Below are 51,173 nucleotides of genomic sequence, written 5' to 3'. Positions count from 1 at the left end.
CTTTTTTCTGATATTGAACTAAAATTGAAGAATTGTTTACATAAAAAAGCTCTATACACTTGATGGGCATAGAGCAAACGGAGCTTTATTTTACATAGAGTTCTTGATTTTTTAGGACAATTTCTCGTACACTTGCAAACTTCTTAAGTTTTTTGATTTCTTCTGGATGAGTGACGAGAGTGATAACGTAACCTTCCTTCCCCATACGACCAGTACGGCCAGCACGGTGAGTGTAGGTTTCGCTATCTCTAGGAACATCAAAGTTTACGACACATTCGAGGCTATCGATATCAATTCCACGAGCCAGAAGGTCTGTTGCGAGAAGTAGGGTTAGTTGCTTGTCTTTAAACTTTTCTAAGATGACTTTTCTAAATTTGACATTGACATCACTAGCTAGAGAAACAGCCAAGATATCACGATACTGTAATTTTTCTTCTGCGCTTCCAAGGTCTGATAGGCTGTTAAAGAAGACCAAACCGCGGAAATCTTCAACATGAGCTAGTTTTCGTAGCATATCCACTCGGTGACGTTGATCTACCTGCATATAGAAATGTTGGATGTTGTCCAATTTTTGGTCAGAGAGATCAATGGTACGTGTGTTAGGCGCAATCTTTTCTTGGTCAAACTTGGTCGTCGCACTCATGTAGACGAGTTGGTGGTCACGAGGTGCGTAGTGAGTGATTTTCTCGACAAAGTGAATCTGAGAATCATCTAGCAATTGGTCGAATTCATCCAGGATGATGGTTTCCACATTCATCATCTTGATTTTTTTCAATTTAATTAGTTCAAAGATACGGCCAGGAGTTCCAATCAGAATTTCTGGTCCTTTTTTTAGGCGTTCAATCTGGCGTTTCTGACTTGAGCCTGATAGGAAGAGCTGAGCAGTCAAGCCGATAGCTTCAGCCCACGTTTTACATACGTCAAAAATCTGTCCAGCTAGTTCTGTATTTGGTGCTAGAATCAAGAGTTGCTGCGCTTTTTTCTTTTGTAGTCTGAGAAGGCTTGGTAGGAGGTAAGCTAGGGTCTTACCAGTTCCTGTTGGGCTCACTCCTAGGAGGTTTTCTCCAGCAAGAAGGGGCTCAAATAGTTGGGTTTGAATGGGAGTGAATTCTTGGAAACCGAGTTGGTCACTCAGTTCTTGCCATTCAGTCGGTAGTTTGGTTTTCATTTTTCTGCCTCAAATCTAATGCCAGCAGTCTGGCGCATAGTATATAGTAGCTCATGAACTGAACTTGCATCTTCCAGCCAAGTTTGGTAGAGATTCAGATCTGGTTGCTGGATCATGTGTGCAAATGCAGCGACTTCCTCAGTCATCGTATGAGGAGCCTGTTGGATAGGGAGTTGGATTTGATTGCCTTGGTGGTCGGTAAAAATAGCCGAGCTGATATGTTCGATCGTGTTGAGAGTCAAGGTTCCATCTGTTGTGTGAATTTCACAAGGAAGATTGGAAGTGATGTTTTTCCCAGCCTTGATGTGAACTTGAAAGTCTGGGTAGAAGAGGATTCCGTCACCATTTAGGTCAATGCTATTGTCAAGCTGTTGCCCCTGATAGGTTGCATCCTTAGCTTTTCCAAAGAGACGAACGGCAGCGTAGAGAGGATAAATCCCCAAATCCATAAGCGCTCCACCAGCAAAACGATCTGAGAAGACATTTGGTATCTCCCCAGCCAACAAGTTAGGCATTTTGGAAGAATACTTGGCATAGTTGAAATCTGCTCCCAAAATTTGTTTGTCTGCTAAAAAGTTTTTGATAGTAGTAAAAGTTTTCTCATGGTAATTACGAGCTGCTTCGAAGATAAAACAGTGATTTTTTTCAGCTGTTTGAATCAAATCCAGCCATTCTTGTGGTTGAGTGACAGCTGGCTTTTCAAGAATAACATGTTTACCAGCAGACAAGGCAGCCTTTGTCTGAGCAAAATGCAAGGAGTTTGGACTGGCAATATAGACCACATCAAAGGAGCTCTTGACTAAGTCTTCTAATTGATCAAAGAGCTGGATATCTTGATAGCGAGAAGCAAAGGTTGCTGCAGTTTCTAGTTTTCTAGAATAGACTGCGACCAACTGGTATTCTCCACTGGTATGGGCTGCCTCTATGAAGTGGTGGCTGATAGCCCCTGTTCCGATGACACCTAATTTAAGCATAGTTACTCCTTTTCCAATTTCAAATCCTTCTTTCATTATAACATAGATAGACAGGACTATCCAACAGAGGGGAAAAAATTTCAAATAAGCTACTAGGTCTTTTCCAAAGAAAGTGGTACAATAATGAGATAAGTAAATGAAATGGGAGGGAAAATGAGGTTATTACCTATAAGAAAAATATCACGTCAGTCTAAGAGGCTAGCGCTTTTTTTGACTTTTTGTGCAGGTTATGTAGATGCCTATACGTTTATTGTGCGAGGGAATACTCTTGTAGCTGGACAAACTGGGAATGTCGTCTTTCTTTCAGTAGAATTAATTCAAAATAATGTTTCAGATGTTAGGGACAAGGTTCTCACCTTGTTAGCTTTTATGATGGGAGTCTTTCTATTAACAATTTATAAGGAAAAATTGAGAATTGTGAAAAAGCCAATTTTGTCATTGCTTCCTTTAGCAATCTTATCAATCATTATTGGTTTTGTGCCGCAGACTGTAGATAATATCTATCTAGTACCGCCCTTGGCCTTCTGTATGGGATTGGTGACAACTGCTTTTGGAGAAGTGTCGGGTATTGCCTATAATAACGCTTTTATGACAGGGAATATCAAACGGACCATGCTGGCTTTTGGAGATTATTTCCGAACCAAGCACACACCTTTTTTGCGTGAAGGATTCATCTTTGTTAGCCTGCTTAGTAGTTTTGTCCTTGGCGTTGTCTTTTCAGCCTATTTGACGATTTTCTATCATGAAAAGACCATTCTTGGTGTTCCTATTATGATGAGTATTTTTTACCTCAGCATGCTTTTTGCCTCTTGGCAGAAAAAAGTAAAAGAAAAAGCTTCATTTTAGGTGTTATTACTTGTAAGAAAATAGGAGATATGCTATACTTGAAGAGTTGACTATGCACGATCCTGTGCAACCGCACGAACATCGTTGCTTGATTATTCAAGTTTAAGTGGTTCGTCCCACGATGCTAGGCGAGTCTTCACAAAAAATTCGGGGAAACCCATAAAAATCATAGGAGGTGCATAATGAGCACATACGCAATTATCAAAACTGGCGGAAAACAAGTTAAAGTTGAAGTTGGTCAAGCAGTTTACGTTGAAAAATTGAACGTTGAAGCTGGTCAAGAAGTTACTTTTAACGAAGTTGTTCTTGTTGGTGGTGAAAACACTGTTGTCGGAACTCCACTTGTTGCTGGAGCTACTGTAGTTGGAACTGTTGAAAAACAAGGAAAACAAAAGAAAGTTGTTACTTACAAGTACAAACCTAAAAAAGGTAGCCACCGTAAACAAGGTCACCGTCAACCATATACAAAAGTTGTCATCAACGCAATCAACGCTTAATTTTAAGGAGAACACATGATACAAGCAGTCTTTGAGAGAGCCGAAGATGGCGAGCTGAGGAGTGCGGAAATTACTGGACACGCCGAGAGTGGCGAATACGGCTTAGATGTCGTGTGTGCATCGGTTTCTACGCTTGCCATTAACTTTATCAATTCTATTGAGAAATTTGCAGGCTATGAACCAATCCTAGAATTAAACGAAGATGAAGGTGGCTATCTGATGGTTGAGATTCCAAAAGATCTTCCTTCACACCAGAGAGAAATGACCCAGTTATTCTTTGAATCATTTTTCTTAGGTATGGCAAACTTATCGGAGAACTCTTCTGAGTTCGTCCAAACCAGAGTTATCACAGAAAACTAACACGGAGGAAAACATTATGTTAAAAATGACTCTTAACAACTTGCAACTTTTCGCCCACAAAAAAGGTGGAGGTTCTACATCAAACGGACGTGATTCACAAGCGAAACGTCTTGGAGCTAAAGCAGCTGACGGACAAACTGTAACAGGTGGATCAATCCTTTACCGTCAACGTGGTACACACATCTACCCAGGTGTAAACGTTGGACGTGGTGGAGACGATACTTTGTTCGCTAAAGTTGAAGGCGTAGTACGCTTTGAACGTAAAGGACGCGATAAAAAGCAGGTTTCTGTTTACCCAATCGCTAAATAAAAAGGTCCAGTGAACCTTTTTATCCCGAGCCTTAAAATATAAAGGCGAGGAAGCTAGAAGTAGCATTAAATAAGGCTTTCCGAGTTTTCGGAGAGCCTATTTTTTTGTTTTGATACCCATGCTGATACCCATATTTTAAAAACCAATGTAAGAAGCGAATTTATCAGCTACTTTATTTTACGTTGAATGTAAAACTTTTACAATAATGAATTTTATAAGGGAATAAGATATTGTAAAAATTGCTAAGATTTGATATTATAATTGTATCTGAGTAAGTAAGCAGGAATATGGAAAGGAGTGAACCTGTATGAAAAAGCTTATCACCATGATAGTCTGTTCAATCTCTTTTCTTGTTCTATCTGCTTGTGTCAGTAAGAAAAAACTTATTCTTCCTGAACCTGAAACTATTTCTGTAATTTCTCTGCAGAAAAAAACCTCTGAAGATATTAAAACTATCAACAAGAGAGAAGAAATTTCAAAATTGATTAAGGAGATACAGAGACAGTCAAAATCTACCTCTTTGGAGAGTGTAAATGATCAACCGACAAATGTTAAAGATTATATCATTATCAAGTTTTATCATCAGAATGAAGAAAAGGATAGTGTAGTCTATCTATATACTAAGAAGAAAAGACAGTATATTGAGCAACCTTATGCTGGTATTTGGCAAGTAAGTCCAGATATAGCCAATAGGATTAAAGAGTTTTTTTCTAGTTGATTTATAGGACAAAAGAAAATGTTAGAGGCTTTTCTTGCAACATATTATAAACGGTAAATCAACAAGATTTGCTGTTTTTATTTGTTTGAACCAAAATGAGGACTGAAAAAGACATTATTCTAATTCTTGTATTGGGTTGTTAGACTCTTCATTGGAATTTGAAAATTTCCAGACTTTTTTCCTTTTTGGAAAACTTCTAAAATATGGTATAATGAAAAGATAAAGAAGTTGGGGGTAGAAGATGAACATTCAACAATTACGCTATGTTGTTGCCATTGCCAATAGCGGTACTTTCCGTGAAGCTGCTGAGAAGATGTATGTCAGTCAGCCCAGTTTGTCCATTTCTGTTCGTGATTTGGAAAAAGAGTTGGGTTTTAAGATTTTCCGTCGGACCAGCTCAGGGACTTTCTTGACCCGTCGTGGTATGGAATTCTATGAAAAAGCGCAAGAATTGGTTAAAGGATTTGATATTTTTCAAAATCAGTATGCCAATCCTGAGGAAGAAAAGGATGAATTTTCCATTGCCAGTCAGCACTATGACTTCTTGCCACCAACCATTACTGCCTTTTCAGAGCGCTATCCTGATTACAAAAATTTCCGTATTTTTGAGTCTACTACAGTTCAAATACTTGATGAAGTAGCTCAGGGGCACAGTGAGATTGGGATTATCTACCTCAACAATCAAAATAAAAAGGGGATCATGCAAAGGGTTGAAAAGTTAGGCCTTGAGGTCATTGAATTGATTCCCTTCCATACCCATATTTATCTTCGTGAGGGGCATCCTTTGGCTCAGAAAGAGGAATTGGTCATGGAGGATTTAGCGGATCTACCAACGGTTCGTTTCACTCAAGAGAAAGACGAGTACCTTTATTATTCAGAGAACTTTGTCGATACCAGTGCTAGTTCACAGATGTTTAATGTGACAGACCGTGCTACCTTGAATGGTATTTTGGAGCGGACGGACGCCTATGCGACAGGTTCTGGATTTTTAGATAGTGACAGTGTTAATGGTATTACAGTTATTCGTCTCAAGGATAAATTGGATAATCGCATGGTCTATGTTAAACGTGAAGAAGTAGAGCTTTGTCAAGCTGGGACTCTTTTCGTAGAAGTCATGCAAGAATATTTTGATCAAAAGAGGAAATCATGAAAAAAAGAGCAATAGTGGCAGTCATTGTACTGCTTTTGATTGGGCTGGATCAGTTAGTTAAATCCTATATCGTCCAACAGATTCCACTGGGTGAAGTTCGTTCTTGGATTCCCAATTTCGTTAGTTTGACCTACCTGCAAAATCGAGGGGCAGCCTTTTCGATGCTACAAGACCAGCAGTGGTTATTTGCTATCATTACACTGGTCGTTATGGTAGGTGCCATTTGGTATCTACATAAACACATGGAGGACTCATTCTGGATGGTCTTGGGTTTGACCTTGATAATCGCAGGTGGTCTTGGAAACTTTATTGACAGGATTAGTCAGGGCTTTGTTGTGGATATGTTCCACCTTGACTTTATCAATTTTGCAATTTTCAATGTGGCAGATAGCTATCTGACTGTTGGAGTGATTATTTTATTGATTGCAATGTTAAAAGAGGAAATAAATGGAAATTAAAATTGAAAGTGGTGGCTTGCGTTTAGATAAGGCTTTGTCGGATTTGACAGAATTATCACGCAGTCTCGCGAATGAACAAATCAAATCAGGCCAGGTCTTGGTCAATGGCCAAGTCAAGAAAGCTAAATACACAGTTCAAGAGGGTGATATCGTCACTTACCATGTACCGGAGCCAGAGGTCTTAGAGTATGTGGCTGAAAATCTTCCGCTAGAAATCATCTACCAAGATGAGGATGTGGCCGTCGTTAACAAACCTCAGGGGATGGTTGTGCATCCGAGTGCTGGTCATACTAGTGGAACTCTGGTAAATGCCCTTATGTATCATATTAAGGACTTGTCGGGTATCAATGGGGTTCTACGCCCAGGAATTGTTCATCGTATTGATAAGGATACATCAGGCCTTCTCATGATTGCTAAAAACGATGAGGCGCATCTAGCACTTGCCCAAGAACTCAAGGATAAAAAGTCTCTCCGCAAATATTGGGCGATTGTTCATGGAAATCTGCCTAATGATCGTGGTGTGATTGAAGCTCCGATTGGCCGTAGTGAAAAAGACCGTAAGAAACAGGCTGTGACTGCTAAAGGGAAGCCTGCAGTGACCCGTTTCCACGTCTTGGAACGCTTTGGTGATTATAGCTTAGTGGAGTTGCAACTGGAGACAGGGCGTACACACCAAATCCGTGTCCACATGGCTTATATTGGTCATCCAGTCGCTGGTGATGAAGTCTATGGTCCTCGCAAGACTTTGAAAGGACATGGACAATTTCTTCATGCCAAGACGCTAGGATTTACCCATCCGAGAACAGGTGAGACCTTGGAATTTACAGCAGATATTCCAGAGCTTTTTAAGGAAACCTTGGAGAAATTAAGGAGGTAAGAATGAAAAAGAAATTAACTAGTTTAGCACTTGTAGGCGCTTTTTTAGGTTTGTCATGGTATGGGAATGTTCAAGCTCAAGAAAGTTCAGGAAATAAAATCCACTTTATCAATGTTCAAGAAGGTGGCAGTGATGCGATTATTCTTGAAAGCAATGGACATTTTGCCATGGTGGATACAGGAGAAGATTATGATTTCCCAGATGGAAGTGATTCTCGCTATCCATGGAGAGAAGGAATTGAAACGTCTTATAAGCATGTTCTAACAGACCGTGTCTTTCGTCGTTTGAAGGAATTGGGTGTTCAAAAACTTGATTTTATTTTAGTCACTCATACTCACAGTGACCATATTGGAAATGTTGATGAATTACTGTCTACCTATCCAGTTGACCGAGTTTATCTTAAAAAATATAGTGATAATCGTATTACTAATTCTGAACGTCTATGGGATAATCTGTATGGCTATGATAAGGTTTTACAGACTGCCGCCGAAAAAGGTGTTTCAGTGATTCAAAACATCACACAAGGGGATGCTCATTTTCAGTTTGGAGACATGGATATTCAGCTCTATAATTATGAAAATGAAACAGATTCGTCGGGTGAATTAAAGAAAATTTGGGATGATAATTCTAATTCCTTGATTAGCGTGGTGAAAGTCAATGGTAAGAAAATTTACCTTGGGGGCGACTTAGATAATGTTCATGGAGCAGAAGACAAGTATGGTCCTCTCATTGGAAAAGTTGATTTGATGAAGTTTAATCATCACCATGATACCAACAAATCAAATACCAAGGATTTCATCAGAAATTTGAGTCCGAGTTTGATTGTTCAAACTTCGGATAGTCTACCTTGGAAAAATGGTGTTGATAGTGAGTATGTCAATTGGATCAAAGAACGTGGAATTGAGAGAATTAACGCAGCCAGCAAAGACTATGATGCGACAGTTTTTGATATTCGAAAAGACGGTTTAGTAAACATTTCAACTTCCTACAAGCCGATTCCAAGTTTTCAAGCTGGTTGGCATAAGAGTGCATATGGAAACTGGTGGTATCAAGCGCCTGATTCTACAGGAGAATATGCAGTAGGTTGGAATGAAATCAAAGGTGAGTGGTATTACTTCAACCAAACGGGTATCTTGTTACAGAATCAATGGAAAAAATGGAACAATCGTTGGTTCTATTTGACAGACTCTGGTGCTTCTGCTAAAAATTGGAAAAAAATCGATGGAAGCTGGTATTATTTCAACAAAGAAAATCAGATGGAAATTGGTTGGGTAAATACTGGAAGTCAGAACTATTATTTATCAAACGATGGATCTATGAAGACAGGTTGGCTTCAATATAAGGGGCAATGGTATTACTTTGCTCAATCAGGAGAAATGAAAACGGGTTGGGTAAAAGATAAAGAAACCTGGTACTATATGGATTCTACTGGTATCATGAAGACAGGCGAGATAGAAGTTGCTGGTCATCATTACTATCTAGAAGATTCAGGAGCTATGAAGCAAGGTTGGCTTAAAAAGGCAAATGCTTGGTATTTCTACAAGACAGATGGTTCACGAGCTGTTGGTTGGATTAAAGACAAGGATAAATGGTACTTCTTGAAAGAAAATGGTCAATTGCTTGTGAACGGTAAGACACCAGAAGGCTATACTGTTGATTCAAGTGGTGCCTGGTTAGTGGATGTTCCGGTAGAGAAATCTGTTACAACTAAAGTCACAAGTCATTCAGAAATAAAAGAATCCAATGAAGTAGTGAAAAAAGATCTTGAAAATAAAGAAACGAGTCAACACGAAAGTATTACAAGTTCTTCAACTAGTCAAGATTTGACTTCTTCAACTTCACAAAGCTCTGAAACGAGTGCAAACAAATCGGAATCAGAACAGTAGTAAAAAAGAAGGTTTTAGGGCCTTCTTTTTCCTATCAACTCTTTTCTATTTCCTACCATTCATGTTATAATGGATAAATATGAAGAATCGGAGTAAGACTATGAAATACAAACGGATCGTCTTTAAGGTGGGGACTTCTTCTCTGACAAATGAGGATGGAAGTTTATCACGTAGTAAGGTAAAGGCTATTACCCAGCAGTTGGCTATGTTGCACGAGGCGGGTCATGAGTTGATTTTGGTGTCGTCGGGAGCCATTGCGGCTGGTTTTGGGGCCTTAGGATTTAAAAAGCGTCCGACTAAGATTGCTGATAAGCAGGCTTCAGCAGCGGTAGGACAGGGCCTTTTGTTGGAAGAATACACGACCAATCTTCTCTTGCGCCAAATCGTTTCTGCACAAATCTTGCTGACCCAGGATGACTTTGTGGATAAGCGCCGTTATAAAAATGCCCATCAGGCTTTGTCGGTTCTACTTAGCCGTGGAGCGATTCCTATCATCAACGAGAATGACAGTGTCGTCATTGATGAGCTCAAGGTCGGGGACAATGACACTCTAAGTGCCCAGGTAGCAGCCATGGTTCAAGCAGACCTTTTGGTCCTCTTGACAGACGTAGACGGTCTATATACTGGAAATCCTAATTCAGATCCAACAGCCAAACGCTTGGAGCGAATCGAGACCATCAATCGTGAGATTATCGATATGGCCGGTGGAGCTGGTTCGTCTAATGGTACAGGTGGCATGTTAACCAAAATCAAAGCCGCAACTATCGCGACGGAATCAGGAGTTCCTGTTTATATCTGCTCATCCTTGAAGTCAGATGCCATGATTGAGGCGGCTGAGGAGACCAAGGATGGTTCCTACTTTGTTGCTCAAGAGAAGGGACTTCGTACCCAGAAACAATGGCTTGCATTCTATGCTCAGAGTCAAGGTTCTATTTGGGTTGATAAAGGGGCTGCAGAAGCTCTCTCTCAACATGGAAAGAGTCTTCTTTTATCTGGTATCGTTGAAGCAGAAGGCGCCTTTTCTTACGGCGATATTGTGACAGTATTTGACAAGGAAAGTGGAAAATCACTTGGAAAAGGGCGTGTGCAATTTGGAGCATCTGCTTTGGAGGATATGTTGCGTTCTCAAAAAGCCAAGGGGGTCTTGATTCACCGTGACGACTGGATTTCCATTACTCCTGAAATCCAACTACTCTTTACAGAATTTTAGAGGTAAACTATGGTAAGTACACAAGAACAATTTGAACAGGTACAGGCTGTTAAAAAATCGATTAACACAGCTAGTGAAGAGGTAAAAAACCAAGCCTTGCTAGCCATGGCTGATCACTTAGTGGCTGCTACAGAGGAAATTTTAGCGGCCAATGCTCTCGATATGGAAGCGGCCAAAGATAAAATCTCAGATGTGATGCTGGATCGTCTTTATTTGGATGCAGGTCGTATAGAAGCGATGGCAACTGGGATTCGTGAAGTGGTTGCTTTACCAGATCCAATCGGTGAAGTTTTAGAAACCAATCAGCTTGAAAATGGTTTGGTTATCACCAAGAAACGAGTGGCTATGGGGGTTATTGGTATTATCTATGAAAGCCGTCCAAATGTGACGTCTGATGCGGCTGCTTTAGCTCTTAAAAGTGGAAATGCGGTTGTTCTTCGTAGTGGTAAGGATGCCTATCAAACTGCCCATGCTATTGTCACAGCCTTGAAGAAGGGCTTGGAAACGACTACTATTCACCCAGATGTGATTCAACTTGTGGAAGATACTAGACGTGAAAGTAGCTATGCTATGATGAAGGCCAAGGGACATCTAGACCTCCTTATTCCTCGTGGAGGAGCTGGCTTGATTAATGCGGTGGTTGAGAATGCGATTGTACCTGTTATCGAGACAGGGACTGGGATTGTCCATGTCTATGTGGATAAGGACGCAGACGAAGACAAGGCTCTCTCTATCATCAACAATGCCAAAACCAGTCGTCCTTCTGTCTGCAATGCCATGGAGGTTCTACTTGTTCATGAAGACAAAGCAGCAAGCTTCCTTCCTCGCTTAGAGCAAGTTCTAGTTGCAGAGCGTAAAGAAGCTGGGTTGGAACCAATTCAATTCCGACTTGATAGCAAAGCAAGCCAGTTTGTTTCAGGTCACGCAGCTGAAGCACAAGACTTTGATACCGAGTTTTTGGACTATGTTCTAGCTGTTAAGGTTGTGAGCAGTTTAGAAGAAGCGGTTGCCCATATTGAGGCTCACAGTACCCATCATTCGGATGCCATTGTGACGGAAAATGCTGAAGCTGCAGCTTACTTTACAGATCAAGTGGACTCTGCAGCGGTTTATGTCAATGCCTCAACTCGTTTCACAGATGGTGGCCAATTTGGTCTTGGTTGTGAAATGGGGATTTCTACTCAGAAACTGCACGCGCGTGGTCCCATGGGATTGAAGGAGTTGACTAGCTACAAGTATGTGGTTACTGGTGACGGACAGATAAGGGAGTAAGAGATGAAGATTGGATTTATCGGTTTGGGGAATATGGGTGCTAGTTTGGCCAAGGCTGTCTTGCAGGCTAAGACGGGCGATGACCTTCTCCTTGCCAATCGTAGCCAAGCCAAGGTAGATGCTTTCATTGCAGACTTTGGGGGTCAGGCTTCCAGCAATGAAGAGATTTTTGCAGAAGCAGATGTGATTTTTCTAGGAGTGAAGCCTGCTCAGTTTTCTGAACTGCTTTCTCAATACCAGACCATCCTTGAAAAACGAGCAAGTCTTCTTTTGATTTCCATGGCAGCTGGATTGACTTTAGAAAAACTCGCTAGTCTTCTTCCAAATCAACACAGAATTATTCGTATGATGCCAAATACCCCTGCTTCTATCGGACAAGGAGTGATTAGTTATGCCTTGTCTTCTAATTGCAAGGCTGAGGACAGTGAGTTATTTTGTCAGCTGTTAGCCAAGGCAGGTCTCTTGGTTGAACTGGGAGAAGGCTTAATCGATGCGGCGACAGGTCTTGCAGGTTGTGGACCGGCCTTTGTCTATCTCTTTATTGAGGCCTTGGCAGATGCGGGCGTTCAGACGGGATTGCCACGAGAAACGGCATTGAAAATGGCGGCTCAAACTGTGGTAGGAGCTGGACAATTGGTCCTAGAAACCCAAGAGCATCCTGGGGTCTTGAAAGACCAAGTTTGTAGCCCAGGCGGTTCGACTATCGCTGGTGTAGCAAGCTTAGAAGCGCATGCTTTTCGAGGAACAGTCATGGATGCAGTTCATCAAGCCTATAAACGAACACAAGAATTAGGTAAATAAGAGGTGGATGTGTCTGCCTCTTTTATGGTGGTTGATACTCTTCGAAAATCTCTTCAAACTGCGTCAGCTTCCATCTGCAACCTCAAAACAATGTTTTGAGCAACCTGCGGCTAACTTCCTAGTTTGCTCTTTGATTTTCATTGAGTATGAAATGAGAAGACAAAAAGATTGTCACAAACCCCTATTTTTTTGATAGAATAGAAGTAGTAAAAAAGAAATGAGTTAGACATGTCAAAAGGATTTTTAGTCTCTCTTGAGGGACCAGAGGGAGCAGGCAAGACTAGTGTTTTAGAGGCTCTGCTACCAATTTTAGAGGAAAAAGGGGTAGAGGTGTTGACGACCCGTGAACCTGGCGGAGTCTTGATTGGGGAGAAGATTCGGGAAGTAATTTTGGATCCAAGTCATACCCAGATGGATGCGAAAACAGAGCTTTTGCTCTATATCGCTAGTCGCAGACAGCACTTGGTGGAAAAAGTTCTTCCAGCCCTTGAAGCTGGCAAGTTGGTCATTATGGACCGCTTCATCGATAGTTCCGTTGCCTATCAGGGATTTGGTCGTGGCTTGGATATTGACGCCATTGATTGGCTCAATCAGTTTGCGACAGATGGCCTTAAACCCGACTTGACTCTTTATTTTGACATCGAGGTGGAAGAAGGACTGGCTCGCATTGCTGCTAATAGCAATCGTGAGGTCAATCGTTTGGACTTGGAAGGGTTGGACTTGCACAAGAAAGTCCGTCGAGGCTACCTATCTCTTCTGGAAAAAGAAGGAAACCGTATTGTCAAGATTGATGCTAGTCTCCCTTTGGAACAAGTTGTGGAAACTACCAAGGCTGTCTTGTTTGATAGAATGGGATTAGCTAAATGAAACAAGATCAACTAAAGGCCTGGCAGCCAGATCAGTTTGACCGCTTTGTCCGTATCCTAGAACAAGACCAGCTCAATCATGCCTACCTCTTTTCAGGTTTCTTTGGAAGCTTGGAAATGGCACAGTTTTTGGCTAAGAGCCTCTTTTGTACGGATAAAGTTGGCGTTCTACCATGTGAGAAATGTCGAAATTGCAAGCTGATTGAACAAGAAGAGTTTCCAGATGTTACCTTGATTAAGCCAGTCAATCAGGTCATCAAGACAGAACGGATTCGAGAATTGGTGGGACAGTTTTCTCAAGCAGGGATTGAAAGTCAGCAACAGGTATTTATTATCGAGCAAGCTGAGAAGATGCATCCCAACGCAGCTAATTCTCTGCTCAAGGTTATCGAAGAACCCCAGAGTGAGGTTTACATTTTCTTCTTGACAAGTGATGAAGAAAAGATTTTACCGACCATACGAAGTCGGACCCAGATTTTCCACTTTAAAAAGCAAGAAGAAAAACTCATCCATCAATTAGAACAAGCAGGTCTGGTCAAGAAAAAAGCGACTCTCTTAGCCCAGTTTAGTCAATCGCGAGCTGAAGCAGAAAAGTTGGCTAATCAGGCAAGTTTTTGGACATTGGTCGATGAAAGTGAACGCCTGCTGACTTGGTTAGTAGCTAATAAAAAAGAAAGTTATTTGCAAGTTGCCAAACTAGCTAGCTTGGCAGATGATAAGGAAAAACAAGATCAGGTTTTACGGATTCTTGAAGTTCTCTGTGGACAAGATATACTACAAGCAAGAGTAAGAGTGATTTTACAAGATTTGCTAGAAGCTAGAAAAATGTGGCAAGCTAATGTCAGCTTTCAAAATGCCATGGAATATCTGGCTTTGAAAGAAATATAAACTCAAAAATGAATGATAAAGAAAGGAAAGGGCTGTTTTATGGACAAAAAAGAATTATTTGACGCGCTAGATGATTTTTCCCAACAGTTATTGGTAACCTTGGCCGATGTGGAAGCCATCAAGAAAAATCTCAAGAGCCTGGTAGAGGAAAATACAGCTCTTCGCTTGGAAAATAGTAAGTTGCGCGAACGCTTAGGTGAGGTGGAAGCAGATGCTCCTGTCAAGGCTAAGCATGTTCGTGAAAGTGTCCGTCGCATTTACCGGGATGGATTTCACGTTTGTAATGATTTTTATGGACAACGTCGAGAGCAGGACGAAGAATGTATGTTCTGTGATGAGTTGTTATACAGGGAGTAGGCATGCAGATTCAAAAAAGTTTTAAGGGGCAGTCTCCCTACGGCAAGCTGTACCTAGTGGCAACGCCGATTGGCAATTTAGATGATATGACCTTTCGAGCTATTCAGACCTTGAAAGAGGTGGACTGGATTGCTGCTGAGGACACGCGCAATACAGGACTTTTGCTCAAGCATTTTGACATTTCGACCAAGCAGATCAGTTTTCATGAGCACAATGCCAAGGAAAAGATTCCTGATTTGATTAGTTTCCTGAAAGTAGGGCAAAGTATTGCTCAGGTATCCGACGCGGGTCTGCCTAGTATCTCAGACCCTGGTCATGATTTGGTTAAGGCAGCTATTGAGGAAGAAATTGCAGTTGTCACTGTTCCAGGTGCCTCTGCAGGAATTTCTGCCTTGATTGCCAGTGGTTTAGCGCCACAGCCACATATCTTTTACGGCTTTTTACCGAGAAAATCAGGCCAGCAAAAGCAGTTTTTCGACTCGAAAAAAGACTATCCTGAAACTCAGATTTTCTATGAATCCCCTCATCGTGTAGCAGATACGTTGGAAAATATGCTAGCAGTTTATGGCGACCGCTCGGTGGTCTTGGTTAGAGAATTGACCAAAATCTATGAAGAATACCAAAGAGGTACCATTTCTGAATTGCTGGAAAGCATCGCTGAAACGCCACTCAAGGGCGAATGCCTTCTCATCGTTGAAGGTGCCAGTCAGGATGTGGAGGAAAAAGACGAGGAGGACTTGTTCTTAGAAATCCAAGCCCGCATTCAACAAGGGGTGAAGAAAAATCATGCCATAAAGGAAGTTGCGAAACTCTACCAGTGGAATAAAAGCCAGCTCTACGCTGCCTACCATGAATGGGAAGAAAATCAAGAAAATGACTAAACAGGGAAGTTTGCCTTCTTCCCTTTTTTTGTTATACTAGTAGAAGAAAAAATTAGAAAGATTTGTGGGAGTGAAAAAGTCCGGGGGACTTTTTCAGCCTGAGCCAAGAAACTCGAGAGTGAAGTAAGTCCTGTGGACTTTTTCAGCCTGAGCCAAGAAACTCGAAAGCTCATAAGTCCGATTGGCTTTTTCAATGTGAAATTTGTTTTCACACTCCCAAAGAGGTATTAGTGTCGTGTCTCAATCTTATATCAATGTTATCGGTGCTGGTTTGGCAGGTTCTGAAGCAGCCTACCAAATCGCAGAGCGTGGTATTCCAGTTAAACTTTATGAAATGCGTGGTGTCAAGTCAACACCCCAGCACAAAACAGACAATTTTGCTGAGTTAGTTTGTTCTAATTCCCTTCGTGGGGATGCTTTGACAAATGCAGTTGGTCTTCTCAAGGAAGAAATGCGTCGCTTGGGTTCTGTTATTTTGGAATCTGCTGAGGCTACACGTGTTCCTGCAGGTGGTGCTCTTGCCGTGGACCGAGATGGTTTCTCACAGATGGTGACTGAAAAAGTTGCCAACCACCCTTTGATTGAAGTGGTTCGTGATGAAATTACAGAATTGCCGACAGATGTTATTACGGTTGTCGCTACTGGTCCTTTGACCAGCGATGCTCTAGCTGAAAAGATTCATGCCCTTAATGACGGCGATGGTTTCTATTTCTACGATGCGGCAGCCCCTATTATCGACGTCAACACCATCGATATGAGCAAGGTCTATCTCAAGTCTCGTTATGATAAGGGAGAAGCCGCTTATCTCAACGCTCCCATGACCAAGCAAGAGTTTATGGATTTCCATGAAGCCTTGGTTAATGCGGAAGAAGCACCGCTCAATTCTTTCGAAAAAGAAAAGTACTTTGAAGGTTGTATGCCTATCGAAGTTATGGCCAAACGTGGCATTAAAACTATGCTTTATGGTCCTATGAAACCAGTCGGTCTGGAGTATCCAGACGACTATACTGGACCTCGTGATGGCGAATTTAAAACACCGTACGCGGTTGTGCAGCTTCGCCAGGACAATGCGGCTGGTAGCCTCTACAATATCGTCGGTTTCCAGACCCACCTCAAATGGGGAGAACAAAAACGAGTCTTCCAAATGATTCCTGGTCTTGAAAATGCTGAGTTTGTCCGTTATGGGGTCATGCACCGCAATTCTTATATGGATTCACCAAATCTTCTTGAGCAGACTTACCGTTCTAAGAAACAACCAAATCTCTTCTTTGCTGGTCAGATGACGGGTGTGGAAGGCTATGTTGAGTCAGCTGCTTCAGGCTTGGTTGCGGGAATTAACGCTGCTCGTCTTTTCAAGGGAGAAAGTGAGGCGATTTTCCCAGAAACAACAGCGATTGGAAGTTTAGCTCATTACATCACTCATGCGGACAGCAAACATTTCCAACCGATGAATGTCAACTTTGGGATTATCAAGGAGTTGGAAGGCGAGCGTATTCGTGATAAGAAGGCTCGTTATGAAAAAATTGCTGAGCGTGCCCTTAGTGATTTAGAGGAATTTTTAACAGTCTAATTTTTTTGAAAGAATTGCTCACGATACTATAAAAATCTTAGAAATTGTGATAAAATAGGTAGGATAAAAAAAGGAGAGTGAAAATGGCGAATCCCAAGTATAAACGTATTTTAATCAAGTTATCAGGTGAAGCCCTTGCCGGTGAACGTGGCGTAGGGATTGATATCCAAACAGTTCAAACAATCGCAAAAGAGATTCAAGAAGTTCATAGCTTAGGTATCGAAATTGCCCTTGTTATCGGTGGAGGAAATCTCTGGCGTGGAGAACCTGCAGCAGAAGCAGGTATGGACCGCGTTCAGGCTGATTACACAGGAATGCTTGGGACTGTTATGAATGCTCTTGTGATGGCAGATTCATTGCAACAAGTTGGGGTTGATACACGTGTGCAAACAGCTATTGCTATGCAACAAGTGGCAGAGCCTTACGTACGTGGACGTGCCCTTCGTCATCTTGAAAAAGGCCGTATCGTTATCTTTGGTGCCGGAATTGGTTCACCTTACTTCTCAACAGATACAACAGCGGCCCTTCGTGCAGCTGAAATCGAAGCAGATGCTATTCTTATGGCTAAAAACGGTGTCGATGGTGTTTACAATGCCGATCCTAAGAAAGACAAGACAGCCGTTAAGTTTGAAGAATTGACCCACCGTGACGTTATCAATAAAGGTCTTCGTATCATGGACTCAACAGCTTCAACCCTCTCAATGGATAACGACATTGACTTGGTTGTCTTCAACATGAACCAACCAGGCAACATCAAACGTGTCGTATTTGGTGAAAATATCGGAACAACAGTTTCAAATAATATCTAAGAAAAGGAATAAGAAAGATTATGGCTAACGCAATTATTGAAAAAGCTAAAGAGAGAATGACCCAGTCTCACCAATCACTTGCTCGTGAATTTGGTGGTATCCGTGCTGGCCGTGCCAATGCAAGCTTGCTTGACCGTGTACATGTAGAATACTATGGAGTAGAAACTCCTCTTAACCAAATCGCTTCAATTACGATTCCAGAAGCGCGTGTTTTGTTGGTGACACCATTTGACAAGTCTTCATTGAAAGACATCGAACGTGCCTTGAATGCCTCTGATCTTGGTATCACACCAGCTAACGATGGTTCTGTTATTCGTTTGGTTATCCCTGCTCTCACAGAAGAAACTCGTCGTGACCTTGCTAAAGAAGTGAAGAAGGTCGGAGAAAATGCTAAAGTGGCTGTCCGCAATATTCGTCGTGATGCTATGGATGAAGCTAAGAAACAAGAAAAAGCAAAAGAAATCACTGAAGACGAATTGAAGACTCTTGAAAAAGACATTCAAAAAGTAACAGACGATGCTGTTAAACACATCGATGACATGACTGCCAACAAAGAGAAAGAACTTTTGGAAGTCTAAAAATAAACAGAAAACTCAGTTGGCATTGCTGGCTGAGTTTTATTCGAAAGAAGGAAATATGAATACAAATCTTGCAAGTTTTATCGTTGGACTCATCATCGATGAAAACGACCGTTTTTACTTTGTGCAAAAGGATGGCCAGACCTATGCTCTTGCCAAGGAAGAAGGTCAACATACAGTTGGGGATACGGTTAAAGGTTTTGCCTACACGGATATGAAGCAAAAACTCCGCTTGACCACTCTAGAAGTGACTGCAACTCAGGACCAATTTGGTTGGGGAACTGTAACGGAAGTTCGTAAAGACTTGGGTGTCTTTGTGGATACAGGCCTTCCTGACAAGGAAATCGTTGTGTCACTCGATATCCTCCCTGAGCTTAAGGAACTTTGGCCTAAGAAGGGCGACCAACTTTACATCCGTCTTGAAGTGGACAAGAAAGACCGTATCTGGGGTCTCTTGGCTTATCAAGAAGATTTCCAACGTCTGGCTCGTCCTGCCTACAACAACATGCAGAACCAAAATTGGCCAGCCATTGTATACCGTCTCAAGCTGTCAGGAACTTTTGTTTACCTGCCAGAAAATAACATGCTTGGCTTTATCCATCCTAGCGAGCGTTACGCAGAGCCACGTTTGGGGCAAGTATTAGATGCGCGTGTCATTGGTTTTCGTGAAGTGGACCGCACGTTGAACCTCTCCCTCAAACCACGTTCCTTTGAGATGTTGGAAAATGATGCCCAGATGATTTTGACCTACTTGGAAAGCAATGGCGGTTTCATGACCTTAAATGATAAGTCATCTCCAGACGACATCAAAGCAACATTTGGCATTTCTAAAGGTCAGTTCAAGAAAGCACTCGGTGGCTTGATGAAGTCTGGCAAAATCAAGCAAGACCAGTTTGGTACAGAGTTGATCTAGGCCTTATAGACATGAAAAAGAAACTTGAAGAAATGAGTTTAGAGGAACTCTGGCAACTTTTTCCTATTTTTCTAGTAGAGCACAAGTCAGAGTGGAAAGACTGGTATGAATTGGAGAAAACAAGTCTTAAAAAAATATTGGGTGCAAATGTTATTAAAAGAATAGAACATATCGGTAGCACTGCTATCCCTAATATTTGGGCCAAAAATATCGTTGATATTCTGCTAGAAGTAGGTAGAATAGAGGATTTAGCAAGAGTTAGGGATTTATTGGTGAAGAATGGTTGGTTAGTGATGTCGGAGAGTCCTAATAGGATTTCGCTAAATAAAGGATATACAGAGCAGGGATTTGCTGAGAAAGTTTTTCATTTACATTTGCGAATGACGGGAGATCATGACGAGATTTATTTTAGAGATTATCTCTGCCAGCATTCAGATATTGCCCAAGCGTATCAGGAATTAAAACTCAGTTTGTGGAAAAAATTTGAACACAATCGAGACGCCTATACTGATGCGAAAACGGATTTTATAAACCACTACGTTTCAGAGGCTAAGTCCAGTAATTTTTAAAAATCAGAAAAGTTTCATCAAAAAAAGTCTTGATAGGAGAAAGAATTGAGAAAATCATTTTACACTTGGCTCATGACTGAGCGCAATCCTAAAAGTAACAGCCCTAAAGCCATTTTGGCAGACCTCGCTTTTGAAGAATCAGCCTTTCCAAAACACACAGATGATTTTGATGAGGTGAGTCGCTTTTTGGAGGAGCATGCCAGTTTCTCTTTTAACCTAGGAGACTTTGACGCTATCTGGCAAGAATACTTAGAACACTAGCATTTATTCACTGGGTTTGGGCTAGTAATTTCTCCACCCCTTTGTTATAATAAAAAGAAATAAAAGGATTAGAGAGGTTCTTTATTTGAAGGAACATTCAATAGACATTCAACTGAGTCATCCAGATGACCTGTTTCATCTTTTTGGTTCCAATGAACGCCATCTTCGTTTGATGGAAGAAGAGCTTGATGTTGTGATTCATGCTCGTACGGAGATTGTGCAGGTTTTGGGAGAAGAAGCTGCATGTGAGGAAGCCCGTCAGGTTATCCAAGCCTTGATGGTTTTGGTGAATCGTGGGATGACGGTTGGGACGCCAGATGTGGTGACTGCAATTAGCATGGTCAAAAACGATGAAATCGACAAGTTTGTCGCCCTTTACGAAGAAGAAATCATCAAGGATAATACTGGGAAGCCTATCCGTGTCAAAACCTTGGGTCAAAAACTTTATGTGGACAGTGTCAAACAGCATGATGTGACCTTTGGAATCGGACCTGCAGGGACTGGGAAGACCTTTCTTGCAGTTACCTTGGCAGTGACAGCCCTTAAACGCGGGCAGGTCAAGCGAATTATCCTAACTCGTCCAGCAGTGGAAGCTGGTGAGAGTCTTGGATTTCTTCCGGGTGATCTTAAGGAGAAGGTAGATCCTTACCTTCGACCTGTTTATGATGCCTTGTATCAGATTCTGGGCAAAGACCAAACAACTCGTCTCATGGAACGTGAAATTATCGAGATTGCACCTCTTGCCTACATGCGTGGACGAACCTTGGATGATGCCTTTGTCATTCTTGATGAGGCGCAAAATACGACTATCATGCAGATGAAGATGTTTTTGACTCGTTTAGGCTTTAATTCTAAGATGATTGTCAATGGAGATATCAGTCAGATTGATCTTCCGCGTAACGTCAAGTCCGGTTTGATTGATGCCCAAGAAAAGCTCAAGAACATTCACCAGATTGACTTTGTTCATTTTTCAGCTAAGGATGTGGTTCGCCATCCAGTTGTCGCTCAGATTATCCGAGCTTATGAACCAGCTCCAGTTAAAAATGAAGAGCGTGAAGAAGTCCAAGAAGAAACAGAATAGCAAAAAAGAGCAGTTCAGGTGGAATTGCTCTTTCTTTTATCTGATAATTAGATTTTTATACTAGTTCATCAATTGGAGTATGTTTTTTATCGAGTCCTTGAGCAACTGGTAGGCTAGTTAAGTAACCTTGATAAGTGGTCACACCTTGACGCAAGCCCTCATCTTCAGCAATTGCTTGTGCGAATCCTTTGCCAGCCAAAGCTTCGATATAAGGAAGAGTGACATTGGTTAGGGCGATGGTTGAAGTGCGAGCAACCGCACCAGGAATATTAGCAACGGCATAGTGGAGAACACCGTGTTTTTCATAAACAGGCTCATCGTGCGTGGTCACACGGTCAGCCGTTTCGATAACGCCACCTTGGTCAACGGCAACGTCCACAATGACAGAGCCTGGACGCATTTGCTTGACCATCTCATCTGTCACCAATTTTGGTGCTTTGGCACCTGGGATGAGAACCGCTCCGATCACCACATCCGCATCTCTCACACTGGCTTCGATGTTGAGCGAATTGGACATAAGGGTTTGAATTTGATGACCAAAGACCTCCTCTAAAACGGAGAGACGTTTAGCACTAATATCAAGGATGGTCACTTGCGCTCCCAATCCTAAAGCGATGCGGGCAGCATGGGTCCCTACGACACCGCCACCGATGATGGTTACTTTCCCTTTAGGTACACCCGGTACACCACCCAGTAGAACGCCAGAACCTCCTGCTTGCTTAGTTAGGAAATGAGCACCGATTTGGACTGCCATACGGCCTGCAACCTCACTCATAGGTACGAGGAGTGGTAACTGACCTTGGGAATCACGGACAGTTTCATAGGCAATCCCTGTTGTTTTTGCTACTAGCATAGCATCTGCTAATTCAGGCGCTGCGGCCATGTGTAAGTAGGTAAAGAGAAGCAGGTCGTCACGCAAGTACCCATATTCAGAAGCTAATGGTTCTTTTACTTTCACGACTAACTCTGCGGCCCAAGCTTCACTAGCAGTAGCGACAATCTCAGCTCCTTGCTTTTGATAGTCAGCATCAGTAAAGCCAGAACCGAGACCAGCATTTGTTTCGATAAGGACGCGATGACCACGACCGACTAAGCTGTGGACACCAGCAGGTGTGAGGGCGACACGGTTTTCATTATTCTTAATTTCTTTTGGAATTCCGATTAACATAGAGAAAAACTCCCTTTCTATTGACGGGCTGTAAATGATTTATCACAATTATCTATAAAATAAGGTGATGATTTTATTCTATATGAAACCGCTTTAAAAAGCAAGAAAAATTTGTTATCACTTCTTTTTTATGCTAGACTGGTAGAAAATATTTTTAAATGGAGGAGAAGTATGGAATCAATCTTTTTAAAACTAGCTCAGTATCTAATAGTGGAAACAGAGCGTTTATTGCTTAGACCTGTAACCTTGGATGATGCGGAAGAAATGTTTGAGTATGCCTCGGACAGAGAAAATACGCGTTACACTTTTCCAACCAATCAAAGCTTGGAAGAAACCAAGAATAACATTGCTCAGTTTTACTTGGCTAGTCCCTTGGGACGGTGGGGAATCGAACTAAAAAGCACTGGCCAGTTTATTGGAACCATTGACTTGCACAAGATTGACCACATTCTCAAAAAAGCAGCTATTGGCTACATTATCAATAAAAAGTATTGGAATCAAGGATTGACGACAGAAGCAAATCGGGCCGTGATTGAGCTGGCTTTTGAGAAGATTGGAATGAACAAGTTGACCGCCCTTCATGACAAAGACAATCCCGCATCAGGAAAGGTCATGGAGAAATCAGGTATGCGCTTTTCCCACGAAGAACCCTATGCCAGAATGGATAATAAAGAACCAGGTCGAATTATCACAAGGGTTCATTATGTCTTGACTAAGGAAGACTATTTTGCAAATAAGTAAGCAGTTGAAAATATTTTTCAGCTGTTTTTTCTTCCTCTTACGAATAATCTAAGAGAGGAGAAAATATGGAAGCAATTATCGAGAAAATCAAAGAGTATAAAATCATTGTCATCTGTGCTGGTTTGGGTTTGGCCTTGGGCGGATTTTTCTTGCTAAAACCATCTACACAAAAATCCGTCACAGAAACAAATTTACAGGCTGAAGTTGCAGCTGTTTCAAAGGATTCATCGTCTGAAAAAGAAGTCAAGAAGGAAGAAAAGGACGAATCTCTTGAACAAGATTTGATTACGGTAGATGTCAAAGGTGCTGTTAAATCGCCAGGGATTTATGATTTGCCAGTAGGTAGTCGGGTTCATGATGCCGTTCAGAAAGCTGGTGGATTGACAGAGGATGCAGATAGTAAGTCGCTCAATCTCGCTCAGAAAGTCAGTGACGAGGCTCTTGTCTATGTTCCAACTAAGGGAGAAGAAGCGGCTAGTCAGCAGACTGCCTCTGGAACGCCTCCTTCGACAAGTAAAGATAAGAAGGTCAACCTAAATAAAGCTAGTCTGGAAGAACTCAAGAAGGTCAAAGGCTTGGGAGGAAAACGAGCCCAGGATATTATCGATCATCGTGAGACAAATGGCAAATTCAAGTCAGTAGATGAATTAAAGAAGGTCTCTGGTATTGGCGCTAAGACCATAGAAAAGTTAAAAGACTATGTCACAGTGGATTAAGAATTTCCCTATCCCCCTAATCTATCTGAGCTTTTTATTACTCTGGCTTTACTACGCCATTTTTGGAGCGTCCTATCTCGCACTGCTAGGCTTTGTTTTTCTGCTAGTTTGTCTCTTTATTCAATTTCCTTGGAAATCAGCAGGCAGAGTTCTAGTGATTTGTGGAATCTTTGGTTTCTGGTTTCTGTTTCAAAATTGGCAACAGAGTCAAGCGAGTCAAAATTTGGCGGATTCTGTTGAAAGGGTACGGATTTTGCCTGATACTATTAAGGTTAATGGTGACAGTCTATCCTTTCGTGGCAAGTCTGATGGAAGTATTTTTCAAGTTTATTATAAACTCCAGACAGAGGAGGAGAAAGAGCAATTTCAAACCTTGACAGACCTTTATAATATAGAACTAGAAGGGAAGCTTTCGGAGCCAGAAGGGCAGAGAAATTTTGGTGGTTTTGACTACAAAGCTTATCTGAAAACCCAAGGGATTTACCAGATACTCAATATCAAAAAAATCCAGTCACTTCAAAAGGTTGGCAGTTGGGATATAGGTGAAAACCTGTCCAGTTTACGTCGAAAGACTGTAGTTTGGATTAAGACGCACTTTCCAGACCCTATGCGCAACTACATGACAGGGCTCTTGCTGGGACATCTGGACACCGACTTTGAGGAGATGAATGAGCTTTATTCCAGTCTAGGAATTATCCATCTTTTTGCCTTGTCGGGTATGCAGGTAGGCTTTTTCATGGATGGATTTAAGAAACTACTTTTGCGATTGGGCTTGACCCAAGAAACGTTGAAATGGCTGACTTATCCCTTTTCCCTGATCTATGCAGGCCTGACAGGATTTTCAGCATCGGTCATTCGTAGTCTTTTGCAAAAACTATTGGCTCAGCATGGCTATAATGGCTTAGATAATTTTGCCCTTACTGTACTTGTTCTCTTTATCGTCATGTCCAACTTTTTCTTAACAGCAGGAGGTGTCTTGTCCTGCGCCTATGCTTTTATCTTGACCATGACCAGCAAAGAAGATGAGGGGCTTAAGGCTATTGCTAGAGAAAGTCTAGTCATTTCCTTGGGCATACTACCTATTTTATCCTTCTATTTTGCAGAATTTCAGCCTTGGTCCATCCTTTTGACCTTTGTCTTTTCCTTTCTTTTTGACTTGGTCTTCTTACCGCTCTTGTCTATCTTATTTGTCTTTTCCTTTCTCTATCCAGTCATTCAGCTAAATTTTATTTTTGAATGGTTGGAAGGGATGATTCGCTTGGTGTCACAGGTGGCGAGTAGACCTCTAGTCTTTGGACAACCCAATGCATGGCTTTTAATCTTATTATTAATTTCCCTGGCTTTGGTCTATGATTTGAGGAAAAACATTAAAAGACTAACGGTATTGAGCTTATTGATTACAAGTCTCTTTCTCCTGACCAAGCATCCACTGGAAAATGAAATTACCATGCTGGATGTTGGGCAAGGGGAAAGTATTTTCCTAAGGGATGTAACTGGGAAGACCATTCTCATAGATGTAGGTGGCAAGGCAGAATCTGATAAGAAAATCGAAAAATGGCAAGAAAAGGCGACGACCAGCAATGCACAGCGAACCTTGATTCCCTATCTCAAAAGTCGAGGAGTAGCCAAGATTGACCAGCTAATTTTGACCAATACAGATAAGGAGCATGTTGGAGATTTGTTGGAGATGACCAAGGCTTTCCATGTAGGCGAAATTTTAGTGTCCAAAGGCAGTTTGAAACAGAAGGAATTTGTAGCAGAACTACAGGCAACTCAAACCAAGGTGCGCAGTGTGACAACAGGAGAGAACCTTCCAATTTTTGGAAGTCAGTTAGAAGTCTTATCTCCAAGGAAAATTGGAGATGGAGGTCATGAAGATTCTCTAGTTCTGTATGGAAAACTCTTGGATAAGCACTTTCTTTTCACAGGAAATTTGGAGGAGAAAGGAGAGAAGGATCTTCTAAAGCAATATCCTGACCTAGAGGTGGATGTTTTGAAAGTTGGCCAACATGGATCTAAAAAATTATCAAGTTCAGCCTTTTTAGAACAGCTCAAACCAGAGATGACTCTCATCTCAGTTGGAAAGAACAATCGAACCAAACTACCCCATCAGGAAACCTTGACACGACTGGAAGGTATCAATAGCAAAGTTTATAGAACTGACCATCAAGGAGCTATACGCTTTAAGGGGTTAGATAGTTGGAAAATCGAAACGGTTGGTTAATGAGCAGAAACTTTTCAAAAAAATAACTTTTTATCTTGACAAGGGCTAGAAAACTTGGTATCATATAAAAGTTGAGAAAAGCAGAAGTGAGAGCTTCTCGCCTTGTGACATTAAGTTGCCTGGCCCTACGGATGAAAAGTTTCTAAGAAACGCTATCATAACGTGCGGGCTTGTATATTTACGAGTCCGCTATTGTTTTTCTCTAATAAAACAAAAGAGGTGAAAACCATAGCAAAGCAAGACTTATTCATCAATGATGAGATTCGTGTACGTGAAGTTCGCTTGATTGGTCTTGAAGGAGAACAGCTAGGCATCAAGCCACTCAGTGAAGCGCAAGCTTTGGCTGATAACGCTAATGTTGACCTAGTATTGATTCAACCCCAAGCCAAACCGCCTGTTGCAAAAATTATGGACTACGGTAAGTTCAAATTTGAGTACCAGAAGAAGCAAAAAGAACAACGTAAAAAACAAAGTGTTGTTACTGTAAAAGAAGTTCGTCTAAGTCCAACTATTGACAAGGGTGACTTTGATACAAAACTTCGCAATGCACGCAAATTCCTTGAAAAAGGAAATAAAGTTAAGGTATCTATTCGCTTTAAGGGTCGTATGATTACCCATAAAGAGATTGGTGCAAAAGTTTTAGCCGAGTTTGCTGAAGCAACTCAAGATATTGCCATCATCGAACAACGTGCTAAAATGGATGGACGTCAAATGTTCATGCAATTGGCGCCAGCGACTGACAAAAAATAATTGTCAGAAAGTTAAATAAAGGAGAAAAAATCATGCCAAAACAAAAAACACACCGCGCATCAGCTAAACGTTTCAAACGTACAGGTTCTGGTGGACTTAAACGTTTCCGTGCTTACACTTCTCACCGTTTCCACGGAAAAACTAAGAAACAACGTCGTCATCTTCGTAAAGCATCTATGGTGCATTCAGGAGATTACAAACGTATCAAAGCAATGCTTACTCGCTTGAAATAATAGCTTGACTGTAAGTAAACAATTCTAGGAAATATTTGGAGGAAATAAAACATGGCACGTGTTAAAGGTGGCGTTGTATCACGTAAACGTCGTAAACGTATTCTTAAATTAGCAAAAGGTTACTATGGAGCTAAACACATCTTGTTCCGTACTGCAAAAGAACAAGTAATGAACTCTTACTACTATGCATACCGTGACCGTCGTCAGAAAAAACGTGACTTCCGCAAATTGTGGATCACTCGTATCAACGCGGCAGCTCGTATGAACGGACTTTCATACTCACAATTGATGCATGGTTTGAAATTGGCTGAGATCGAAGTTAACCGTAAAATGCTTGCTGACTTGGCTGTTAACGATGCAGCAGCTTTCACAGCTCTTGCAGATGCAGCTAAAGCAAAACTTGGTAAATAATAACAGATAAGACTGGAACAGGATTGTCCCAGTCTTTTTAAAAATAAAGGAGAAAAATATGGCTTCAAAAATGCTACATACTTGCTTGCGAGTAGAAAATCTTGAAAAATCAATCGCATTTTATCAAGATGCTTTTGGATTTAAAGAATTGCGTCGCAGAGATTTTCCAGACCATGCCTTCACGATTGTCTATCTAGGTCTTGAGGGTGATGACTATGAGTTGGAGTTGACTTATAACTACGATCATGGTCCTTATGTGGTTGGAGATGGATTTGCCCATATCGCCCTAAGTACACCTGATCTTGAGGCGCTTCATCAAGAGCACAGTGCCAAAGGTTATGAAGTTACTGAGCCAAATGGCCTACCAGGAACTGCGCCTAACTATTACTTTGTCAAAGACCCTGATGGCTACAAGGTCGAAGTCATTCGTGAAAAATAATCTCGTGAGGTTAAGTAGAATGTTCGTTTTCTACTTGACTTTTTTTAGCTGAAAGAGTATACTAGTAAAAATTTAACCTTTAAGGGGAGTCCAGAGAGACTCACAAGGTGTCAGATAAAAGAATAGTACAATTTTCTAGAGGAGACTTTTTGAGTGTGCTCTCTTCTGTTGTACAATTTTAACTGAGGCCTTGCACTAGCAAGGTCTTTTCTTTATCTGGTCCCCTTAAAATTTAAGGAGGAGAAGTCATGAATCCCACATGTAAGAAACGTTTGGGTGCAATTCGTTTGGAAACCATGAAGGTGGTAGCACAGGAGGAAATCGCGCCAGCAATCTTTGAATTAGTCCTAGAAGGGGAAATGGTTGAAGCTATGCGAGCAGGCCAATTCCTTCATCTGCGTGTGCCTGATGATGCCCATCTTTTGCGTCGTCCTATTTCAATTTCGTCTATTGATAAGGCAAATAAGCAGTGTCATCTTATTTATCGGATTGAGGGAACTGGGACAGCTATTTTTTCAACCTTAAGTCAGGGAGATACTCTTGATGTGATGGGTCCTCAGGGAAATGGTTTTGACTTGTCTGACCTAGATGAGCAGAGCCAGGTTCTCTTAGTTGGAGGTGGGATTGGTGTACCTCCTTTGCTTGAGGTGGCCAAGGAATTACATGCGCGTGGTGTGAAAGTAGTGACAGTCCTTGGTTTTGCTAACAAGGATGCTGTTATCCTTGAAAAGGAATTGGCCCAATATGGTCAGGTTTTTGTAACGACAGATGATGGTTCATATGGCATTAAAGGAAATGTGTCTGTTGTCATCAATGACTTAGACAGTCAGTTTGATGCTGTTTATTCATGTGGGGCGCCTGGCATGATGAAGTATATCAATCAAAACTTTTATGACCACCCAAGAGCCTATCTATCTCTGGAATCTCGTATGGCTTGTGGGATGGGGGCTTGCTATGCCTGTGTCCTAAAAGTGCCAGAAAGCGAGACGGTCAGCCAACGCGTCTGTGAAGATGGTCCTGTTTTCCGAACAGGAACTGTTGTATTATAAGGAGAAAATCATGACTACAAATCGTTTACAAGTTTCTCTACCTGGTTTGGATTTGAAAAATCCGATCATTCCAGCATCAGGCTGTTTTGGTTTTGGACAAGAGTATGCCAAGTACTATGATTTAGACCTTTTAGGTTCTATTATGATCAAGGCGACAACACTTGAACCACGTTTTGGCAATCCAACTCCAAGGGTGGCAGAAACTCCCGCTGGTATGCTCAATGCAATCGGTTTGCAAAATCCTGGTTTAGAGGTTGTTTTGGCTGAAAAGCTACCGTGGCTGGAAAGAGAATATCCAAATCTTCCTATTATTGCCAATGTAGCTGGTTTTTCAAAACAAGAGTATGCAGTTGTTTCTAGTGGTATTTCCAAGGCATCTAATGTGAAGGCTATTGAGCTCAATATTTCTTGTCCCAACGTAGATCACTGTAATCATGGACTCTTGATTGGTCAAGATCCAGATTTGGCTTATGATGTGGTGAAAGCAGCTGTGGAAGCCTCTGATGTGCCAGTTTATGTCAAATTAACCCCTAGTGTGACCGATATCGTTACTGTCGCAAAGGCAGCAGAGGATGCAGGAGCAAGTGGCTTGACTATGATTAATACTCTGGTTGGAATGCGTTTTGACCTCAAAACCAGAAAACCAATCTTGGCCAATGGAACAGGTGGAATGTCTGGTCCAGCAGTCTTTCCAGTAGCCCTCAAACTTATCCGCCAAGTCGCCCAAACAACAGACCTGCCTATCATTGGAATGGGAGGAGTGGATTCGGCTGAAGCTGCCCTAGAAATGTATCTGGCTGGAGCATCTGCTATAGGAGTTGGAACAGCCAACTTTACCAATCCTTACGCCTGTCCTGATATTATCGAAAATTTACCAAAGGTTATGGATAAATATGGTATCAGCAGTCTAGAAAATCTACGCAAGGAAGTAAAAGAGTCTCTGAGGTAAACTGCAATCAATCTGTTCTTGATTTTTTATCAGTTTGTAATATTGATTATAGAGAATTTTGATACAATAAAATAGAAAGAACAGAGGAAGAAAGTTTATGAAGAAATTGAGATTTGTTTTTTTAGCTCTGCTATTTTTCTTAGCCAGACCAGAGAGTGCAATGGCTAGTGATGGTACTTGGCAAGGAAAACAATACCTGAAAGCAGATGGGAATCAAGCAGCTAATGAGTGGATTTTTGATGCTCACTATCAATCTTGGTTTTATATAAAAGAAGATGCCAACTATGCTGAAAATGAATGGCTAAAGCAAGGTGACGACTATTTTTACCTCAAATTTGGTGGCTATATGGCCAAGTCAGAATGGATAGAAGACAAGGGAGTCCTCTATTATCTTGACCAAGATGGAAAGATGAAAAGAAATGCTTGGCTAGGAGCTTCCTATGTCGGTGCTACAGGTGCCAAGGTAATAGAAGACTGGGTCTATGATTCTCAATATGATGCTTGGTTTTATATCAAAGCAGATGGACAACACGCAGAGAAAGAATGGCTCCAAATCAAGGGTAAGGACTATTATTTCAAATCAGGTGGTTATTTACTGACAAGTCAGTGGATTGAACAGGCTTATGTGAGTGCTAGTGGTGCTAAAGTACAGCAAGGTTGGCTTTTTGACAAACAATACCAATCTTGGTTTTATATCAAAGAAAATGGAAATCATGCTGATAAAGAATGGATTTTCGAAAATGGTCACTATTATTATCTAAAATCCGGTGGCTATATGGCAGCCAATGAATGGATTTTGGATAAGGAGTCATGGTTTTATCTAAAATCTGATGGCAAAATGGCTGATAAAGAATGGGTATACGATTCTAAAAATCAAGCCTGGTACTACTTCAAATCCGGTGGCTACATGGCAAAAAATGAGACTATTGATGGTCATCAGCTAGGAAACGATGGAAAGTTGCATAAGGAGTCCAAGACTAGCTCTGATTATTATCAGGTCCTTCCAGTTACAGCAAATATCTATAATGCAGATGGTGAAAAGCTGTCCTATATATCGCAAGGTAGTGTTGTTTGGCTAGATAAGGATAGAAAAAGTGATGACAAGCGCCTGGCTATTACTATTTCTGGTTTGTCAGGCTATATGAAAACAGAAGATTTACAAGCACTAGATGCTAGTAAGAACTTTATCCCTTATTATGAGAGTGATGGACACCGTTTTTATCACTATGTGGCTCAGAATGCTAGTATCCCAGTATCTGCTCATCTTTCTGATATGGAAGTAGGCAAGAAATATTATTCGGCAGATGGACTGCATTTTGATGGTTTTAACCTTGAAAATCCCTTCCTTTTTAAAGATTTGACAGAGGCTACAAACTATAGTGCTGAAGATTTGGATAAGGTATTTAGTCTGTTAAATATTGACAATAGCCTCCTGGAAAATAAGGGAGCTACCTTTAAGGAAGCCGAAGAACATTACCATATCAATGCCCTCTATCTCCTTGCTCATAGTGCCTTAGAAAGCGACTGGGGAAGAAGTAAGATTGCCAAAGATAAGAATAATTTCTTTGGAATTACAGCCTATGATACGACCCCGTACCTTTCTGCCAAGACATTTGATGATGTGGATAAAGGTATTTTAGGAGCAACCAAGTGGATTAAGGAAAATTATATCGATAGGGGCAGAACTTTCCTTGGAAACAAGGCGTCTGGTATGAATGTGGAATATGCGTCAGACCCTTATTGGGGTGAAAAAATTGCTAGTGTGATGATGAAAATCAATGAGAAGCTAGGTGGTAAAGATTAGTCCTATAATTGGATATGATTTGAGTGAATAGTATGTTAATACTCTTCGAAAATCTCTTCAAACCACGTCAGCGTCGCTTTGGATGATGTATGTGACTGACTTTGTCAGTCTTATCTACAACCTCAAAGCAGTGCTTTGAGCAACCTGCGGCTAGCTTCCTAGTTTGCTCTTTGATTTTCATTGAGTATGAATATGATTTGAGTGAATAGTAAGTTAAAAATCCTGATTTCAAGTAAAATCAGGATTTTTTCATGGATGCAATTTTTTCTGGGTCTGGTGTGACGCGGAGGGTCTTTTGTCCTGTGTAAGTGACAAAGCCGGGTTTGCCACCAGTTGGTTTGTTGAGTTTCTTGACTTCAATCATATCCACCTGCACCAGATTTGACAGGCGACCTTGAGAGAAGTAGGCAGCTAGCTCTGCCGCGTCTGTCTTGACTTCATCAGATGGGTCTAGATTTCCTGAGATGACAACATGGCTTCCAGGAATATCCTTGGCATGGAACCAAAGTTCCTCCTTGCGGGCCATTTTAAAGGTTAGCTCCTCATTTTGCAGGTTGTTTCGGCCAACATAGATGATGGTTTTGCCATCGCTTGCTAGATATTGTTCTGGTTTTTTGCGTTTCTGGATTTTCTCCCGTTGTCTTCTACGGATAAAGCCAGTTTGAATCAATTCTTCACGAATTTCAGCGATTTCTTCCAGCCCAGCTTGGTTGAGAACAGTTTCCACACTTTCCAGATAGAGAATGGTTGCCTTTGTTTCTTCAATCAGATCAGTCAAGTATTTGACAGCTTCTTTGAGTTTCTGATACCGTTTAAAATAGCGTTGGGCATTCTGGTTGGGAGTCAAGGCCTTATCAAGCGCAATCGTGATAGGTAGGTTGGTATAGTAGTTGTCTAGGATAACCTTGTCTTGGTCGTTAGGCACTTGATGGAGGAAGGTTGTTAGCAATTCCCCTTTTTGGCGAAATTCTTCAGCATTGTCTGTCGCTAGTAACTCTTTTTCTTGTTTTTTTAGCTTATGTCGATTTTTCTGAAGTTCATTTTCAACACGACGAATCAGTTCGCTGGCTTGCTGTTTGACACGGTCGCGCTCAGCCTTGTCCTTATAGTAGGTGTCCAACAAATCCGAAAGGTTGGCAAAAGGCTCTTCCACTTGATTTGCAAAAGGAACTGGACTGAAGGAAGTCTCAGTCAAGAATGGCTTGGTTTCTTGATGGAAAAAGTTTCGGAAAGTGGCTAGTTTATCACTAACCAGAATCTTTTCCAATTCATTTGCCGTATCACGTCCCAGACCTTGAAAGAGGCTTTGAAGATTTTTAGCTGTCGTTTCCTGTGTTTGCAGGATTTCAAAGAGTTTCTCGTCCTTGATTGTAAAAGGATTGAGAGATTCCGTACTTGGCGGAGCGATATAGGTCGATCCAGGAAGTAAGGTACGGTAGCTATTTTGTGAAAAGCCGACGTGTTTGATAACTTCGAGGATTTTATGACTGCTTTTATCAACCAGTAGAATATTACTGTGTTTCCCCATAATTTCGATAATCAAGGTAGCCTGGATATGGTCTCCAATCTCGTTTTTATTGGAAACTGTCATTTCCACAATACGGTCATTTTCCACTTGCTCAATCGACTCAATCAGGGCACCCTGCAAATATTTTCTTAAAACCATGATAAAGGTAGAAGGTTGGGATGGATTTTCAAAAGTCGTTTGGGTCAGCTGAATGCGTCCAAAAACTGGATGGGCAGAAAGGAGCAGGCGATGGCTTTGGCGATTGCTGCGGATTTGCAAGACCAACTCTTGTTCAAAAGGTTGATTGATTTTCTGGATGCGACCGTTCACTAACTCTCTTCGCAATTCCTCAACCATGTGGTGTAAAAAAAATCCGTCAAATGACATCGTTCTCTCCTTGTGATTGTATTCCATAGTATTATATCAAAAAGGTAGAATAAAATCATGGAAATGTGGTATAATAAAGCCAAGTAAAGAGAAACGAGAAGCACATGTATATTGAAATGGTAGATGAAACTGGTCAAGTTTCAAAAGAAATGTTGCAACAAACCCAAGAAATTTTGGAATTTGCAGCCCAAAAATTAGGAAAAGAAGACAAGGAGATGGCAGTTACCTTTGTGACCAATGAGCGTAGTCATGAACTCAATCTGGAGTACCGTGACACAGACCGTCCGACAGATGTTATCAGCCTTGAATACAAGCCAGAGTTGGAAATTGCCTTTGACGAAGAGGATTTGCTTGAAAATCCGGAATTGGCAGAGATGATGTCTGAGTTTGATGCCTATATTGGGGAATTGTTCATCTCTATTGATAAGGCTCATGAGCAGGCTGAGGAATATGGCCACAGCTTTGAGCGTGAGATGGGTTTCTTGGCAGTACACGGCTTTTTACATATCAACGGCTATGATCACTACACTCCAGAAGAAGAAGCGGAGATGTTCGGTTTACAAGAAGAAATTTTGACAGCCTATGGACTCACAAGACAATAAACGAAAATGGAAAAATCGTGACCTGATATCCAGTTTAGAATTTGCCATTACAGGAATTTTTACTGCCATCAAGGAAGAACGCAATATGCGAAAACATGCAGTGACGGCTCTTGTAGTCATTCTTGCAGGTTTTGTTTTTCAGGTGTCACGAATCGAATGGCTTTTTCTCCTATTGAGCATTTTCTTGGTAGTAGCCTTTGAAATTATCAATTCTGCTATTGAAAATGTTGTGGATTTGGCCAGTCACTATCACTTTTCCATGCTGGCTAAAAATGCCAAGGATATGGCGGCTGGCGCGGTATTAGTGGTCTCTCTTTTCGCAGCCTTAACAGGCGCATTGATTTTTCTCCCACGGATTTGGGATTTATTATTTTAAACAGTAAGAGGAAATTATGACTTTTAAATCAGGCTTTGTAGCCATTTTAGGACGTCCCAATGTTGGGAAGTCAACTTTTTTAAATCACGTTATGGGGCAAAAGATTGCCATCATGAGTGACAAGGCGCAGACAACGCGCAACAAAATCATGGGAATTTACACGACCGATAAGGAGCAAATCGTCTTTATCGACACACCAGGGATTCACAAACCTAAAACAGCTCTTGGAGATTTCATGGTCGAATCTGCCTATAGCACCCTTCGTGAAGTGGATACTGTTCTCTTCATGGTGCCTGCTGATGAAGCGCGTGGTAAGGGAGACGATATGATTATCGAACGTCTCAAGGCTGCTAAGGTTCCTGTTATTCTGGTGGTGAACAAGATTGATAAGGTTCACCCAGACCAGCTTTTATCTCAGATTGATGATTTCCGAAATCAGATGGACTTTAAGGAAATTGTTCCTATCTCAGCCCTTCAGGGAAATAACGTGTCTCGTCTAGTGGATATTTTGAGTGAAAATCTAGATGAAGGTTTCCAATATTTCCCGTCTGATCAAATTACAGACCATCCAGAGCGTTTCTTGGTTTCAGAAATGGTTCGCGAGAAAGTCTTGCACCTAACTCGTGAAGAAATTCCGCATTCTGTTGCAGTAGTAGTGGATTCTATGAAACGAGATGAAGAGACAGACAAGGTTCACATCCGTGCAACCATCATGGTCGAGCGCGATAGCCAAAAAGGGATTATCATCGGTAAAGGTGGCGCTATGCTTAAGAAAATTGGTAGCATGGCCCGTCGTGATATTGAACTTATGCTAGGAGATAAGGTCTTCCTAGAAACCTGGGTCAAGGTCAAGAAAAACTGGCGCGATAAAAAGCTAGATTTAGCTGACTTTGGCTACAATGAAAAAGAATACTAAGTAGAGGTGGGCTCATGCCTGCTTCTTGTTTTTACAGAAGGAGGACTTATGCCTGAATTACCTGAGGTTGAAACCGTTCGTCGTGGCTTAGAAAAATTGATTTTGGGTAAGAAGATTTCGAGTATAGAAATTCGTTATCCCAAGATGATTAAGACGGATTTGGACGAGTTTCAAAAGGAAGTGTCTGGTCAAGTTGTTGAGTCAATGGGACGTCGGGGCAAATATTTGCTTTTTTACCTAACTGACAAGGTCTTGATTTCCCATCTGCGGATGGAGGGCAAGTATTTTTATTATCCGGACCAGGTTCCTGAACGCAAGCATGCCCATGTTTTCTTTCAGTTTGAAGATGGTGGCACGCTTGTTTATGAGGATGTACGCAAGTTTGGTACTATGGAACTCTTGGCGCCTGACCTTTTGGAAGCCTACTTTCTTTCTAAAAAACTAGGACCTGAACCAAGCGAACAAGACTTTGATTTGCAGGTCTTTCAAGCTGCCCTTGCCAAGTCCAAAAAGCCTATCAAATCCCATCTCCTAGACCAGACCTTGGTTGCTGGCCTTGGCAATATTTATGTGGATGAAGTCCTCTGGCGAGCTCAGGTTCATCCAGCTAGACCTTCCCACACTTTGACAGCAGAAGAAGCGTCAGCCATTCATGACCAGACCATTGCTGTTTTGGGCCAGGCTGTTGAAAAAGGTGGTTCCACCATTCGGACCTATACCAATGCCTTTGGGGAAGATGGAACCATGCAGGATTTTCATCAGGTCTATGACAAGGCTGGTCAAGAATGTGTACGCTGTGGTACCATCATTGAGAAAATCCAACTGGGCGGACGAGGAACTCACTTTTGTCCTCAGTGCCAAAGGAGGAATTGATGGGAAAAATCATTGGAATCACTGGGGGAATTGCCTCTGGTAAGTCAACCGTGACAAATTTTCTAAGACAGCAAGGCTTTCAAGTAGTGGATGCCGACGCAGTCGTCCACCAACTACAGAAACCTGGCGGTCGTCTGTTTAAGGCTCTAGTCCAGCACTTTGGGCAAGAAATCATCCTTGAAAATGGAGAACTCAATCGCCCTCTCCTAGCTAGTCTTATCTTTTCAAATCCTGAAGAACGAGAATGGTCTAAGCAAATCCAAGGAGAGATTATCCGTGAGGAACTAGCTACATTAAGAGACCAATTGGCTCAGACAGAAGAGATTTTCTTCATGGATATTCCCCTACTTTTTGAGCAGGCCTACAGCGCTTGGTTTGATGAGACTTGGCTGGTCTATGTGGATAGAGATGTCCAAGTAGAACGCTTAATGAAAAGGGATCAGCTATCCAAGAATGAAGCTGAGTTTCGTCTGGCAGCCCAGTGGCCTTTAGAGAAAAAGAAAGATTTGGCCAGCCATGTTTTAAACAACAATGGAAATCAGGACCAGCTTCTTACTCAGGTGTTCTCCCTTCTTGAGGGAGGTAAGCCAGATGACAGAAATTAACTGGAAGGATAATCTGCGCATTGCTTGGTTCGGTAATTTTCTGACAGGAGCCAGTATTTCCTTAGTTGTGCCTTTTATGCCCATCTTTGTGGAAAGTCTGGGTGTAGGGGGAGAGCAAGTCGCTTTTTATGCCGGCTTAGCTATTTCTGTCTCTGCTATTTCCGCGGCAATTTTCTCTCCTATCTGGGGCATCCTTGCTGATAAATACGGTCGAAAACCCATGATGATTCGTGCTGGTCTGGCCATGACTATCACTATGGGGGGATTGGCTTTTGTGCCAAATATCTATTGGTTAATCTTTCTTCGTTTACTGAATGGTGTATTTGCGGGTTTTGTTCCCAATGCAACGGCCCTGATAGCCAGTCAGGTTCCCAAGGAGAAATCAGGCTCTGCTCTCGGAACTTTGTCTACAGGCGTAGTTGCAGGTACTCTAACGGGTCCCTTTATTGGTGGCTTTATCGCAGAATTATTTGGCATTCGTACTGTCTTTTTACTGGTTGGTTGTTTTCTATTTTTAGCTGCTGTTTTGACTATTTGCTTTATCAAGGAAGATTTTAAACCAGTAGCCAAGGAAAAGGCCATCCCAACAAAGGAATTATTTACCTCAGTTAAATATCCCTATCTTTTGGTCAACCTCTTTCTGACCAGTTTTGTCATCCAGTTTTCAGCCCAATCGATTGGCCCTATTCTGACTCTTTATGTGCGTGACTTAGGGCAGACAGAGAATCTTCTTTTTGTCTCTGGTTTGATTGTGTCCAGTATGGGCTTTTCCAGCATGATGAGTGCAGGAGTCATGGGCAAGCTAGGTGACAAGGTGGGCAACCATCGCCTCTTGGTTGTCGCCCAGTTTTATTCAGTTATCATCTATCTCCTCTGTGCCAATGCCTCTAGCCCCCTTCAACTAGGATTTTATCGTTTCCTCTTTGGATTGGGAACCGGTGCCTTGATTCCCGGAGTTAATGCCCTTCTCAGCAAAATGACACCCAAAGCCGGTATTTCAAGGGTCTTTGCCTTCAATCAGGTATTCTTTTATCTGGGAGGTGTCGTTGGTCCCATGGCAGGTTCTGCAGTAGCAGGTCAATTTGGCTACCATGCAGTCTTTTATGCGACAAGCCTTTGTGTTGCTTTTAGTTGTCTCTTTAACCTTCTTCAATTTCGAACATTATTAAAAGTAAAGGAAATCTAGTGCGAGTAAAAATTAATCTCAAATGCTTCTCTTGTGGCAGTATCAATTACCTAACCAGTAAAAATTCAAAAACCCATCCAGACAAGATTGAGGTTTTAAAGTATTGTCCCAAGGAAAGAAAAGTAACCCTACATCTTGAATCTAAGTAGATTTTATGGTAAAATAATAGGGATTTTAAGGAGTTTGATATGTATAACCTATTATTAACCATTTTATTAGTATTATCTGTTGTGATTGTGATTGCGATTTTCATGCAACCAACCAAAAACCAATCCAGCAATGTATTTGATGCCAGCTCAGGTGATTTGTTTGAACGCAGTAAAGCTCGCGGTTTTGAAGCTGTAATGCAGCGTTTGACTGGGATTTTAGTCTTTTTCTGGCTAGCCATTGCCTTAGCATTGACGGTATTATCAAGTAGATAAGAAAATAATGGGCAGGACTAGGTCTTTGCCTCTTTTTATTTTTAAAAGATATTTTAGAAGGTTTTACAGTAAAAGAAAATAAAAAATCTAGAAAGAAAATATGAAAGATAGAATAAAAGAATATTTACAAGACAAGGGAAAGGTGACTGTCAATGACTTGGCTCAGGCTTTGGGAAAAGACGGTTCCAAGGATTTTCGTGAGTTGATTAAAACCTTGTCCCTAATGGAAAGAAAGCACCAGATTCGTTTTGAAGAAGATGGTACTCTGACCTTAGAAGTTAAGAAAAAACATGAGATTACTCTCAAGGGGATTTTTCATGCCCATAAAAATGGCTTTGGTTTTGTCAGTCTAGAAGGCGAGGAGGACGACCTTTTTGTAGGTAAAAACGATGTCAACTATGCTATTGATGGCGATACTGTTGAGGTTGTCATCAAGAAAGTCGCTGATCGTAACAAGGGAACAGCGGCGGAAGCCAAAATTATCGATATCCTAGAACACAGTTTGACAACTGTTGTCGGTCAAATCGTTCTAGATCAGGAAAAACCTAAGTATGCTGGCTACATCCGTTCGAAAAATCAGAAAATCAGCCAACCGATTTATGTAAAAAAACCAGCCCTTAAACTGGAGGGAACAGAAGTTCTCAAGGTCTTTATCGACAAATACCCAAGCAAGAAACATGATTTCTTTGTCGCGAGTGTTCTAGATGTGGTGGGGCATTCAACGGATGTCGGAATTGATGTTCTTGAGGTTTTGGAGTCTATGGACATTGTCTCAGAATTTCCAGAGGCTGTTGTCAAGGAAGCAGAAAGTGTGCCTGATGTTCCGTCTCAAAAGGATATGGAAGGCCGTCTGGATCTAAGAGATGAGATTACCTTTACCATTGACGGTGCTGACGCCAAAGACTTGGACGATGCGGTGCATATCAAGGCTTTAAAAAATGGGAATTTGGAGCTCGGTGTTCACATCGCAGATGTTTCCTACTATGTGACTGAGGGGTCTGCCCTTGATAAGGAAGCCCTTAATCGTGCAACTTCTGTCTATGTGACAGACCGTGTGGTCCCAATGCTTCCAGAACGACTGTCAAATGGTATCTGCTCCCTCAATCCTCAAGTTGATCGCCTAACCCAGTCTGCCATTATGGAGATTGATAAACATGGTCGTGTGGTCAATTACACCATTACACAAACGGTAATCAAGACAAGCTTCCGTATGACCTATAACGATGTTAATGATATTCTAGCTGGCGACGTGGAAAAGAGACAAGAATATCAGAAAATTGTCCCTAGTATCGAACTCATGGCCAAGCTTCATGAAATTTTAGAAAACATGCGTGTGAAACGTGGTGCCCTCAATTTCGATACCAATGAAGCTAAGATTTTAGTGGATAAGCAAGGTAAGCCTGTTGATATCGTTCTTCGTCAGCGTGGTGTTGCTGAGCGCATGATTGAATCCTTTATGCTGATGGCCAATGAAACAGTTGCCGAGCATTTTAGCAAGCTGGATCTACCTTTCATCTATCGAATTCACGAGGAGCCTAAGGCTGAAAAAGTTCAGAAGTTTATTGATTATGCTTCGAGTTTTGGCTTGCGTATTTATGGGACTGCCAGTGAGATTAGCCAGGAGGCCCTCCAAGACATCATGCGTGCTGTTGAGGGGGAACCTTATGCAGATGTATTGTCCATGATGCTTCTTCGCTCTATGCAGCAGGCTCGCTATTCGGAGCACAATCACGGCCACTATGGCCTTGCTGCTGACTATTACACTCACTTTACCAGTCCGATTCGTCGTTATCCAGACCTTCTTGTTCACCGTATGATTCGTGATTACAGCCGTTCTAAGGAAATAGCAGAGCATTTTGAACAAGTGATTCCAGAGATTGCGACCCAGTCTTCCAACCGTGAGCGTCGAGCTATCGAGGCCGAGCGTGAAGTCGAAGCCATGAAAAAGGCTGAGTACATGGAAGAATACGTGGGTGAAGAGTACGATGCGGTTGTGTCCAGCATTGTCAAGTTTGGTCTCTTTGTCGAATTGCCAAACACAGTTGAAGGCTTGATTCACATCACTAATTTACCTGAATTTTATCATTTCAACGAACGTGATTTGACTCTTCGTGGAGAAAAATCAGGAACAACCTTCCGTGTAGGGCAACAGATTCGTATCCGAGTTGAAAGAGCCGACAAGATGACGGGTGAAATTGACTTCTCATATATCCCAAGTGAGTTTGATGTGATTGAAAAAGGCTTAAAACAGTCTAATCGCAGTGACAGGGGGCGTGGTTCAAGTCGTCGTTCAGATAAGAAGGAAGATAAGAGAAAATCAGGACGCTCAAATGATAAGCGCAAGCATTCACAAAAAGACAAGAAGAAAAAGGGCAAGAAACCTTTTTACAAGGAAGTAGCTAAGAAAGGAGCCAAGCATGGCAAAGGGCGAGGGAAAGGTCGTCGCACAAAATAAAAAGGCGCGTCACGACTATACAATCGTAGATACGCTAGAGGCAGGGATGGTCCTGACTGGAACTGAAATCAAGAGTGTACGAGCAGCTCGAATCAATCTCAAGGATGGCTTTGCCCAAGTAAAAAATGGGGAGGTATGGCTGAGCAATGTTCATATCGCTCCTTACGAAGAGGGCAATATCTGGAACCAAGAACCAGAACGTCGTCGAAAACTCTTACTCCATAAAAAGCAAATTCAAAAATTGGAACAAGAGACTAAAGGAACAGGAATGACCCTGGTTCCCCTTAAAGTCTATATCAAAGATGGCTATGCCAAGCTCCTTTTAGGCCTAGCTAAAGGGAAGCATGACTACGATAAACGGGAGTCTATCAAACGACGTGAGCAAAACCGCGACATCGCGCGTGTTATGAAAGCTGTTAATCAGCGATAAAAAGAGGAATGAAGATGGAAAAACTAGTTGCCTATAAACGCATGCCTTTGTGGACTAAAGAAACCATGCCAGAGGCTGTTCAGCAAAAGCACAATACCAAGGTTGGGACTTGGGGCAAGATTACTGTTTTAAAAGGAACTCTCAAGTTTATTGAATTGACAGAGGATGGTGAGGTTCTAGCTGAACACCTATTTGAAGCAGGGGCTGACAATCCAATGGCGCAACCACAAGCCTGGCACCGAGTGGAGGCTGTAACAGACGATGTAGAATGGTACTTGGAATTTTATTGTAAACCTGAGGATTATTTTCCTAAGAAATACAATACCAATCCTGTTCATTCAGAGGTCCTAGAGGCAATGCAGATAGTAAAACCAGGGAAAGCCTTGGATTTGGGCTGTGGTCAGGGCCGTAACTCTCTCTTTCTTGCACAGAATGGTTTTGATGTGACAGCTGTAGATCAAAATGAATTATCTCTTGAAATCTTGCAAAGCATTGTTGAGCAGGAAGACCTAGATATGCCTGTTGGTCTTTACGATATCAATTCAGCCAGTATTGGGAAAGAATATGATTTTATCGTTTCAACAGTTGTTCTCATGTTTCTACAAGCGGACCGCATTCCAGCTATTATTCAAAATATGCAGGAGAAAACCAGTGTTGGTGGTTACAATCTTATCGTTTGTGCTATGGACACGGAGGATTATCCTTGCTCTGTGAACTTTCCATTTACCTTTAAAGAAGGGGAATTGGCAGACTATTACAAGGACTGGGAATTGGTTAAGTACAATGAAAATCCAGGCCATTTGCACCGTCGTGACGAAAATGGCAATCGTATTCAACTACGCTTTGCGACCATGCTAGCTAAGAAAATCAAATAAACATGAATGAAGATTAGGAAATTTCCTGATCTTTTTTCTTTTTTACGAATAATATAGAAAAGGAGGGAAATCATGTTTGTTGCGAGAGATGCTAGGGGAGAATTGGTAAATGTGTTAGAGGATAAACTTGAGAAGGAAGAATACACCTGCCCAGCTTGTGGAGGTCAGCTCCGTTTGCGTCAAGGACCAAGTGTCCGGACCCATTTTGCCCACAAAACCTTAAAAGACTGTGATTTTTCCTCTGAAAATGAAAGTCAAGAACACTTGGAAAACAAGGAAGTCCTTTATCACTGGTTGAAAAAAGAGGCAGAGGTGCAATTAGAATACCCTCTTCCAGAGCTTAAACAGATTGCGGATGTATTTGTAAATGGTCATCTTGCTCTAGAAGTTCAGTGTAGTCCCTTGCCTCAAAAAGTTCTTAAAGAGCGCAGTGAGGGCTATCGTAGTCAGGGGTACCAAGTACTGTGGTTGCTGGGTCAAAAACTGTGGCTCAAAGACCGCTTAACCCGTCTGCAACAAGGTTTTCTCTATTTCAGTCAAAATATGGGCTTTTATGTTTGGGAATTAGACAAGGAAAAACAAGTTTTGAGACTCAAATACCTGATTCACCAAGATTTTCGAGGTAAACTCCATTATCAAATCAAGGAATTTCCCTATGGTCAAGCTGGTTTACTGGAAATATTGCGTCTTCCCTATAAGAAACAAAAAATTTCTCATTTTACAGTTTCTCAGGACAAGGACATCTGTCGTTATATCCGGCAACAACTGTACTATCAAAATCCCATTTGGATGAAAGAACAAGCAGAAGCCTATCAGAAGGGAGAAAATCTCCTAACTTATGGGCTAAAAGAATGGTATCCACAAATTCGACCACTAGTAGGTGATTTTTGCCAAATTGAGAAAGATTTGACTCGCTATTATCAGTATTTTCAAACCTATTATCAAGAAAATCCTCAAAATGATTGGCAAAAGCTCTATCCACCAGCCTTTTATCAGCAATATTTCTTAAAAAATATGGTAGAATAGAAAGGATGGAGGAATCTAATGGTATTACAAAGACATGAAATAAATGAAAAAGATACATGGGATCTATCAACGATTTACCCAACTGACCAGGCTTGGGAAGAAGCCTTAAAAGATTTAACAGAACAATTGGAGACAGTATCCCAGTATGAAGGTCATCTCCTGGATAGTGCGGATAGCCTACTCGAAATTACTGAATTTTCTCTTGAAATGGAACGCCAAATGGAGAAGCTTTACGTTTATGCTCATATGAAGAATGACCAGGACACGCGTGAAGCCAAGTACCAAGAGTACTATGCCAAGGCCATGACTCTCTATAGCCAGCTAGACCAAGCCTTTTCATTCTATGAACCTGAATTTATGGAAATTAGTGAAAAGCAGTATGCTGACTTTTTAGAAGCTCAGCCAAAATTGCAGGTTTATCAACACTATTTTGACAAACTTTTGCAAGGCAAGGATCACGTTCTATCACAACGCGAAGAAGAATTATTAGCTGGAGCTGGAGAAATCTTTGGTTCGGCAAGTGAAACCTTCGCTATCTTGGACAATGCGGATATTATGTTCCCTTATGTTCTTGACGATGATGGTAAGGAAGTTCAGCTATCTCATGGGACTTACACACGTTTGATGGAGTCTAAAAATCGTGAGGTTCGCCGTGGTGCCTATCAAGCCCTTTATGCGACTTATCAACAATTCCAACACACCTATGCCAAAACCTTGCAAACCAATGTTAAGGTGCAAAACTACCGTGCCAAAGTTCGCAACTACAAGAGTGCTCGTCATGCAGCCCTAGCGGCTAATTTTGTTCCAGAAAGTGTTTATGACAATTTGGTAGCAGCAGTTCGCAAGCATTTGCCACTCTTGCATCGTTACCTTGAGCTTCGTTCAAAAATCTTGGGAATTTCAGACCTCAAGATGTACGATGTCTACACACCACTTTCATCTGTTGAATACAGTTTTACATACCAAGAAGCCTTGAAAAAAGCAGAAGAAGCCTTGGCAGTCTTGGGTGAGGATTACTTGAGCCGTGTTAAACGTGCCTTTAGCGAGCGTTGGATTGATGTTTACGAAAACCAAGGCAAGCGTTCAGGGGCTTACTCTGGTGGTTCTTACGATACAAATGCCTTTATGCTTCTCAACTGGCAGGACAATCTAGACAATCTCTTTACTCTTGTCCATGAGACTGGTCACAGTATGCACTCAAGCTATACTCGTGAAACGCAGCCATATGTTTACGGAGATTATTCTATCTTCTTGGCTGAGATTGCCTCAACGACCAATGAAAATATCTTGACGGAGAAATTATTGGAAGAAGTGGAAGATGATGCAACGCGCTTTGCTATTCTCAATAACTTCCTAGACGGTTTCCGTGGAACAGTTTTTCGTCAAACTCAATTTGCTGAGTTTGAACACGCGATTCACCAAGCGGATCAAAATGGTGAAGTCTTGACAAGCGACTTCTTAAATAAACTCTATGCAGACTTGAACCAAGAGTATTACGGTTTGAGTAAGGAAGACAATCCTGAAATCCAATACGAGTGGGCTCGCATTCCACACTTCTACTATAACTACTATGTATACCAATATTCAACAGGCTTTGCGGCAGCCTCAGCCTTGGCTGAAAAGATTGTCCATGGTAGTCAAGAAGACCGCGACCGCTATATCGACTACCTTAAGGCAGGTAAATCTGACTATCCACTTAATGTCATGAGAAAAGCTGGTGTTGATATGGAGAAGGAAGACTATCTCAACGATGCCTTTGCAGTCTTTGAACGTCGTTTGAATGAGTTTGAAGCCCTTGTTGAAAAATTGGGATTGGCATAAGATGGTTGAATCGTATAGTAAAAATGCTAACCATAACATGCGTCGTCCTGTCGTCAAGGAAGAAATTGTAGACTTGATGCGTCAGCGCCAAAAGCAAGTCACAGGATCTTTGAAAGAATTGGAAGACTTTGCCCGCAAGGAAAATATTCCCATTATTCCCCATGAAACGGTTGCTTATTTCCGTTTTCTCATGGAAACCATACAACCTAAAAACATTCTAGAAATTGGGACGGCCATCGGGTTTTCAGCCCTCTTGATGGCAGAACATGCGCCAAAGGCAAAGATTACAACCATTGACCGCAATCCAGAGATGATTGGATTTGCCAAGAAAAATTTCGCCCAGTTTGACAGTCGCAAGCAAATTACGCTCCTAGAAGGAGATGCGGTAGATGTCTTATCTACCTTGACAGAGTCCTATGATTTCGTCTTTATGGATTCAGCCAAGTCTAAATACATCGTCTTTCTGCCAGAAATCCTCAAACATTTGGAAGTCGGTGGTGTGGTTGTTTTGGATGATATTTTCCAAGGTGGTGATGTTGCCAAGGATATTATGGAAGTCCGTCGTGGTCAGCGAACTATTTACAGAGGACTTCAAAGACTATTTGATGCAACCTTAGACAATCCAGGACTCACCGCAACATTAGTACCTCTGGGGGACGGTATTCTCATGCTTCGTAAAAATGTAGCAGATGTTCAATTGCCTGACAGCGAATGATTTTCAGAAAAATTTAAGAAAATATAGTAAAATAGATAGGGTAACACTTATCTCAAAGGAGTAGACATGAAGAAAAAACTATTGGCAGGTGCCATTACACTATTATCAGTAGCAACTTTAGCAGCTTGTTCGAAAGGTTCAGAAGGGGCAGACCTTATCAGCATGAAAGGGGATGTCATCACAGAACATCAATTTTATGAGCAAGTGAAAAGCAACCCTTCAGCACAACAAGTCTTGTTGAACATGACCATCCAAAAAGTATTTGAGAAGCAATATGGCTCAGAAGTAGATGACAAAGAAGTCAACGATACTATTGCCGAAGAAGAGAAACAATATGGTGAGAACTACCAACGTGTCTTATCGCAAGCAGGAATGACTCTTGAAACACGTAAAGCTCAAATTCGTACAAGTAAATTGGTTGAGTTGGCAGTTAAGAAAGCAGCAGAAGCTGAATTGACAGATGATGCTTACAAGAAGGCTTATGACGAGTACACTCCAGATGTAACGGCTCAAATCATTCGTCTTGATAATGAGGATAAAGCGAAAGAAGTCCTCGAAAAAGCCAAAGCTAGTGATGCAGACTTTGCTCAATTAGCCAAAGATAATTCAACAGATGAGAAAACTAAAGCGAATGGTGGAGAAATCACCTTTGATTCTGCTTCAACAGAAGTACCAGATCAAGTTAAGAAAGCAGCTTTTGCGTTAGATGTAAACGGTGTTTCTGATGTGATTAGTGTTACTGGAACACAAGCATACAGCAGCCAATATTACATTGTTAAACTGATTAAGAAAACAGAAAAATCATCTAATATTGACGATTACAAAGAAAAATTAAAAACTGTTATCTTAACTCAAAAACAAAACGACGCATCATTTGTTCAAAGTATTATCGGAAAAGAATTGCAAGCAGCCAATATCAAGGTTAAAGATCAAGCCTTCCAAAATATCTTCACTCAATACATCGGTGGTGGAGATTCAAGCTCAAGCAGTTCTTCAAAAGAATAAAACAGAAAAGAGCCAAGTGCTCTTTTTCTTATGAGAAAATCTTCTATCTTAAGGGTAAGAGTTTTTTTCTTTCGGAAAAAATGGTATAATAGCAATCAAAACTAGAAAATAAACGGAATTTGGGAATAATTTCTTTTGTTCTCATTAGATTGGTGATACTATGAAGATTAGTAAGAGGCACCTGTTAAACTATTCTATTCTAGTTCCTTACTTACTTTTATCTATTTTGGGTTTGATTGTAGTCTATTCTACAACCAGTGCCATTCTTATCGAAGAAGGTAAAAGTGCCCTCCAATTGGTTCGAAGTCAGGGAATGTTTTGGATATTTAGTTTAATATTGATTGCCTTGATATATAAGCTGAAACTGAATTTTTTAAGAAAAGAACGACTTTTATTTATTGTTATGTTTGTTGAGCTGATTCTCTTAGCTCTGGCTCGCTTAATTGGTACGCCAGTCAATGGAGCCTATGGTTGGATTTCAGTAGGACCTTTGACCATTCAGCCAGCGGAGTATTTGAAGATTATCATCGTCTGGTACTTGGCCCAACGTTTTTCAAAACAACAGGATGAAATTGGTATTTACGATTTTCAAGTTTTAACTCAAAATCAATGGATTCCTCGAGCTTTTAATGATTGGCGTTTTGTCCTCTTGGTAATGATAGGAAGTTTGGCTATTTTCCCAGATTTGGGGAATGCTACAATCCTAGCGCTGGTCGCCTTGATTATGTATACAGTTAGTGGGATTGCTCATCGTTGGTTTATAGTCTTTATCGGTGTATTGTTTGGAGTTTCAGCCCTATCCTTATCAGCTATTTCTATGATTGGGGTTGATAAGTTTTCAAAAGTTCCAGTATTTGGTTACGTTGCTAAGCGTTTCAGTGCCTACTTTAATCCCTTTGCTGATTTGGCAGGAGCAGGCCACCAACTTGCAAATTCCTACTTTGCCATGGTAAATGGTGGTTGGTTTGGTCTAGGATTAGGAAATTCAATCGAAAAACGTGGTTATTTACCAGAGGCTCATACAGACTTTGTATTTTCAATTGTCATTGAAGAGTTTGGATTTGTGGGAGCCAGCTTGATTTTAGCCCTTGTCTTTTTCCTGATTTTGCGGATTATCCTAGTCGGTATTCGTGCTAAGAATCCCTTTAATTCCATGATGGCGATTGGGGTTGGGGGGATGATGCTGGTACAGGTATTTGTCAATATTGGCGGAATTTCGGGCATTATTCCTTCGACAGGAGTAACCTTCCCCTTCTTATCACAAGGAGGGAACAGTCTCCTAGTCTTGTCTGTAGCCATCGCCTTTGTCTTAAATATTGATGCAAGTGAAAAACGTGCCCAATTATATGAGGAGTTAGAAGCTCACTCATCAAACTATATGTAGAGTTGATAGTGGAAAGGATTACCTATGTCTCTTCAAAAATTAGAAAACTATAGTAATAAAGCTGTCGTGCAAGAAGAAGTATTGATTTTAACAGAATTGTTAGAAGATATCACTAAAAATATGCTTGCCCCAGAGACTTTTGCAAAAATCATGGAGTTGAAAGAATTATCAACTCAAGAAGATTATCAAGGCTTGAACCAATTGGTTACGAGTCTGTCAAATGATGAAATGGCTTATATTTCACGCTATTTCTCTATCTTGCCTCTCTTGATTAATATTTCAGAAGATGTGGATTTGGCCTATGAAATCAACCACCAAAATAATATCGATCAAGATTATCTTGGGAAATTATCGGCAACGATCAAAATGGTTGCAGAAAAAGAAAATGCGGTTGAAATTCTAGAACACTTGAATGTTGTCCCTGTTTTGACTGCCCATCCAACACAAGTACAACGTAAGAGTATGCTGGATTTGACTAACCATATCCATACCCTCTTGCGTAAGTATCGTGATGTGAAATTAGGATTGATTAATAAGGAAAAATGGCATAATGATCTCCGTCGTTACATTGAGATTATCATGCAGACAGATATGATTCGTGAAAAGAAATTGAAAGTAACCAATGAAATCACGAATGTTATGGAATACTACAATAGTTCATTCCTGAAAGCTGTTCCTCATTTGACTGCTGAGTACAAGCGTCTGGCTAAAAAACACGGCTTGGAGTTGAAACATCCTAAACCAATTACCATGGGAATGTGGATTGGTGGAGACCGTGATGGGAATCCTTTTGTTACAGCAGATACCTTGAAACAATCTGCTATGACCCAGTGTGAAGTCATCATGAACTACTATGATGAAAAGATTTACCAACTTTATCGTGAGTTCTCTCTCTCAACCAGTATTGTCAATGTGAGCAAGCAAGTCAGAGAAATGGCTCGCCAATCCAAGGATAACTCGATTTATCGTGAAAAAGAGCTTTACCGCCGTGCCTTATTTGATATTCAATCAAAAATCCAAGCAACAAAAACCTATCTGATTGAGGATAAGGAAGTTGGGGCTCGCTATGAAACAGCTAATGATTTTTATAAGGATTTAATTACTATTCGTGATTCCCTCTTGGAAAATAAGGGTGAAGCACTGATTTCTGGTGATTTTGTTGAGTTGATCCAGGCAGTTGAAATTTTTGGTTTCTATTTGGCATCTATTGACATGCGTCAAGATTCTAGTGTTCACGAAGCCTGTGTAGCTGAACTCTTGAAATCAGCAGGTATTCATTCTCATTATAGTGAACTAAGTGAAGAAGAAAAATGCCAGCTTCTCTTGAAAGAATTGGAAGAAGATCCACGTATTCTTTCTGCCACTCATGTTGAAAAATCAGAATTACTTGAAAAAGAATTAGCAATCTTTAAGGCAGCTCGTAAGTTGAAAGATAAGTTGGGAGATGATGTCATTCGTCAGACCATCATTTCACATGCAACCAGCGTATCAGACATGCTGGAATTGGCTATCTTGCTAAAAGAAGTAGGGCTAGTTGATAAAGAAAGAGCTCGTGTCCAAATCGTTCCTCTCTTTGAAACAATCGAGGACTTGGATCACTCAGAAGAAACCATGAGAGAGTACCTTTCACTTCCTCTTGCTAAGAAATGGATTGCTTCACGTAATAACTACCAAGAAATCATGCTTGGTTACTCTGATAGTAATAAAGATGGTGGTTACCTTTCATCATGTTGGACCCTCTACAAGGCTCAACAACAATTGACTGCTATTGGAGATGAATTTGGCGTTAAGGTTACCTTCTTCCACGGCCGTGGTGGTACTGTCGGTCGTGGTGGTGGACCAACCTATGAGGCCATCACCTCTCAACCGCTCAAGTCTATTAAGGATCGTATCCGCTTGACGGAGCAGGGTGAAGTAATTGGAAATAAATACGGTAATAAAGACGCAGCCTACTATAACCTTGAAATGCTAGTATCTGCAGCCATTAACCGTATGATTACTCAGAAGAAGAGCGATACCAATACATCCAATCGTTATGAAGCTATTATGGACCAAGTGGTGGACCGTAGTTACGATATCTACCGTGATTTGGTCTTTGGCAATGACCATTTCTATGATTATTTCTTCGAGTCAAGTCCAATCAAGGCTATTTCAAGCTTTAACATTGGTTCTCGTCCAGCCGCTCGTAAGACTATTACTGAAATCGGTGGTTTGCGAGCTATTCCTTGGGTATTCTCATGGTCGCAAAGTCGCGTCATGTTCCCTGGCTGGTATGGGGTTGGTTCAAGCTTCAAGGAATTTATCGATAAAAATCCAGAGAATATTGCTATCTTACGAGATATGTACCAAAATTGGCCTTTCTTCCAATCGCTTCTTTCAAATGTCGACATGGTCTTGTCAAAATCAAATATGAATATTGCTTTTGAATATGCCAAACTGTGTGAGGATGAAGAAGTAAAAGCAATCTATGAGACTATTCTAAATGAATGGCAAGTCACCAAGGAAGTCATCTTGGCTATCGAAGGTTACGATGAACTCTTGGCTGAAAATCCATATCTAAAAGCAAGTTTGGATTATCGTATGCCTTACTTTAATATTCTCAACTATATCCAGTTGGAGTTGATTAAACGTCAACGCCGAGGAGAATTATCAAGCGATCAAGAAAAATTAATCCATACAACCATCAACGGAATTGCGACAGGATTGCGTAATTCGGGCTGATGTCTTTCAAACTTCCTCTTTTCGGCTCTTTGTCAACTGTAGTGGGTTGAATAAAAGCTAAGATCTAGAAAGGACGAAATTTG

At 41.3% G+C, this 51,173-nt stretch carries 54 protein-coding genes, 1 pseudogene and 2 other annotated features; of the genes and pseudogenes, 50 read left to right on the top strand and 5 right to left on the bottom strand.

Features of this window, described 5'->3' with window-relative positions; all coding sequences use genetic code 11:
* Positions 1–85: 85 nt before the first annotated feature.
* Both ACLNCV_RS07840 and ACLNCV_RS07835 read right to left on the bottom strand, forming a co-directional pair.
* On the bottom strand, positions 86–1,168 hold the full coding sequence (locus ACLNCV_RS07840) for a DEAD/DEAH box helicase (RefSeq protein ID WP_424845065.1): 1,083 nt from the start codon (positions 1,166–1,168) through the stop codon (positions 86–88).
* On the bottom strand, positions 1,165–2,142 hold the full coding sequence (locus ACLNCV_RS07835) for a Gfo/Idh/MocA family protein (protein ID WP_424845064.1): 978 nt from the start codon (positions 2,140–2,142) through the stop codon (positions 1,165–1,167). The genes ACLNCV_RS07840 and ACLNCV_RS07835 overlap by 4 nt, the downstream gene beginning before the upstream one ends.
* A 141-nt stretch (positions 2,143–2,283) precedes the next feature.
* Between ACLNCV_RS07835 and ACLNCV_RS07830 the strand changes: the two genes are divergently transcribed.
* The 5 genes from ACLNCV_RS07830 to ACLNCV_RS07810 all read left to right on the top strand — a co-directional run bounded on the left by ACLNCV_RS07830 (position 2,284) and on the right by ACLNCV_RS07810 (position 4,873).
* Positions 2,284–2,988, top strand: a complete 705-nt coding sequence (locus ACLNCV_RS07830; RefSeq protein ID WP_414305761.1) for a YoaK family protein — start codon at positions 2,284–2,286, stop codon at positions 2,986–2,988.
* Positions 2,989–3,046: 58 nt separating this feature from the next.
* Positions 3,047–3,134, top strand: a sequence feature (ribosomal protein L21 leader region).
* A gap of 36 nt (positions 3,135–3,170) precedes the next feature.
* Positions 3,171–3,485 carry a 50S ribosomal protein L21 gene (rplU, locus tag ACLNCV_RS07825; RefSeq protein WP_000109141.1) on the top strand — a complete coding sequence of 105 codons (315 nt, stop codon included), beginning with the start codon at positions 3,171–3,173 and terminating at the stop codon, positions 3,483–3,485.
* 15 nt (positions 3,486–3,500) lie between these two features.
* The gene (locus tag ACLNCV_RS07820) at positions 3,501–3,845 is read left to right on the top strand and encodes a ribosomal-processing cysteine protease Prp (protein WP_000613699.1); all 345 of its coding nucleotides are present in this window, start codon (positions 3,501–3,503) and stop codon (positions 3,843–3,845) included.
* 16 nt (positions 3,846–3,861) lie between these two features.
* Entirely contained in the window at positions 3,862–4,155 is a 294-nt protein-coding gene (rpmA, locus tag ACLNCV_RS07815) for a 50S ribosomal protein L27 (RefSeq protein ID WP_000916509.1), read from the top strand.
* Between the two features lie 307 nt (positions 4,156–4,462).
* On the top strand, positions 4,463–4,873 hold the full coding sequence (locus ACLNCV_RS07810) for a DUF5301 domain-containing protein (RefSeq protein WP_049532957.1): 411 nt from the start codon (positions 4,463–4,465) through the stop codon (positions 4,871–4,873).
* A gap of 174 nt (positions 4,874–5,047) precedes the next feature.
* On the opposite strand, the pseudogene ACLNCV_RS07805 reads toward ACLNCV_RS07810, so the two are convergent.
* Positions 5,048–5,122, bottom strand: a pseudogene (locus ACLNCV_RS07805) (AraC family transcriptional regulator); the annotation flags it as partial.
* Here ACLNCV_RS07805 and ACLNCV_RS07800 point away from each other — a divergent pair.
* From ACLNCV_RS07800 to ACLNCV_RS07715, 18 genes are all read left to right on the top strand, one after another.
* The gene (locus ACLNCV_RS07800) at positions 5,115–6,023 is read left to right on the top strand and encodes a LysR family transcriptional regulator (protein WP_084951261.1); all 909 of its coding nucleotides are present in this window, start codon (positions 5,115–5,117) and stop codon (positions 6,021–6,023) included. The pseudogene ACLNCV_RS07805 and the gene ACLNCV_RS07800 overlap by 8 nt on opposite strands.
* Entirely contained in the window at positions 6,020–6,481 is a 462-nt protein-coding gene (gene lspA, locus ACLNCV_RS07795) for a signal peptidase II (RefSeq protein ID WP_261081658.1), read from the top strand. The genes ACLNCV_RS07800 and lspA overlap by 4 nt, the downstream gene beginning before the upstream one ends.
* Positions 6,471–7,358 carry an RluA family pseudouridine synthase gene (locus tag ACLNCV_RS07790; RefSeq protein WP_424845063.1) on the top strand — a complete coding sequence of 296 codons (888 nt, stop codon included), beginning with the start codon at positions 6,471–6,473 and terminating at the stop codon, positions 7,356–7,358. The genes lspA and ACLNCV_RS07790 overlap by 11 nt, the downstream gene beginning before the upstream one ends.
* 2 nt (positions 7,359–7,360) lie before the next feature.
* Positions 7,361–9,244: a phosphorylcholine esterase CbpE gene (gene cbpE, locus ACLNCV_RS07785; protein ID WP_424845062.1), complete on the top strand. Its 1,884-nt coding sequence runs from the start codon at positions 7,361–7,363 to the stop codon at positions 9,242–9,244.
* Between the two features lie 100 nt (positions 9,245–9,344).
* A complete protein-coding gene (proB, locus tag ACLNCV_RS07780) occupies positions 9,345–10,454 on the top strand; it encodes a glutamate 5-kinase (RefSeq protein WP_261041164.1) in 1,110 nt (369 codons plus the stop codon).
* A 9-nt stretch (positions 10,455–10,463) separates the two neighbouring features.
* Positions 10,464–11,726, top strand: a complete 1,263-nt coding sequence (locus tag ACLNCV_RS07775) for a glutamate-5-semialdehyde dehydrogenase (RefSeq protein ID WP_125454577.1) — start codon at positions 10,464–10,466, stop codon at positions 11,724–11,726.
* Between the two features lie 3 nt (positions 11,727–11,729).
* Entirely contained in the window at positions 11,730–12,527 is a 798-nt protein-coding gene (proC, locus tag ACLNCV_RS07770; protein ID WP_125454578.1) for a pyrroline-5-carboxylate reductase, read from the top strand.
* A gap of 228 nt (positions 12,528–12,755) precedes the next feature.
* Positions 12,756–13,394 carry a dTMP kinase gene (gene tmk, locus ACLNCV_RS07765; RefSeq protein WP_125454579.1) on the top strand — a complete coding sequence of 213 codons (639 nt, stop codon included), beginning with the start codon at positions 12,756–12,758 and terminating at the stop codon, positions 13,392–13,394.
* Positions 13,391–14,281 carry a DNA polymerase III subunit delta' gene (locus ACLNCV_RS07760; protein WP_261056704.1) on the top strand — a complete coding sequence of 297 codons (891 nt, stop codon included), beginning with the start codon at positions 13,391–13,393 and terminating at the stop codon, positions 14,279–14,281. Before tmk ends, ACLNCV_RS07760 begins: the two co-directional genes overlap by 4 nt.
* A gap of 39 nt (positions 14,282–14,320) precedes the next feature.
* Positions 14,321–14,638, top strand: a complete 318-nt coding sequence (gene yabA, locus ACLNCV_RS07755) for a DNA replication initiation control protein YabA (protein ID WP_000358228.1) — start codon at positions 14,321–14,323, stop codon at positions 14,636–14,638.
* 2 nt (positions 14,639–14,640) lie between these two features.
* Positions 14,641–15,519, top strand: a complete 879-nt coding sequence (gene rsmI, locus ACLNCV_RS07750) for a 16S rRNA (cytidine(1402)-2'-O)-methyltransferase (RefSeq protein WP_261056703.1) — start codon at positions 14,641–14,643, stop codon at positions 15,517–15,519.
* A 235-nt stretch (positions 15,520–15,754) separates the two neighbouring features.
* Positions 15,755–17,089 carry a methylenetetrahydrofolate--tRNA-(uracil(54)-C(5))-methyltransferase (FADH(2)-oxidizing) TrmFO gene (gene trmFO, locus ACLNCV_RS07745; RefSeq protein WP_000083709.1) on the top strand — a complete coding sequence of 445 codons (1,335 nt, stop codon included), beginning with the start codon at positions 15,755–15,757 and terminating at the stop codon, positions 17,087–17,089.
* 83 nt (positions 17,090–17,172) lie between these two features.
* Positions 17,173–17,898 carry a UMP kinase gene (gene pyrH / locus ACLNCV_RS07740; protein WP_000002995.1) on the top strand — a complete coding sequence of 242 codons (726 nt, stop codon included), beginning with the start codon at positions 17,173–17,175 and terminating at the stop codon, positions 17,896–17,898.
* A 20-nt stretch (positions 17,899–17,918) separates the two neighbouring features.
* The gene (gene frr / locus ACLNCV_RS07735) at positions 17,919–18,476 is read left to right on the top strand and encodes a ribosome recycling factor (RefSeq protein WP_001262225.1); all 558 of its coding nucleotides are present in this window, start codon (positions 17,919–17,921) and stop codon (positions 18,474–18,476) included.
* Positions 18,477–18,534: 58 nt separating this feature from the next.
* Entirely contained in the window at positions 18,535–19,389 is an 855-nt protein-coding gene (cvfB, locus tag ACLNCV_RS07730) for an RNA-binding virulence regulatory protein CvfB (protein ID WP_261100082.1), read from the top strand.
* An 11-nt stretch (positions 19,390–19,400) separates the two neighbouring features.
* The gene (locus ACLNCV_RS07725) at positions 19,401–19,958 is read left to right on the top strand and encodes a GrpB family protein (RefSeq protein WP_125442782.1); all 558 of its coding nucleotides are present in this window, start codon (positions 19,401–19,403) and stop codon (positions 19,956–19,958) included.
* 45 nt (positions 19,959–20,003) lie between these two features.
* Complete coding sequence (locus ACLNCV_RS07720; RefSeq protein WP_001232084.1) at positions 20,004–20,219, top strand: YozE family protein; 216 nt, start codon at positions 20,004–20,006, stop codon at positions 20,217–20,219.
* A gap of 85 nt (positions 20,220–20,304) precedes the next feature.
* Complete coding sequence (locus ACLNCV_RS07715) at positions 20,305–21,300, top strand: PhoH family protein (RefSeq protein ID WP_000658173.1); 996 nt, start codon at positions 20,305–20,307, stop codon at positions 21,298–21,300.
* Between the two features lie 55 nt (positions 21,301–21,355).
* Here ACLNCV_RS07715 and ald read toward each other — a convergent pair whose 3' ends face one another.
* Positions 21,356–22,468: an alanine dehydrogenase gene (gene ald / locus ACLNCV_RS07710; RefSeq protein WP_024057979.1), complete on the bottom strand. Its 1,113-nt coding sequence runs from the start codon at positions 22,466–22,468 to the stop codon at positions 21,356–21,358.
* 171 nt (positions 22,469–22,639) lie between these two features.
* On the opposite strand from ald, the gene ACLNCV_RS07705 reads away from it, so the two are divergent.
* The 10 genes from ACLNCV_RS07705 (at position 22,640) to ACLNCV_RS07660 (ending at position 31,784) form a co-directional block, all read left to right on the top strand.
* Positions 22,640–23,209: a GNAT family N-acetyltransferase gene (locus tag ACLNCV_RS07705; protein WP_024057980.1), complete on the top strand. Its 570-nt coding sequence runs from the start codon at positions 22,640–22,642 to the stop codon at positions 23,207–23,209.
* A 65-nt stretch (positions 23,210–23,274) separates the two neighbouring features.
* Positions 23,275–23,925 (top strand): helix-hairpin-helix domain-containing protein, encoded by a 651-nt coding sequence (locus ACLNCV_RS07700; protein WP_024057981.1) that lies wholly within the window; start codon positions 23,275–23,277, stop codon positions 23,923–23,925.
* Positions 23,909–26,149 carry a DNA internalization-related competence protein ComEC/Rec2 gene (locus ACLNCV_RS07695; RefSeq protein ID WP_424845061.1) on the top strand — a complete coding sequence of 747 codons (2,241 nt, stop codon included), beginning with the start codon at positions 23,909–23,911 and terminating at the stop codon, positions 26,147–26,149. Before ACLNCV_RS07700 ends, ACLNCV_RS07695 begins: the two co-directional genes overlap by 17 nt.
* A gap of 72 nt (positions 26,150–26,221) precedes the next feature.
* Positions 26,222–26,353, top strand: a sequence feature (ribosomal protein L20 leader region).
* Positions 26,354–26,368: 15 nt separating this feature from the next.
* Positions 26,369–26,899: a translation initiation factor IF-3 gene (infC, locus tag ACLNCV_RS07690; RefSeq protein ID WP_000848180.1), complete on the top strand. Its 531-nt coding sequence runs from the start codon at positions 26,369–26,371 to the stop codon at positions 26,897–26,899.
* Between the two features lie 32 nt (positions 26,900–26,931).
* Complete coding sequence (rpmI, locus tag ACLNCV_RS07685; protein ID WP_001125943.1) at positions 26,932–27,132, top strand: 50S ribosomal protein L35; 201 nt, start codon at positions 26,932–26,934, stop codon at positions 27,130–27,132.
* A 51-nt stretch (positions 27,133–27,183) separates the two neighbouring features.
* Positions 27,184–27,543 carry a 50S ribosomal protein L20 gene (gene rplT, locus ACLNCV_RS07680; protein WP_000124834.1) on the top strand — a complete coding sequence of 120 codons (360 nt, stop codon included), beginning with the start codon at positions 27,184–27,186 and terminating at the stop codon, positions 27,541–27,543.
* Positions 27,544–27,601: 58 nt separating this feature from the next.
* Positions 27,602–27,982, top strand: a complete 381-nt coding sequence (gene gloA, locus ACLNCV_RS07675) for a lactoylglutathione lyase (protein WP_000157153.1) — start codon at positions 27,602–27,604, stop codon at positions 27,980–27,982.
* A 248-nt stretch (positions 27,983–28,230) separates the two neighbouring features.
* The gene (locus tag ACLNCV_RS07670) at positions 28,231–29,031 is read left to right on the top strand and encodes a dihydroorotate dehydrogenase electron transfer subunit (RefSeq protein ID WP_060628467.1); all 801 of its coding nucleotides are present in this window, start codon (positions 28,231–28,233) and stop codon (positions 29,029–29,031) included.
* Positions 28,994–29,980 carry a dihydroorotate dehydrogenase gene (locus tag ACLNCV_RS07665; protein ID WP_424845060.1) on the top strand — a complete coding sequence of 329 codons (987 nt, stop codon included), beginning with the start codon at positions 28,994–28,996 and terminating at the stop codon, positions 29,978–29,980. The genes ACLNCV_RS07670 and ACLNCV_RS07665 overlap by 38 nt, the downstream gene beginning before the upstream one ends.
* A 97-nt stretch (positions 29,981–30,077) precedes the next feature.
* Positions 30,078–31,784, top strand: a complete 1,707-nt coding sequence (locus tag ACLNCV_RS07660) for a glucosaminidase domain-containing protein (protein WP_424845059.1) — start codon at positions 30,078–30,080, stop codon at positions 31,782–31,784.
* 238 nt (positions 31,785–32,022) lie between these two features.
* Here ACLNCV_RS07660 and pavA read toward each other — a convergent pair whose 3' ends face one another.
* On the bottom strand, positions 32,023–33,678 hold the full coding sequence (gene pavA / locus ACLNCV_RS07655) for an Rqc2 family fibronectin-binding protein PavA (protein WP_261029210.1): 1,656 nt from the start codon (positions 33,676–33,678) through the stop codon (positions 32,023–32,025).
* 104 nt (positions 33,679–33,782) lie between these two features.
* Between pavA and ybeY the strand changes: the two genes are divergently transcribed.
* From ybeY to ppc, 17 genes are all read left to right on the top strand, one after another.
* Positions 33,783–34,280 (top strand): rRNA maturation RNase YbeY, encoded by a 498-nt coding sequence (gene ybeY / locus ACLNCV_RS07650; RefSeq protein WP_000275156.1) that lies wholly within the window; start codon positions 33,783–33,785, stop codon positions 34,278–34,280.
* Positions 34,261–34,656 (top strand): diacylglycerol kinase family protein, encoded by a 396-nt coding sequence (locus ACLNCV_RS07645; RefSeq protein WP_000378157.1) that lies wholly within the window; start codon positions 34,261–34,263, stop codon positions 34,654–34,656. The genes ybeY and ACLNCV_RS07645 overlap by 20 nt, the downstream gene beginning before the upstream one ends.
* Before the next feature lie 16 nt (positions 34,657–34,672).
* Entirely contained in the window at positions 34,673–35,572 is a 900-nt protein-coding gene (era, locus tag ACLNCV_RS07640) for a GTPase Era (RefSeq protein ID WP_000143264.1), read from the top strand.
* A gap of 48 nt (positions 35,573–35,620) precedes the next feature.
* Entirely contained in the window at positions 35,621–36,445 is an 825-nt protein-coding gene (gene mutM / locus ACLNCV_RS07635) for a DNA-formamidopyrimidine glycosylase (RefSeq protein ID WP_424845058.1), read from the top strand.
* Complete coding sequence (gene coaE / locus ACLNCV_RS07630) at positions 36,445–37,050, top strand: dephospho-CoA kinase (RefSeq protein WP_424845057.1); 606 nt, start codon at positions 36,445–36,447, stop codon at positions 37,048–37,050. Before mutM ends, coaE begins: the two co-directional genes overlap by 1 nt.
* The gene (locus ACLNCV_RS07625; RefSeq protein WP_424845056.1) at positions 37,037–38,236 is read left to right on the top strand and encodes a multidrug efflux MFS transporter; all 1,200 of its coding nucleotides are present in this window, start codon (positions 37,037–37,039) and stop codon (positions 38,234–38,236) included. The genes coaE and ACLNCV_RS07625 overlap by 14 nt, the downstream gene beginning before the upstream one ends.
* Positions 38,236–38,385 (top strand): 50S ribosomal protein L33, encoded by a 150-nt coding sequence (gene rpmG, locus ACLNCV_RS07620; RefSeq protein ID WP_424845055.1) that lies wholly within the window; start codon positions 38,236–38,238, stop codon positions 38,383–38,385. Before ACLNCV_RS07625 ends, rpmG begins: the two co-directional genes overlap by 1 nt.
* 39 nt (positions 38,386–38,424) lie before the next feature.
* Positions 38,425–38,658 carry a preprotein translocase subunit SecG gene (secG, locus tag ACLNCV_RS07615; protein WP_000282517.1) on the top strand — a complete coding sequence of 78 codons (234 nt, stop codon included), beginning with the start codon at positions 38,425–38,427 and terminating at the stop codon, positions 38,656–38,658.
* 100 nt (positions 38,659–38,758) lie between these two features.
* Positions 38,759–41,113: a ribonuclease R gene (rnr, locus tag ACLNCV_RS07610; RefSeq protein ID WP_424845054.1), complete on the top strand. Its 2,355-nt coding sequence runs from the start codon at positions 38,759–38,761 to the stop codon at positions 41,111–41,113.
* Complete coding sequence (smpB, locus tag ACLNCV_RS07605; protein WP_001051750.1) at positions 41,076–41,543, top strand: SsrA-binding protein SmpB; 468 nt, start codon at positions 41,076–41,078, stop codon at positions 41,541–41,543. Before rnr ends, smpB begins: the two co-directional genes overlap by 38 nt.
* Positions 41,544–41,557: 14 nt before the next feature.
* Positions 41,558–42,418 carry an SAM-dependent methyltransferase TehB gene (gene tehB, locus ACLNCV_RS07600; RefSeq protein ID WP_424845053.1) on the top strand — a complete coding sequence of 287 codons (861 nt, stop codon included), beginning with the start codon at positions 41,558–41,560 and terminating at the stop codon, positions 42,416–42,418.
* Between the two features lie 72 nt (positions 42,419–42,490).
* Entirely contained in the window at positions 42,491–43,444 is a 954-nt protein-coding gene (locus tag ACLNCV_RS07595) for a competence protein CoiA (protein ID WP_084926416.1), read from the top strand.
* An 18-nt stretch (positions 43,445–43,462) separates the two neighbouring features.
* A complete protein-coding gene (gene pepF / locus ACLNCV_RS07590) occupies positions 43,463–45,265 on the top strand; it encodes an oligoendopeptidase F (protein ID WP_424845052.1) in 1,803 nt (600 codons plus the stop codon).
* A 1-nt stretch (position 45,266) separates the two neighbouring features.
* A complete protein-coding gene (locus ACLNCV_RS07585; RefSeq protein WP_004239376.1) occupies positions 45,267–45,980 on the top strand; it encodes an O-methyltransferase in 714 nt (237 codons plus the stop codon).
* 66 nt (positions 45,981–46,046) lie between these two features.
* On the top strand, positions 46,047–46,985 hold the full coding sequence (gene prsA, locus ACLNCV_RS07580) for a peptidylprolyl isomerase PrsA (RefSeq protein WP_000727954.1): 939 nt from the start codon (positions 46,047–46,049) through the stop codon (positions 46,983–46,985).
* Positions 46,986–47,145: 160 nt separating this feature from the next.
* A complete protein-coding gene (gene ftsW / locus ACLNCV_RS07575; protein WP_033684998.1) occupies positions 47,146–48,369 on the top strand; it encodes a cell division peptidoglycan polymerase FtsW in 1,224 nt (407 codons plus the stop codon).
* Between the two features lie 24 nt (positions 48,370–48,393).
* On the top strand, positions 48,394–51,090 hold the full coding sequence (ppc, locus tag ACLNCV_RS07570) for a phosphoenolpyruvate carboxylase (RefSeq protein WP_033684999.1): 2,697 nt from the start codon (positions 48,394–48,396) through the stop codon (positions 51,088–51,090).
* Positions 51,091–51,173: the final 83 nt, after the last annotated feature.

This window comes from Streptococcus sp. CL5.50, from assembly GCF_049738015.1.
Taxonomy (GTDB): Bacteria; Bacillota; Bacilli; order Lactobacillales; family Streptococcaceae; genus Streptococcus; species Streptococcus mitis_CA.
This window is presented reverse-complemented; position numbering and strand designations above follow the sequence as displayed.

Excerpts from the sequence above, each read along its gene's own strand:
- ftsW (WP_033684998.1), top strand. The coding sequence starts at position 47,146 with ATGAAGATTAGTAAGAGGCACCTGTTAAACTATTCTATTCTAGTTCCT.
- ACLNCV_RS07670 (WP_060628467.1), top strand. The coding sequence starts at position 28,231 with ATGAATCCCACATGTAAGAAACGTTTGGGTGCAATTCGTTTGGAAACC.
- rplU (WP_000109141.1), top strand. The coding sequence starts at position 3,171 with ATGAGCACATACGCAATTATCAAAACTGGCGGAAAACAAGTTAAAGTT.
- pavA (WP_261029210.1), bottom strand. The coding sequence starts at position 33,678 with ATGTCATTTGACGGATTTTTTTTACACCACATGGTTGAGGAATTGCGA.
- ACLNCV_RS07760 (WP_261056704.1), top strand. The coding sequence starts at position 13,391 with ATGAAACAAGATCAACTAAAGGCCTGGCAGCCAGATCAGTTTGACCGC.
- lspA (WP_261081658.1), top strand. The coding sequence starts at position 6,020 with ATGAAAAAAAGAGCAATAGTGGCAGTCATTGTACTGCTTTTGATTGGG.
- ybeY (WP_000275156.1), top strand. The coding sequence starts at position 33,783 with ATGTATATTGAAATGGTAGATGAAACTGGTCAAGTTTCAAAAGAAATG.
- ald (WP_024057979.1), bottom strand. The coding sequence starts at position 22,468 with ATGTTAATCGGAATTCCAAAAGAAATTAAGAATAATGAAAACCGTGTC.
- rnr (WP_424845054.1), top strand. The coding sequence starts at position 38,759 with ATGAAAGATAGAATAAAAGAATATTTACAAGACAAGGGAAAGGTGACT.
- proB (WP_261041164.1), top strand. The coding sequence starts at position 9,345 with ATGAAATACAAACGGATCGTCTTTAAGGTGGGGACTTCTTCTCTGACA.
- ACLNCV_RS07775 (WP_125454577.1), top strand. The coding sequence starts at position 10,464 with ATGGTAAGTACACAAGAACAATTTGAACAGGTACAGGCTGTTAAAAAA.
- tehB (WP_424845053.1), top strand. The coding sequence starts at position 41,558 with ATGGAAAAACTAGTTGCCTATAAACGCATGCCTTTGTGGACTAAAGAA.
- rsmI (WP_261056703.1), top strand. The coding sequence starts at position 14,641 with ATGCAGATTCAAAAAAGTTTTAAGGGGCAGTCTCCCTACGGCAAGCTG.
- ACLNCV_RS07835 (WP_424845064.1), bottom strand. The coding sequence starts at position 2,142 with ATGCTTAAATTAGGTGTCATCGGAACAGGGGCTATCAGCCACCACTTC.
- pyrH (WP_000002995.1), top strand. The coding sequence starts at position 17,173 with ATGGCGAATCCCAAGTATAAACGTATTTTAATCAAGTTATCAGGTGAA.
- secG (WP_000282517.1), top strand. The coding sequence starts at position 38,425 with ATGTATAACCTATTATTAACCATTTTATTAGTATTATCTGTTGTGATT.
- ACLNCV_RS07725 (WP_125442782.1), top strand. The coding sequence starts at position 19,401 with ATGAAAAAGAAACTTGAAGAAATGAGTTTAGAGGAACTCTGGCAACTT.
- ACLNCV_RS07840 (WP_424845065.1), bottom strand. The coding sequence starts at position 1,168 with ATGAAAACCAAACTACCGACTGAATGGCAAGAACTGAGTGACCAACTC.
- coaE (WP_424845057.1), top strand. The coding sequence starts at position 36,445 with ATGGGAAAAATCATTGGAATCACTGGGGGAATTGCCTCTGGTAAGTCA.
- ACLNCV_RS07790 (WP_424845063.1), top strand. The coding sequence starts at position 6,471 with ATGGAAATTAAAATTGAAAGTGGTGGCTTGCGTTTAGATAAGGCTTTG.
- era (WP_000143264.1), top strand. The coding sequence starts at position 34,673 with ATGACTTTTAAATCAGGCTTTGTAGCCATTTTAGGACGTCCCAATGTT.
- ACLNCV_RS07700 (WP_024057981.1), top strand. The coding sequence starts at position 23,275 with ATGGAAGCAATTATCGAGAAAATCAAAGAGTATAAAATCATTGTCATC.
- prsA (WP_000727954.1), top strand. The coding sequence starts at position 46,047 with ATGAAGAAAAAACTATTGGCAGGTGCCATTACACTATTATCAGTAGCA.
- tmk (WP_125454579.1), top strand. The coding sequence starts at position 12,756 with ATGTCAAAAGGATTTTTAGTCTCTCTTGAGGGACCAGAGGGAGCAGGC.
- proC (WP_125454578.1), top strand. The coding sequence starts at position 11,730 with ATGAAGATTGGATTTATCGGTTTGGGGAATATGGGTGCTAGTTTGGCC.
- rpmI (WP_001125943.1), top strand. The coding sequence starts at position 26,932 with ATGCCAAAACAAAAAACACACCGCGCATCAGCTAAACGTTTCAAACGT.
- ACLNCV_RS07660 (WP_424845059.1), top strand. The coding sequence starts at position 30,078 with ATGAAGAAATTGAGATTTGTTTTTTTAGCTCTGCTATTTTTCTTAGCC.
- pepF (WP_424845052.1), top strand. The coding sequence starts at position 43,463 with ATGGTATTACAAAGACATGAAATAAATGAAAAAGATACATGGGATCTA.
- ACLNCV_RS07800 (WP_084951261.1), top strand. The coding sequence starts at position 5,115 with ATGAACATTCAACAATTACGCTATGTTGTTGCCATTGCCAATAGCGGT.
- cbpE (WP_424845062.1), top strand. The coding sequence starts at position 7,361 with ATGAAAAAGAAATTAACTAGTTTAGCACTTGTAGGCGCTTTTTTAGGT.
- smpB (WP_001051750.1), top strand. The coding sequence starts at position 41,076 with ATGGCAAAGGGCGAGGGAAAGGTCGTCGCACAAAATAAAAAGGCGCGT.
- ACLNCV_RS07585 (WP_004239376.1), top strand. The coding sequence starts at position 45,267 with ATGGTTGAATCGTATAGTAAAAATGCTAACCATAACATGCGTCGTCCT.
- ACLNCV_RS07645 (WP_000378157.1), top strand. The coding sequence starts at position 34,261 with ATGGACTCACAAGACAATAAACGAAAATGGAAAAATCGTGACCTGATA.
- ACLNCV_RS07625 (WP_424845056.1), top strand. The coding sequence starts at position 37,037 with ATGACAGAAATTAACTGGAAGGATAATCTGCGCATTGCTTGGTTCGGT.
- yabA (WP_000358228.1), top strand. The coding sequence starts at position 14,321 with ATGGACAAAAAAGAATTATTTGACGCGCTAGATGATTTTTCCCAACAG.
- ACLNCV_RS07705 (WP_024057980.1), top strand. The coding sequence starts at position 22,640 with ATGGAATCAATCTTTTTAAAACTAGCTCAGTATCTAATAGTGGAAACA.
- rpmA (WP_000916509.1), top strand. The coding sequence starts at position 3,862 with ATGTTAAAAATGACTCTTAACAACTTGCAACTTTTCGCCCACAAAAAA.
- ACLNCV_RS07820 (WP_000613699.1), top strand. The coding sequence starts at position 3,501 with ATGATACAAGCAGTCTTTGAGAGAGCCGAAGATGGCGAGCTGAGGAGT.
- ACLNCV_RS07595 (WP_084926416.1), top strand. The coding sequence starts at position 42,491 with ATGTTTGTTGCGAGAGATGCTAGGGGAGAATTGGTAAATGTGTTAGAG.
- ACLNCV_RS07830 (WP_414305761.1), top strand. The coding sequence starts at position 2,284 with ATGGGAGGGAAAATGAGGTTATTACCTATAAGAAAAATATCACGTCAG.
- cvfB (WP_261100082.1), top strand. The coding sequence starts at position 18,535 with ATGAATACAAATCTTGCAAGTTTTATCGTTGGACTCATCATCGATGAA.
- ACLNCV_RS07810 (WP_049532957.1), top strand. The coding sequence starts at position 4,463 with ATGAAAAAGCTTATCACCATGATAGTCTGTTCAATCTCTTTTCTTGTT.
- rplT (WP_000124834.1), top strand. The coding sequence starts at position 27,184 with ATGGCACGTGTTAAAGGTGGCGTTGTATCACGTAAACGTCGTAAACGT.
- mutM (WP_424845058.1), top strand. The coding sequence starts at position 35,621 with ATGCCTGAATTACCTGAGGTTGAAACCGTTCGTCGTGGCTTAGAAAAA.
- ACLNCV_RS07665 (WP_424845060.1), top strand. The coding sequence starts at position 28,994 with ATGGTCCTGTTTTCCGAACAGGAACTGTTGTATTATAAGGAGAAAATC.
- frr (WP_001262225.1), top strand. The coding sequence starts at position 17,919 with ATGGCTAACGCAATTATTGAAAAAGCTAAAGAGAGAATGACCCAGTCT.
- gloA (WP_000157153.1), top strand. The coding sequence starts at position 27,602 with ATGGCTTCAAAAATGCTACATACTTGCTTGCGAGTAGAAAATCTTGAA.
- ACLNCV_RS07695 (WP_424845061.1), top strand. The coding sequence starts at position 23,909 with ATGTCACAGTGGATTAAGAATTTCCCTATCCCCCTAATCTATCTGAGC.
- ppc (WP_033684999.1), top strand. The coding sequence starts at position 48,394 with ATGTCTCTTCAAAAATTAGAAAACTATAGTAATAAAGCTGTCGTGCAA.